Source organism: Streptomyces sp. NBC_00388 (genome assembly GCF_036061255.1).
Lineage (GTDB): Bacteria > Actinomycetota > Actinomycetes > Streptomycetales > Streptomycetaceae > Streptomyces.
Genome location: NZ_CP107948.1, coordinates 2,029,273 through 2,086,943, shown reverse-complemented (window position 1 = coordinate 2,086,943; position 57,671 = coordinate 2,029,273). Strand labels below are relative to the sequence as shown.

The window sequence follows — 57,671 nt, the reverse complement described above, 5'->3', positions numbered from 1 at the left end:
GCACGCCGCCGTCCGTCGTCGACGGCAGTGTCACGCTCGCCAGCTGCTTGCCCGCCTGGAGCGCGACCGGCGCGGTCGCGAAGATCTCCGTGCCGACCGGGTCGGTGCCGCCACCCTGGACATCGCGGTACGCGGTGTGGACCGCGACCGTGTTGCCGAACGACGGCTTGTCGGCCCCGCCGCCCAGCGTCCAGTCGCTGAAGCCGATGTCGGCCTTCTGCGTGGTGCCGTCGGTGTAGGTCAGGGTCGCCGTACCGCTGGCCGATCCCTCCGCCGCGCTGCCCAGCAGGCTGAGCTTGGTGGCGCCGTCGGCCGACGGCACATTCAGCACCTGCGGGGTGTCCCCTGCGACCTCGATGTTGTCGGGGTCCCCGGCGGCCACCTTCGGCCAGGTGAAGTCGAAGCCGCCGGACGAGACCGTGCCGCCCGGTGCCGCGCCGGCCGCGGCCAGTGCCTTGCCCGAGTAACTCCAGCCCTCACCGTCGAAGTTGGCCTGCGGGTTGTCGTCGTCGGTGGATATGGCCGTGCTGTTGCGGTTCCAGAGCATGCCGTTCTTCGCCGCGACGGTCACCGCCACCGACGTCCTCGGAAGCTCCGTGCCGCCGGACGACTTGAGCGTGACCGGGACCGTGTAGCGGCCCTCCGCGGTACCGGACGCGGCCGAGACGGAGAGCTTCGCGCTCACCGACCCGCCTGCCGGGACCGTGAAGTCGCCCTGTGCGGGCTGCACCGTGACACCGGCGGGCGGTGTCGCCGTCCAGTGCACCGAGGTCGCCTTCTTCTCCAGCGTCTGCACCTTGACCGTGGTGTCCGCGCCGCCGGTGCCGGGCTCGATCTTCAGCTGCTCGGGGGTGGCACCGGTGAAGTACTTGACGCCGCCGCCGGGGAAGGACGGCGGGGCATCGGCCGCGGCGCTGCCCCACGAGGTGTTCGCCTTCGCGCCCAGGGTGTAGTCCAGGGTGCCGCCGCGGGTGACCAGTGAGGCCGGGACCCAGGGCTTGCCGGATGTCCGGCCGTCGACCTTGAGGCCCTGGATGTAGGAGTTGGCCGCCGAGGCTGCGGGAGCGTTGACCGTGATGGTCCGCCCGTGCCCGGTGTGCACCACCGCGTGCGGGAACAGCGGCGCGGAGAGCGTCATGTCGGCACGGCTGGGGTTCTGCGGGTACATGCCGAGCGCAGAGAAGACGTACCAGGACGACATGGTCCCGGCGTCGTCGTTGCCGGGGATACCGCCCGGGGCGTCGGTCCACAGCTGGTCCATCTCCGCGCGGACCGTCTCCTGGGTCTTGTACGGGGCGCCCAGGTAGTCGTACAGGTAGGGCGTGTTGATGTCCGGCTCGTTGGTCGCGTCGTAGCGGGTGTCGTCCTTGGCCGAGAAGTCGAACTTGCCGTCCGGGGTGCGGAAGAAGGCGTCGAGCCGCTTCACCGCGGTGTCGTCGCCACCCATCGCGGAGGCGAGCCCCGCCACGTCCGAGTACACCATCCAGGTGTAGCGGGCGCTGGTCCCCTCGACGAAGCCGCTGCCGGTGCCGGGCGTGAACGTGCCCGCCCAGGTGCCGTCCGCCTTGCGGTCGCGGATGTAGCCGCCCTGCGGGGTGGCGTTGGCGTCGAAGACGTTCGTCCAGTTGCCCGAGCGGTCCAGGAACTTCTTCGCGTCGGCGCTCTTGCCGGTCTGCCGGGACAGCTCGGAGAGGCCGTAGTCGGCCGCCGCGTCCTCCAGCGTCTCGGCCGCACCGCCCCAGCAGTGGCAGTTGTCCGCCGGTACGTACCCGAGGTCCAGGTACTTGTCGAGCGCCGGGCGCTGGCCCACGCACTCCACATTGCAGCCCGAGCTGTCCGAGTCGTTCGCCGTCGGTACGGTCGCGGCCTTGACCAGCGACTTCAGTGCGCCCTTGACGTCGAAGTCATGGCCACCGAAGGCGTAGATCCCGGCGAGCGCGGCGTCGGACGGGTCGCCCGACATGACGCTCGTCTTGCCGTTCTCCAGCAGCCAGCGGTCCCACTCGCCGCCGCGCTGGCCGGCGTAGTTGTAGAGCGACTGCGCGTAGTCACTGCCCGCCCTGGGATTGAGCAGCGTCATCAGCTGCACCTGGGCGCGGTACTGGTCCCAGCCGGAGAAGGTGCCGTACTGCGCCTTCTGCCCCCTGGCCAGCTTGTGCGGCTTGCGGTCGGCGCCCAGGTAGCGGCCGTCCGTGTCGCTGGTCAGCGTGGGCTCCAGCATGGAGTGGTAGAGCGCGGTGTAGAAGGTCGAACGCTGGGCGTCGGTGCCGCCGCCCACCTCGACCGACTTCAGCACCTTGTTCCAGGCGGCGGACGCCTGCGACTTCACGGAGGCGAAGCTCTTGCGCGGGGCGTTCTCGGCGCGGAGGTTGGCCTCCGCGTTCCGCGGGCTGACGTAGGAGACGGCGACCTTGGCCTGCGCCTGGGTGGTCCCGTCGGCGAAGGTGATGTACGCGCCCGAGCCCTTGCCCTCCACGGCGTTGCCGGACGAGCTGTAGCCCGTACCTCCGGACGCCGAGGTGGAGCCGGGGCTGACCGTGCTGTCCTTCCAGGTGCCGACCTTGGCGAACGCCTTGTCGAAGTGGGCGGTGAAGTACAGCGTGTACAGGTCGTGCCGGTTGTTCGCGCTCTGCGGGCCGCAGAAGTTGCCCGCCGTGACGGAACCCGTCACGGTCCTGGCCGCCTTGTCGATCTTCACGGTGGCGTCCGCGCTGCCGCTCTCCGAGTTCGAGGTGCGGAAGAGCATGCTGGCGGGCTTGCCCGCCGGGAAGCCGAACTGCCCCGAGCCGGTCCGCGCGGTGGTGGTGAGCGCGGCGGAAGCGCCGCTGGCCAGGCCCACCTTGTAGTAGCCGGGCGAGGCGGTCTCGTCGGCGTGCGAGAAGGTGCTGGCGTACTTGGCGTCCGTGGTGTCCGCGCTGGGCGAGGAGTCGACGTCACCCGTGTACGGCATGATCGGGATGTCGCCGTTGGCCCCCGAGCAGCCCACCCCGTTGAGGTGGGTCAGGCTGAACCCGCGGATCTTCGTGGCGTCGTACTGGTAGCCGCCGGGCGCGGGTGTCGAGACCTGCTTGCCCTTGGAGTTCTGCGGGCTCCAGGCCAGCATCCCGAAGGGCTGCACCGCGCCCGGGTAGGTGTTGCCCGCGTTGGCGGAGCCGATCAGCGGGTGGACGTACGACACCGGGTCCTTGACGGTGCCGTACGGGGATGCGGCCGAGGCGGGGGCGGCGGTGGCCGCCATGCCCAGGGCGGCCATGGCGGTCACCACGACGGAGCTGAGTGCTCCGATCCCGGTGCGCGTCCGACGGTTGTGCGTGTCTGACACCCGTTCCTGCCCTTCGTGTGTGACGGACGGTCAACGTGCCCGGGAGGGAGGCGCCGTTGGCCACTCCGGGACGGCGCGCCGCCCGACAACGTTGTCAACGACGTGAGGATGCTCCTCCTGCCGATCCGGGGTGTCAAGGCTCCCCGGGCCACAGGGCCCGGGGAGGCCCGCTACAGATCCAGCACCAGCCGCCCGTCCCGCGCCCGGGACACGCAGATCAGCATCGAGTCGTCCCGCTCCGCGTCCGTCAGGAGCTCGTCCCGGTGGTCCACCTCGCCGTCGACGACGCGCTGTTGGCAGGTGCCGCAGAAACCCTGCTCGCAGGAGTACGGCACATCCGGCAGCTCCGCGCGGACGGCGGCCAGCACCGTGGACCCCGGCGCGACCCTCACCGTGCGTCCGGAGCGGCGCAGCTCGACGTCGAAGGCGGCCGTGTCCGCAGTGCCGGTCAGCGGCGCGAAACGCTCCAGATGGAGCGCCGCCCCGGCCGGGAGCGCAGCCGACACCGCTCCGAGCAGCCCTTCCGGGCCGCAGCAGTAGTACGCGGTCCCCGCGGGGTCCGCCGAGAAGTCCAGCTCGGGGAGGCCCTGTTCGTCCTGCGGGACCACCGTCACCCGGTCCGCCCCGCCGCCGAGTCCCCCGGCCTCCGCCAGGAACGGCATCGAGCTGCGCGTACGCCCGCAGTACACCAGCCGCCACCGCGCGCCCGCCGCCTCGGCCGCGCGGAGCATGGGCAGCAGCGGCGTGATCCCGATGCCGCCCGCGACGAAGACGTACGAAGCGGCCTCGACCAGGGGGAAACGGTTGCGGGGGCCGCGGATCTCGATTCCGGCGCCCTCATGGAGCTGTTCGTGGACCTCCCGGGAGCCGCCCCGGCCGTCCTCGATCAGCCGGGTGGCGACCGTGTACGCGTCCCGGTCGGCCGGGTCCCCGCAGAGTGAGTACTGGCGGACCAGCCCGGAGGGCAGCACCAGGTCCAGATGGGCGCCCGGCGTCCAGGCGGCGAGCCGCTCGCCCGACGCGCTCTCCAGCCGGAGCCGCACCACGCCGTCGGCCTCCGCGGTGCGCTCGGTGATCAGCAGCCGCCGGCTGACCGTCCGGTGACGGCCGCGCCCCGAGACCGGGACGTCGAGCGCGGGCAGCGGCCAGAGCGGCGACGCGGCGATACGGCGGCGCAGGGCACGCTTGGCCAGCAGGGCCGCACCCGCGACCAGGGCGACCGTGCGGGCGCGGGGCAGGGGCGGCGCCATCTCAGCGGCCCCCGTTCGCGGCGGGGGAGTTCGCGAGGTAGGCCACGGCCTGCGCTGTGCTGCCTTCCTGCGAGGGGTGGTAGGTGCGGCTCAGATAGCCGGGTACGGACCGGGCGATGGCCCCGGTCGTGGGAAGCAGGCCCTGCTTGCCGCGCCGGTGGTAGGCGCGCAGCGTCGCCCTGCCGTCCTCCAGCAGCGGGTCGTTCTCCATGAAGAACCTGACGCCGCGCTGCCAGAGGAAGACCAGGGCGGAGAAGGCCGTCGCCCAGGTGCGGACCCGGCGGCGGTATCCGCCGTCGATGTGCTGGAAGACCTCGAAGGCGACCGACCGGTGTTCGACCTCCTCGGCGCCGTGCCAGCGCAGCAGATCCAGCATCGTGGGGTCGGCCCCGCGCCGGTCGAGCGCCTCCGCGTTGAGCACCCAGTCCCCGAGGAAGGCCGTGTAGTGCTCGATCGCCGCGATCGTCGCGACCCGTTCCTTCAGCCACCACCGGCTCGCCCTGCCGGGCGGCAGCGTCCGGTCGCCGAGCAGCTTCTCGAAGAGCCAGTCGACCTGGGCGGTGTACGGGGCCGGGTCGAGACCCTGCGCCGCGAGATGGGGGAGCACGTCGTCGTGCGCCTGGGAGTGCATCGCCTCCTGGCCGATGAACCCGATGACGTCCTCGCGCAGCCGCTCGTCCCGGATCAGCGGCAGCACCTGCTTGTAGACGTGCACGAACCAGCGTTCGCCCGCCGGAAGCAGCAGATGCAGCACGTTGATGGTGTGCGTGGTGAACGGATCGCCGGGCACCCAGTGCAGAGGAGTCGCCTCCCAGTCGAAGGAGACCTTGCGGGCCTTGAGCGCTATGTGCTCCGAAGCCACCGGGGCGGGCTGCGTATTAGACATGGCGTCAATGTACCGACGGGTACGTCCGAGGAACAGGGCCTTGCGGCGCGCGGTTCGCCCGAGTCCGGTCCGACCCGGGGCGGAGCTCCCTGTCCGTGTCCGGTCACGGCAGCGTGCTGACCACGGTCCCGTCCGCCAGCCGTCCGGTCAGCCTGGCCTTCGCGCCCCGGCCCGCGGGTACCGCGAGGAGCCGCCCGGCGGTGCTGCCGGTCGCACCGCCCGTCGTGGCCAGCGACGCGAACTGCGAACTGCCGGCCCCCAGCACGTACCACTGCCCGCCCGGCGACTTCCACAGCACACCGGCCAGCGCCCTGGGCTGCCGCTTGCCGCACGCCGGGGTGTCCTCCGCGCGGGCCACCACCGCATCCGGGGCGGTCTCCTCGCCGCCGGGCGCCCTGAACTGCGCCAGCACCAGAGCTCCGGCGCCGCGCCACGTCTGTGCGCGGGTGCAGAGCCAGGCCGCCCGGCCGTCGGCCCCGGGCAGCTGCTGGGAGGCGAACTGCCAGGAGTTCACCGTGCGTACGCCGTGCGCGCGAGCGGCGGGGAGCAGGCATGCGGTGTGCGCCCAGTCCGCCAGGTCCGCCGGGCCCGTCGCGTCGTGCGGCGCGGCCGGCGGGCCCGCCAGCAGCCGCGCCGGGGGCAGCTCGCCCAGGTCGGTCACCAGACGTGTCCCCGCTCCGTCGCGCAGCGCGAGCGCGTTCCACGAGGCGCAGGTGCGGCCGGAACCGGCGCCGGGCACCGGGTCGGTGACCCCGTCGGCCGAGCGGGCCAGCGGCCGCACCCCCGCGGCCGGGTCGAGCAGGTCCCGCACCCCGGCATCGCGTACCCAGGGCGCGGTCAGATAGCGGACGTTGCCGTCGGTCCTGCCGACGACCAGCGCGTCCGACGCGTCCTCGCCCGCGCCGTCCACCCGGGCGAAGTCCAGCGCTGCGCCTCCGCCGCCGTCCTTGGCCTCGGCGTACCGCACCACCCGCAGACCGTCGTAGAGCAGCACGACCACGGCGTCGTCGACCCCGCCCGCGTACAGCAGCTGCGGTGCGCCCATCGGGGGGCCGGCCGGGGTGCCGGGGGTCGCCGAGACCTGCACGGAGTCGCCGGGGCGGTCCCAGGCGGCGAGCGCGCGCCGCAGCAGTACCGGGTCGCCGGTGCGGTCGCCGCGGGCCGGCCAGACGGAGAAGTCGGTACGGTCCGCCGTCCGCCAGGCGGCCGGGGCCACCCGGGACAGCTTCGCGGGATTCATGGCCTGCCCGGACACCGGCCCGGGGGCGACGGCCGGCGCCGCACCCGGCCCGCCGCGCAGCCCGCCGTCCGGCAGCGCCAGCAGCGTCCCGCACACCAGGACGGCCGCCGCCGCGGCCAGTGCCCCCCTGCAGCGCCGCCTGCGCCGCGGCAGATCGGTGGGCCTGGCCTGGAGCGAGCAGGGGTCGAAAGCGGCCGATGCCAGCAGCCCGTACTGCGCGGGCGTACCGTCCGCCCGGCCCAGCGCCGTTCTCGGGTCGGCCACCCCGGCGGCCTCCAGCACCCGCCGCACCCTCGTGTCGTCGAGTCCTTCGAGCCCGCGCAGGGCGTACGCGGCGCGCGCGGGGCCCGAGAGGGCGGAGAGCCGCTGGTCCAGGGCGAGTTCGTCGGCGCCGCCGGACCGCGGGAACAGCCGCAGTCCCCAGACCTGCGGCAGCAGCGGCGGCAGCTGGGCGCGGCGGGGCCAGGCGTTCCACCGCCGGGGCCGCGCGACTTCCAGAGCCGCCGCGACCACCCGGATCCGTACATACGCGTAGGCCGGGTCGCAGTCGTCGGCCCGGCGGGGCGGCGGCACGGGCCCGGAGCGCCGGCCCCGCGGCAGCGCACGCTGTGCCAGGGCGTGTGCCGTCAGCACCCGGCGGTTGCGGCCGAGCGAGGGCGGCAGGATCAGGTACGCCAGCCTGACCAGCCGGGGGTAGTGCTCGACGAGCGCGGCACCGGCCCGCCCCGCGTCGACATCGGGTGCGGACGCATCGGGCACGGGGCGGCGGGTCAGATCGTGTGGCGGCACGTTGAGCAGAACGAGCCAGCAGGGGGGTTGGTCACCGGAGGCCTGCGGCCCCGCCCGGGGCCGCAGGCCTCCGCCGCGCGGCTCAGCCCACCGACCACCCGCTGAACTCCACGGTCCCGCGGACACCGTTGCCGCCGTTCGTGGCGCTCATGAAGATCCCGGCGTCCTGGTTGCCCGCAGTGCCGGGCACGGTGACGGTGGCGACCGTCCGCCAGCTGCTGCCGCCGTCCACCGAGCAGGAGCCGGTGTACGCCGACCCCGCCCGGGAGAGCCGCAGTGCGACCGGTGCCTTGATCCCGGTGAGGCGCTTGTAGGTGTCGAGGGTGCCGTCGCCGTTCGTGTCGTACGAGAGCACGACGCCCTGGCCGGGTGTCACCGCGAGGTTCAGGAACCCTGCCGCGCCCGGGGCCGCCAGGGAGTTGCGCACGACGAGCCCGCACCGGGCCCAGGCCCCGGTGTCCTCCTGCGCGTCCACCTGCACGGTCACGGTCGCACCGTCCGTCATCGCCCCCGCGCGGAACGCGGTGCCGAACTGGGTGGTCCCCTTCCACAGGTCCTGTCCGCCGCCGTTGATCGCCAGCCGTCCGCCCAGCTGCCCGAACACGGCGTCGTTGCCGTTGTACGTACGCCACCCGGCGTCGAGCGGCCCTGCCACGTACACCGCGCTCCGCTCCCGCACGTCCACCTGCTTCCCGCCCTGCGGCCCGAAGCGGGTGAGGAGGGTGTAGGACATCGGGCGCAGCGGGGCGGTCAGCGGTTCGGAGGGCGCTGTGACCTGCCAGGAGACCGAACCTGCGGCGCCGGGGCCGACGCTGTCCAGGGAGGTCCCGCCCTTCGGCGCCGCGTCCAGGCCGGTCAGCGTGAAGTCGACCGGTCCGGTCGCGCGCAGTCCGTTGAGATTCCGGAACCCGGCCGTCACCGTGCCGGTGCTGCCCGGGGTGAAGGCGACGGGCTGGGCGGAGACCGTGGCGGCGCCCTGGTACGGAGCGGTGGCCAGGGTGTCGTGGACCCGCTGTGCGGTGCGGTACGCGTCGCCGGTCGCCCTGACCGGGTACGCGTCCGTCCGCCGGGTCCAGGTCTCCTCGTCCGGGTACCAGTCGAACGTCCGGGCGTCCCGGCCGTCGGCGAGCGCCGCCGCCAGCTCGTCCAGGTACGCACGCCACTGCGGGAGGTGGATGTCGGAGAGCAGCCCCTGCCAGTCGCGGTTGGCGTAGTTGCTGAGGTGGTCTGCTGCGGCGCGGTCGCCCCAGGTGGTGATGAGCGTGCGGGCCGTCCACTCCAGCTGCGCCACCTCGGCCGGATCGGTCGCGAAGCGTTTCGCCTCCTCCAGCCAGGGGCCGAGCAGGAACGCCCCGTGGCAGCCGGCCAGCGTGTCGGCGAGGCCCATCAGCTTCAGCCAGAGCGCGGACAGCGCGCGGAACGTGTCGGTGTCCTTGCCCAGGTAGGCGGCGCGCAGTTGCGGCAGCAGCATCCGTCCCCGGTCGGCGAGCGCCTGCCGTCCGAGGTCGGTGAGGTCGTAGCGGTACGCGTCCGAACCGCGCAGCGGCGCGGCGACGTTCAGCAGGGCGGCGAAAGCCCTGTCGAACCCGGCGGTGTCGAAGGCGGACTTCACCGAAGCGGTGAGGCTGGGCCTGCGGGCGAAGAGCGAGTCGACAGGGCGGCCGTCGGTGGTGGTCAGCTGGTACGCGGTGGTCGCGAGCGCGGCGAACGCCGCTTGTGCGGCGGGGTCGTCGCCCCCGTAGCGCACTCCCGCGTACCGGGCGAACCACGCGGATCTGTCGATCTTCTCGGTGCGCCAGGCCAGTTCGCTGAAGAGTTCGAAGGCGGCCGGGTCCCGCTCGGCGGCCTCCGGCATGTACGCGGTGCCCGCCAGCGCGCTGCCCGGCTTGTCGCGCCAGGCCGTGAACTTCTCCGTCCAGCGGTCGGTGTCGGCGCCGATGGTCGTACGGCCGCCGAAGTCGGGGATGGAGCCGAAGGCGTACGGGACGCCGGCCCAGTCCTTCTCGCGGTCGGTGACGGTGTCGATGTCGGAGAGCCCGTCGACGATCAGCACCCGGTCGGTGTCCACGGCCCGGAGCACGTCGGCGCGCGGGTTGGCGCCCCAGCCGAGGATGACCCAGGTGGCGCCGGGGTGGGCGGTGTGCAGGGAGGTCTCGACGGCCCGCGCGGCGTCGGCGACCGGGACGGGGCCCGCGGTGCCGCCCTCGTGCAGCAGGTCCATCTTGAAGTGCGAGGCCTCGCCGAGGAGTTCGCTCTGGTGCCGGTAGAAGGCGGCGGCCACCCGGCCGAACACCTCGGTCCTCGGGTCGAGCCAGTCGGGGCGCCGCAGGCCGTTCCAGCTGCCCTGCGGGACGACGTCGGCGCCTGGGTTGCGGCCGGGGAAACCGTCCGGGACGGTACCGAAGTAGCCGGGGAAGACGGGGTGCATTCCCAGTTCGCGCAGCCGGTCGGCGATCTGCCGGCCCAGTGCGGCGCGCCGGTCGATCAGCGCGGCGGAGAGCGGGCCGCCGTACCCGCTCATGTTCTGCAGGAGCCACCACGGCTGGTGCGAGGGTGCGGGCAGCCACGCCCGGGCCTCCGCGTCGGAGTACCCGAAGTCCTGGAGCAGCCGGTGGTAGACGGCCTCCTGGCCGGTCGTGACGAGGACCTCGTTGCAGCCGTGCAGGGCCAGGACGTCGATCGTCCGCTCCCAGTGGGCCCAGTCCGCGTACGGCGCGGTGTAGCCGTCATGGGTGTCGTTGAGTGCGAAGCGGTGCGGGACGGTGGCCGACTGCTGGACGGCAGTGCCGGGGGCGGGCAGCTGACGCCCCAGGCCGAGCTGCGAGGTGTTCCACGAGATGTGCGCCCGGCAGACGTACTTGAGATACCAGTGGACGCCCGTCAGGGCGACGGCGGGGCCGGTGGCCGCGACCTCGATCCGGCCCGCGGATCCGGTGACCCGGAAGCGTTCCGGCCCGGTGAGGCCGGTGAGCGTGAACTGGTCGGCGTGGAGCGGCAGCAGCCGCTTCAGGGCCGCGCGGGCCGGACCGGTGTCCAGTGGCTCGGGTGCGGCGGCGGAGAGACTCCGGGGGGCGGGCGGTGCGGCCCCGGCCGCCGCGGCAGGGGTCTGCGCGCCGATCACCGCGGTGGCTCCGACGGCTCCCGCGGTGCTCAGCAGCGTACGTCTGGACAGCTCGTGCATCGGCACTCCTCTGTATTGCGCGTCACTGCTGCTGACGGTCCGTCCGACGACAGTTGCATGCGTTGCGCACGGTAATGACGAGGAGGGGGCGGAGCAATGGGCCACACACGTGTGTGGGCGGAAGAGCGGTCCGGTTCCACCTTTCGGCCCGCCCGACTCCAGGATTGGCGGCGGGCGGGGCTGGGTATCGCAGCGATCTGAAATGGGCGGCTTTCGCTCCGTACGTCGTTGTTCAAGGTGCGTTCCGGATGAAACATGTAAAGTGCCCGAACGGTGGGTGATCTGCGTTACATTGACGTACCAATTCTGCTGGGTTTCACTTCTGCCGCCGGGTTCACAAATCTGGCTCGGTCAGTTCGCCGTCAATCGGAGGTGCTGTCATGAAGCTTATTCATTCACTCAAGAACAAGATCAGGCCCGAGAAGAGCCTGAAGTCGTACGCCTGGTACATCTGGTACTGATCTGCGCGTTGTTCACCCGCACCCGGTGGGGCCGTTCAGCGGTCCCGCCGGGCGCAGGCCTCTTGCTCCGGGAGATCTCCGATGAACATTTCCGGTACGGACAGGGGTGCCCGGACCACGGTCTTCACGCCGAGAATCGACGACCTTCTGCGCACGCACCGCGGTGCGGAGGCATTCCGTCTGGATCCCGGGACCGTAGGTGTCGCAGGGCCCGAACTGATCGATGAAATACTCCGCAGCAGACCTGCCAACGAATTCGAGCGGCCGACATTCAAGCCGCTCAAGGGAAGGTCCATCACAAGACCGGAATCGTCCGCGCTCATGCGGGCCATTTCTCAGGACGTCAAATCCGCGCTGAAAAAGCCGGAACGCGGAACGGTCGATCTCTCCGGAGAATGGCCGCAGGTGGGCCATGTCTATCTGCGGGATCTCGTTTTCGGCGCCGACCCCGGCCGATACCGCGTACTCGTGGACCGCAGGCTGGAATTGACGACCGCGCTGACCTGGGCCGTCATCGGAACGGGCGCCGCCCTGCCCGGCGGCCCCGGCCCCGGCGCGCCGGTCTCGCACCTCGCCGCGCTCACCGCGGAGGCAGGGACCTACGCGGGCCGGCGGCACGCCATGGGGATGTACCGGAGGGCGGCGGCGCCCGTCTGTTTCACGGTGTCCACGCTCGTCGCCAACGCGCTCTGGCTCGGATCGCCCTTCGCCGACGACGTGTCCAACCGGAACATCCTGCTGGAGACCCTCAGACTGCTGCCCCCGTCGTGGAACCTGCTGCGCGTGGCCTCACCGGAGTTCGCCGCGCTGGACGAACGGATCGGCGAGCGGGACGACGTGCTGATGCTGCCCCTGCTGACCCACCGCTCCCCGGCGATCTGGGACGACCCCGACGACTTCCGCCCGGACCGGTGGGACGGGGCCGACCCCGACGACCACCCGGGATATCTGCCCTTCGGCCACGCCAACGAGCGCTGCTGGGGACGGCACATGGTGATGCCGCTGGCCGAACGGCTGCTGGATCTGCTGCGGGCCGGTGACTTCGCGGTGGCCCCTGACCAGACATCGGCACGGGTCCCGCTCGCGGGTCTGCTGGGAGTCACCGGAGTACGGGTGACCCGTCAGCCGCGGTAGCCGTACCGGGCCCGGGGCCGGCCTCAGCCCCGGTCGAGATAGGCGAGCACCGCGAGGACCCGCCGGTTGTCGTCGTCCGACACCGGCAGGCTCAGCTTGCCGAAGATGTTCGACGTGTGCTTCGCCACCGCCCGCTCCGTGACGACGAGTTGGCCCGCGATGGCGGCATTGGACCGCCCCTGGGCCATCAGCTTCATGACGTCCAGCTCGCGCGGGGTGAGACTGCCCACCGGCTTGTCCTGGGCGCGCCGCGACAACAGCTGCTGGATCACCTGCGGGTCCATCGCGGTACCGCCCCCGGCCACCCGGCGTACCGCGTCGATGAACTGGTCGGCGTCGAACACCCGGTCCTTCAGGAGATATCCCACGCCCCCGGTGCCGTCGGCCAGCAGCTCGCGGGCGTACAGCTGCTCCACATGCTGCGACAGCACCAGGACCGGGAGCCCGGGCCTGGCCCGGCGGGCGGCGAGCGCACACTGCAGGCCCTCGTCCGTCTGTGACGGCGGCAGCCGGACATCGACCACGGCGACATCGGGCCGCAATTCCGCGAAGGCCCTGGTCAGTTCGGGCCCGGTCCCGACCGCCGCCGCGATCTCGAATCCGTACGCCTCCAGCATCCGGACCAGGCCGTCCCTCAGCAGGAAGAGGTCTTCGGCGAGGACAACACGCACGGGATCTCCATCGTCACCATGGTCGGGCCGCCCACCGGGCTGTTGACGGCCAGTACGCCGTCGAATGTACCCAGTCGGCGCTGGATTCCGCTCAGCCCCGAACCCGCCCCCGTCGAAGCGCCCCCGCGGCCGTCGTCGGTGACCGATATCCGCAGCATCCCCTCCACGTGGTACACATCGACCTGGATCCGGTCTGCCGCCGCATGCTTGACGGCGTTCGTCAGGACCTCACTGACCGCGAAGTACGCCGCCGATTCGACGGGGGCCTCCGCGCGGCCCGGCAGGTCGACCTCGACCTCGGTCGTCACGGGCAGCCGCAGCGCCAGCGCCCTGACGGCGTCACCCAGCCCCCGCTCGGCGAGCACCGGCGGATGGATGCCGCGCACCAGGTCCCGCAGTTCGCTGAGGGCCTCGGCCGACGACGCCCGGGCCATCGAGAGCACCAGCCTCGCCTGCGCCGGGTCCTTCTCGATGAGCGCCTCCACGGTGGAGAGGTTCATGCCCATCGCCACCAGCCTGGCCTGTGCGCCGTCGTGCAGATCCCGCTCGATCCGGCGCAGCTCGGCGGCCGACGAGTCCACCGCGTCGTGCCTGGTCTCGGTGAGCCGGTCGATGCGTTCGCCCAGCTCGGCCTCTCTCGTGGGGATCAGCCAGGACCTGGTGATGCCGAAGTGGACGCGGATCAGCGACGGCCCGAAACGCAGCCCGACCGCGATCCAGCCCGCTCCGACCAGGGCCGCGAGCGCCGCGGTGCCCCAGCCGTCCACCCGGACGAACTCGTACCAGTACCCGCCGCCCGCACGGACGACCGGCTTCCACAGGCCGAGCAGCAACAGCACGCCGAAGAGCCCTTCGCCGAACAGCGACGCCGGCAGCAGTGCGGTGGCCGCGCCCGCCGTCATGTCGATCAGCAGCCAGCGCAGATCGCGCCAGGTCGTGGGGGACTTCACCAGCATCCAGCAATGCCCGGCCCGGCCGGCCACGCCGGGCCGTCGCTCCGGGAGCGGCCGGTGCGCGACCGGTATGCCGGTGCCGGTCCACGTCGCCGCCAGCAGCCGGCGCCGGTCGGCGTGCGAGCGGATCAGCCCGAGCAGCGCCGGCGTGGTGAGGACACCGACACCGATGGGGATCAGACCGATCGAGACGACCGTCAGGGTGAACAGCGTGATCGAGCCGATCAGTGACATCCCGCCCAGCGCCAGCCCCCGCGCGGCCGCCACTCCGGCGTCGCGTGCCCTGGTCCCCGTCATCGGCATCCCTCTCGTTCCCGGCCGGGTGGTCGCCGGCCGTGCCCCCAGTCTGGCCGCAACGTGCCGCCCGGTCACGGGGTCCCGCACCCGGGCCCGGGGTGTACCTGGCACCACCCCCGTGCCCGGCACGCACGGGCAGCTCCGGTGCACGCGAGCAGAACGCCCTCCCCGGGCCGTGGGACAGCCGGGGAGGGCGTGGGCGGAAAGGCAGGAACCCGCTGTCGCACACCCGCGGGTGTGCGGGCGGGATCAGGGCGCGTACTTGTACCCGACGCGGCGCACCGTACGGATGGTGTGGCGGTGCTCGGCGCCCAGCTTGCGGCGCAGCCGGGCCACATGGACGTCGACCGTCCGCCCGTCGCCCACATGCCCGTACCCCCACACGGTGGTCACCAACTGGTCGCGGCTGTGCACGCGGTGAGGGTGGGCGACGAGGTGGGCGAGCAGCTCGAACTCCAGATACGTCAGATCCAGCGCCCGTCCGTCCACCGACGCGGTGCGCTGCTCACTGTCGATACGGACCGCGCCGTCGGACGCGGCCGGAGCCGCCGCCTGGGCCGGCTGGTGATCGGCGGGCACGAGCACCAGATAGCCGATCATCGGCGGCTGGCCGGGGACGGTGGGCAGGGTGTGCTGGGGCGCCGGCAGCCAGGTGGCCCCCGGCGGCAGGAAGTCAGCGACCGGGACCACCTCGTCCCGGTCGACGGATCGCAGCCGGTGCCGGGGAGAGGGAAGCGGCGCGGTGGTCGCAGCGGAGAAGGAACGGGTGTCAGCCATGAGTGGTCAGCTCTTTCGCGCGGAGAGGTCGTCGAGGGACGTACGTCGTGCGCGCCGGCCGAAGGCTTCGGAACGGAGGAGGCGTTAGAGGGCCGGCGCCTGTGTCGCACGGCAACACACTCGGTCGAAGTCGTGATGCTGACGGGACGGCCAGAACGGTTCGAGGTCGAAGCGACCGGTCGAGGTGTTCTGATGGCGGGCCATGGGTCCATTGAACCAGATGCGGGGGAGCAGCAGCAGGGCTCCCGGCAAAGGAACGCCCCAGGCGCCCCCGCGGGACACGCGGCGCCGACGGGGACCGGCCGCGATACCGGGGTTGCGGAGGCGCGCGGCGGAGCAGCGCGGAGGCCGCGCCCGCCCTTCCGGGAGGACCCGCCTGCCGTGCCCCGGCCGGGCGCGGCGGGAGCCGAGGCGAGTTCCGCGGTCCCGCGCGTCCGCCGGTGAACCACACTGGCCGGTATGACGAAGCCATCTGGATCGAGAACGCGCATCGGCCTGCTCGGCACCGGCCCCTGGGCGCAGTCCACCCACGCCCCGGCGCTCGCCGCCCACCCGGAGACCGAGTTCAGCGGGGTCTGGGGCAGGCGGCCGGCGGCGGCGGGCGCGCTCGCCGCCGAACACGGGACGACCGCGTACGACGACGTGGACGCTCTCTTCGCGGCCAGCGACGCGGTCGCGGTGGCCCTCCCGCCGGACGTCCAGGCCCCCCTCGCGGCCCGCGCGGCGGCGGCCGGGTGCCATCTGCTGCTCGACAAGCCGGTGGCCACGACGGTCGGCGGCGCACGTGAGGTCGTCGCGGCGGCGGAGCGCTCCGGCGTCGCCTCCGTGGTCTTCTGCACGCTGCGTTTCACCCCCGGGGTGGCGGAGTGGATCGCCGGACAGGCAGCGGTGGAGGGCTGGTTCACCGGCCGCGCCGAGTGGCTCGGAGCGCTCTTCTCCCCCGGAGCGGACAGCCCGTTCGCCGCGTCCCCGTGGCGCAGGGAGAAGGGCGGCCTCTGGGACGTGGGCCCGCACGCGCTCTCCGTCCTGCTGCCGGTGCTCGGGGACGCCACGCAGGTCACCGCGGCCGGCGGCGCGCAGGACACCGTCCACCTCGCGCTGCGCCACGCCTCGGGAGCTTCCAGTTCGGCGACGCTCAGCCTGAGCGCCCCGGGCCCGGCGGCGGGCGCGACCGTCGAATTCCGCGGTACGCAGGGGGTGGCGGTGCTGCCGGAAGGCCGGGGCGGCGGCGCGCAGGTGCCGTTCGCCGCGGCGGTCGACGCGCTGCTGGCTGCCGTACGCACCGGCGAACCGCATCCGTGCGACGCGCGGTTCGGGCTGCGGATGACGGAGATCCTGGCCGAGGCGGAGGGTCAGCTGTCCCGGAAGTGACCGGAGTCCGCCGGGCCGCGGCGCCGCCGGGCGGGCGCGGATCCGCAAGCGGGCGCGGAGGACCGGCGGTTCACCGCCCGATGGCGTTCCGTACCGCTTCCTCCGTGCGCGCCACCACCGCTGTGCCGTCGTCCGCCGTGATGATCGGCCGCTGGATCAGCTTCGGATGCCCGGCCAGCGCCGCGGTCCAGCGCTCCCGCGCTTCCGCGTCGCGGGGCCAGTCCTTCAGCCCGAGCGCCTTCGCCTCCGGCTCCTGGGTCCGGGTGATGTCCCACGGTTCGAGTCCCAGCCGGCCGAGCACCGCCCGGATCTCGTCCTCGTCCGGCACGTCCTCCAGATATCTGCGGACGGTGTACGAGGCACCCTCCGCGTCCAGCAGGTCCACCGCGCCGCGACACTTCGAGCAGGCGGGATTGATCCAGATCTCCATGGCCCCAAGGTACGGGAGAGACCGTCGGAACCCCCGCCGGCCAGGGGCTTCTGTCAGTGCCCGGCAGTAGAATAAGGGTAGTTCGTGAGGGGCCGCGAGGGCCCTTCACCAGCGCCTGGAGGTCGCCGATGGCCGTAGCCGCGTTCCCGATGGAGTCCCTGGTCAAGCAGCCGCTGCCCGCAGGAAAGCCACGTGACTGGTACGTCTCGCACAACCGCAGGCTGAAGGCGATGCGCCTGGCCATCGCCCTGCTCGACACCGGTGTCCACCGTCCGGAGCAGGCACCGGACGGGAAGATACGCTCCACGGCCGCTCTCGCGGGTATCCACCCGCCGTCCGACACCACCTGCCGGATGGTCCGCTTCCTGATCCACTACGGGCGCTGAGGGGCCCCGCCCCGCCGGCTGTTCCACCAGCAACCCGGCGCACGGGGAACGGGGTTCGGGTCTCGGGCCCCGGACCCCGGACCCCGTGTGCCGGGCATCAAGCGGCCGGACGTGTACCGATGACCACCGTGGCGTACCGCTCCGCGCAGTCGGCCACGCGCGCCGACAACCCGTCCCGGGTGACCGTCCGTACCGCTGTGGGCGCCTGCCGTTCGCTGGTCTCGAACAGCAGATGCCCGCCGGGCGCGAGCCAGGGGAGCGCCGCCGCGGTCACCCGGCGCAGTACGTCCAGGCCGTCCGCACCGCCGTCGAGCGCGACACGTGCCTCGTGCATCCGTGCCTCGGCGGGCAGCAGCCCGATCTCCTCCGTGGGCACGTACGGCACGTTGGCCAGCAGGATGTCGACGCGCCCGCGCAGCGACCGCGGCAGCGGAGCGTAGAGATCGCCCTCGTACACCCGGCCGCCGGCCCCGGCGACGTTCCGGCGGGCACAGCGCACCGCGGCGGGGTCGACGTCGGCGGCGTGCAGTTCCGCCCCGGGCAGCGCGGAGGCGAGCGCGGCGCCCAGGGCGCCCGATCCGCAGCAGAGATCGACCACGACGGCCGCCGGATGGGCGAGGGCGAGGGCCTGCTCGACGAGGAACTCGGTGCGCCGGCGGGGTACGAACACACCGGGGTCCACGGCGATCCGCAGGCCGCAGAACCGGGCCCAGCCCAGCACGTGTTCGAGGGGCAGGCCCTTGACGCGCAGGTCGGCCATGGCGGCCAGCTCCGCGGAGTCACGGGCGGTGGAGACCAGCAGCTCCGCCTCGTCCTCCGCGAAGACACAGCCCGCGGCCCGGAGCCGGTCGACGACAGCGGGCAGCGAAGGCGACAGGGAAGGGCGAGGGGATGAAGATGACAGGGGGACCGGCATGTGAGCCTTTCGGGATACCTGCGGGGCTCCCTCGGTCACCTGTGTCAGATGAACCGCACGGCCGTGCGGGGGAGCACCCGTCCTGCTGCAGCGGTAATGGGGCTCACCTCCTCGGTACGGTCCACGGGCGTGGGGAGGGCAACAGTACATGAGCAGGCCGCCGGCTCCCCAGCCCCTGGCTGCCCGCGGTCTACGACGTGGCGGCGGTGTCCAGGGCGAGTACGCCCTTGGCGGGGACCGTCGCGCTGACCTTGCCGTCGTCGCCGACCGTCACGGTGTTGCCCGCGCAGTCGCCCGGGGAGGCCTTGGCGACATTGCAGTACGTGCCGCCCGGCAGGGACGTGGTGAACGTCTGCTGGAGATCGCCGTCCCCGTTGTTGAGGGCGACGAAGCCCTTGGCCCCGCGTCCGAAGGCGAGCGCGCTGCCCTGTGACCACCAGTCGGTCACCGCCGCGTCGCCGACCGCGTTGTGGAACCCGACCATCCCGGTGACCTCGGGGTCCGCGTGCATGTTGGTCCACCCGTCGCTGCCGCTGGGCGGGCCCGCGTCCTTGTCGGACCACTCGTAGCCGGAGAAGACATTGGGCGAGCCGTAGGGGTGCGCCAGCATGAAGGCCTCGGCCAGCTTGTAGGTGGCACCGTCCTTGTAGCTCAGCGTCGAACCGTTGCGCTCGGTGTCCCAGTCGTCGACGAATGTGGTGGCCTGGTCACCGGCCAGCTTCCCGTCCGCGACGTTCTGCAGGCCGCCCAGGTCACCGCCCTGGAAGGCGCTCTTGAGATGGGTCCCGTAGCGGAACTCGTCGACGTCACCGAGGCCCGTGTACTCGGAGGGCTGTACCGCCTCGCCGTTGCCGTAGATGACCTCGGAGACCCAGAACCCGGGATCCGCCATCTTGTTCTTGATGCCCTGCATGTCGGCGGCGGCCATGTGCTTCGCCGCGTCGATGCGGAATCCGTCGACGCCCATCTCGCGCAGGCCGGTCAGATAGGCGGCGATGGTGGACTGTACGTAGTCGCTGCCCGTGTCGAGGTCGGCCAGACCGACCAGTTCGCAGGTCTGCACGTTCTCGCGGTTGGTGTAGTCGCTGATGTCCTGGCGGCAGCTGTGGAAGTCCGGGTCGCTGTAGGTACCCGGGTAGTTGTACTTGCTGTACTGCGTGCCGCCGGTCCCGGTGCCCGATCCGGCCGACATGTGGTTGATGACCGCGTCGGCGATCACCTTGACGCCGGCCGCGTGACACGCGCTCACCATGGACCGGAACGCGCCGGCGTCGCCGAGGCGCCCGGCGATGCGGTAGCTCACGGGCTGGTACGAGGTCCACCACTGGGGCCCGGCGATGTGCTCGGTCGCGGGGGACACCTCGACGTACCCGTATCCGGCCGGGCCGAGCGAGTCCGTGCAGATCTTGCCGACATCCGTGTACGGGCGCTCGAAGAGGGTGGCGGTGACGGTCCGGTCGCCGGGAGGCGCGGCCTGCGCCTGCCAGGGGGTGAGGGCGAGCAGACCACCGGCGGCCATGACCCCGGCCATGGACACACCGAGCAGACGGTTGCGCATCGTTGCGGCTCCTTCGTCGTACGGGCAGTGCGGTGTCCCGGGGCGGCCGGTTGCGGGCGACCGCCATGGGGGGAGACGCAGAGGAGCCTGCCGCTAAGGCATGAGCACTTCAAGTGTTTACGCAAAACTTTCCTGCAAGTTACAGAAATAACTTGCCGAACAGGCCCTCCGGGGACGGCAGTTCGGCAACCGGTCACCGGTGGTGGCCGGTGGGCGGTTGCCGGTGTCCGTGCCGGGCAGCCCTTAGGGACCGGGGCGGTCCCGGCGTGGGTGCCGCAGCACGCAGTCCCCGCAGAGGCTGCCGCCCGGGGCCCGGTAGTAGAGACAGCAGCTGTTGCGGAGAAAGGCGAAGCCGAGCCCCTCCTCGACGATGAAGTCGCCGCTGTCCGCCAGGGGTTCGCCCGCCAGCACGCCGGCTGCCAGCGCGGTGGCCCGTGTCTCGGTGCCCGGCCGCCGGCCGTTCAGCACGCGCACCGCGCCGACCAGCGCGGACGCCGCGTTCCCGCGGAGGGTGTGCGGCGAGACCCCGAACCGGGCGCGCAGGGCCGCGTGCAGCGGGTACAGGTGCGGGAGGGCCACGGACGCCCGTACGGCCGCGGCCTCGTGGCCGGGCTGCGGTTGACCCGGCGCGAGTTCCGGTACGGGCAGCCACAGTTCGAGCGGCCCGTCGCCGGTGAGACGCACCCGGGTCCGCTCCGGCGCCAGGTCCGGCAGGCAGCCGGAGAGTACGGCCGCGCCGACGGCGACCGACCAGAGGCGTGAGACGAGGGCCAGGTGAAGGGTGGAAGCGGCCACCCGGAGCTGGTCGGTGCCCATCCGCCGGGCGTACGTCCCCACATAGGCGCCGAGCAGGCCGCCCGTCCCGGCAGCGCCCGTACCGTACGCACCCACCCCGACCGGATCCGCCGCGTCCGCTCCTGTCGCGTCCGGATCCGTCCCGTACAGGTCCGACAGGGGCCTGAACCCCTCCGGGTCCGGCCTCCCGCCGTGCCGCACGGTGAAGTACGGCCCTACGGAGTCCAGTTGGGACAGGACGGCGGAGATGTCGGTCACGGGTGCACCAGAGGGTTCGACGGCTCGGGTTCGAGCGCTGCGGACCCGCCAGCCTAGAGGCGCGCCGGCCCCCTCGCCCACTGAGGCCCCCTCGCCCACCGAGGACCCCTCCGCCCGCCGGGGGCCGGTGCCGGGTCAGGACCGGGCCCGCGGGCTCCCTGCGCCCCGCCTACTTCAGCAGTCGCGACATCCGGCGGTCCGCCAGGATCTTCCCACCGGTCTGGCAGGTGGGGCAGTACTGCATCGAGGAGTCGCTGTAGGAGACCTCCCGGACGGTGTCCCCGCAGACGGGGCACGGCTCGCCCGTGCGCCCGTGCACGCGCAGCCCGCTCTTCTTCTCTGTCTTGAGGCTGCGCAGGGCCAGCCCCCGGGAGCGTTCGACCGCCTCTCCGAGCGTGGTCCCGATCGCCGTGTACAACACGGCCACCTCCTCGTCGGTGAGCTTGGCGGCCGGCCGGAACGGCGACATCCGGGCGGCGTGCAGGATCTCGTCCGAGTAGGCGTTGCCGATCCCGGCGATGACGCTCTGGTCGCGCAGGACGCCTTTGATCTGCCGCCGCTCGCCCTCCAGCATCCCCGTGAAGGCCGCCAGGGTGAACGCGCCCGCGAGGGGGTCGGGCCCCAGGCGCGCGATGCCGGGCACCTCCAGCGGATCCCGGACGACGTGGATCGCGAGCCGTTTCTGGGTCCCCGCCTCGGTGACGTCGAAACCGGCGCCCGCCGGCTCCGTCAGCCGGACCCGGAGCGAGAGTGGCCCCTTGCCGGGGCGGGGCGGCGCGTCCGGGAGGTGCTCGCTCCAGCGGACCCAGCCGGCCCTGGCGAGGTGCATGACCAGATGCACCCCGCCGATCCGGAGATCGAGGAACTTGCCGTGCCGGGTCACCCCGTCGAAGGCCTGTCCTTCGAGTGCGGTCAGGGGCGGGTCGTACGTCTTGAGCGCGTGGACGGCCACCGGGTGGACACGGTCGACGGAACGGCCGGCGATGTGCTCGTCCAGAAATTGTGCGAGGGACTCGACCTCCGGCAATTCAGGCATAACGCCATTCTGCCCCGGGTCGCGGCGACCGCACCGCCGGCCGCGCCCCGGATTCCGGGACACCGGCGCCCGGCGGCCCCCGGCGCCTCCGAAGGCAGGGGGGAGCGCGCCCCCGGCCTCCGGGCGGCCGCAGCCCGCCGCGCTTCCGCGGCGGGGACGATGGCGTCCGGGGCAGAGGCGGGCGGGGCGGCCCTACCGCCGAACGGTGTGGGCCCAGCCCCTCACAGCCACCTCTGCGCCGCCTCGACGCTGTCGCCCCCGCTGGTGTTGAACGCGATGGCGGCCTGCGGCGCGTGCTGCCGGATCAGATTGACCACCTGCTCGAACAGCGTGAGCAACGGCTCGGGCTTGCGGATCCCGCCCCCGACGACCACGACGTCCCACGCGCGGCCGGCCAGTGCCGTGACCGTCGTGGGTCCGGCGGACTCGTCGAGCGCGATCAGCGTCATGGACGCGTCGACGCCGAGTTCACCGAAGCGGGCCAGCTCGCCGTCGAGGGCGGCGCGGATGCCGTCCGCGTCGAGACCGGGGACGGCGTGCGGATCAATACCGAGAACAAGTACGGAAGACACCGGTGCAGCCTACGGCGGTGCGCCGGGGGCGGAACCCCGGGCCCCGGGCCGGCGGCGCAAAGTGTCACAGCGCCGCCAGCCAGGGGTGTCCCGGACACACCCGGGCCAGCAGGCCGGCCAGCCGGGCCCGCCCGTCGGCGGACAGCAGGGGCAGGGTCGCGGTGAAGTCCTGGTGGTCCTTGGCCCGGGTATGCGCGGCTTTGAAGAGAAGCACCAACTCCGGTGCCAGGAAGGGGATTCCGTCTCGGGTCCGGTGGATGACCGCGGTGTACGGAAGCCGGATCCCCGGATCGCGGCGGCAGATCCAGACGTCTCCCTCGTGCGGCTCGCGGAAGACATCCAGTACGTACGCCCCGGACGCCCGGTCGCGCAGCCAGGTCTGATGGGTCACAGCGAGCACCTCGGCCGGGCCCCTTCCCAGATCCGGCCCGACCCCACCGCGTCGAACGTGAACCCGGCCCCGGCGGCGGACTGTGCCCCGGGGCCACTGGTCAGGGCGGCACGGATCTCGGGGAACCGGGCCGCCGGGACCGCGATCTCGATGTCGTCGTGCTCCCGGCTCTGCTCACCCCGGAACAGATCCAGCGCCCAGCCCGCGGCGACGTACCAGGGCGCGGTGACACCGGCGAGCCGGGAGGCCAAGTCCCGGGGGTTCCAGCACTCCGCCCACCGTGCGTCGATCTCGCCGGGTGACGCCACGACACCACCGGCCGGAAGCTGTTCGGTCATGGCGCCAGCCTGTCGGCGGTGGAACCACGGGCTATCGGCGGTGGAACCGCGGCCGGGACGGCTCCTCCTGCCGTGCGGAGCCTCTCCCAGGAGCCGTATCGGCAGCTGCGGTGAATCTTTGCCCACGGAACGGCTCCGGTTCTTCACCCCGTCAGGGGAAGCTGACAAACTGACAGATCAGATGGCGCCGGAACACCGGGGGCCGTCTCCGGCACAAGGAGACCCCGGCCTCTCGGTATGCGCGAGCGGAACCCGAGCGCCACACTCCCCACCATCCCCGGTGTCCGCGAGGCGAGTCGACAGCCGTATCGCCGGCGGGACTCCGGGGCAGTTGCACGGAAGGAAACACCCTTGCACAAGCGAAAAGGGAAGCGTTGGCTGCCTGCGGCCGTCCTCGGCGGCGCTCTGGCCGCAGGATCCCTCGCTTTCCTGCCTGCCATCGCCCAGGCGGGAAACGAGGACGACGCCAAGCAGCCGACCGCACAGGCCGACTTCACCGCGGCTGCTGCGGAGTTCAAGGTTCCGGTCTCGGTCCTCCAGGGCGTGGCGCACGAGGAGTCCGGCTGGCAGCAGCACACCGGTTACAGCAGTACCGGTGGCTGGGGCCTGATGAACCTCACCGACGTGACGCGGGAGATGGTCGCGGGTGGTTCGGCGGGGGCCTCGGGCCGCTCCGACCTCACCTCGTTCACCGACCACCCCGAACTGCACACCCTGCGGGCCGCCGCGAAGCTGACCGGGGTTCCGGCCGGACAGCTCCAGCACAACCGCAGGGACAACATCCGGGGCGGGGCCGCCCTCCTCGCCTCGTACCAGAAGCAGCTCACCGGCGGCACGTCCGACGACCCGTCGCAGTGGACCGCGGCGATCGCCAAGTACAGCCGGATGGCCGACCGCAAGGCAGCCACCTCGTACGTACACGACGTGTTCGCCACCATCGAGTCGGGCGGACACGACTCCGGGGAGGCGAAGGGATCCAAGGCGGCCACGGTCGCCAAGGCGCCCACCGGGTCCGGTGCGGTCACCATGCGGGCCGTGCCGTCGGCGAAGCCGGTACCCGGCCAGCTGAGCAGGCTCAAGCTGAAGGACGCCTCCTCGCCGCAGGCCGAGTGCCCGGCTTCGATGGACTGTCGGTTCGTCGCCGCTGCCCCGTCCAACGCCCAGGTGTCCAACCGCCCTGCCAACGGCATAAAGATCACCCAGATCATCATCCACACCACGGAGGGGTCGTACGACGACGCGATCAAGACCTTCCAGACCGCGGGTGGCGCCTCGGCGCAGTACGTGATGCGTTCGTCGGACGGCGCGGTCACCCAGATGGTGGCCGACAAGGACGTCGCCTTCGGTGACGGCAACTACGACAGCAACCTCCACGCGGTCCAGATCGAGCACGAGGGATTCTCCGCGCACGGCGCCGACTGGTACACGACGGCGGCCTACGAGCAGACGGCCCAGCTCGTGCGCTACCTCGCCGCCCGGTACGACATCCCGCTGGACCGTCAGCACATCCTCGGCCACGACAACGTGCCGGGGCCTTCGGACAGCACCCTGGCGGGCATGCACTGGGACCCGGCCGACGGCTGGGACTGGACGCGCTTCATGGGGCTGCTCGGCGCCCCGTTCGACCTCGGCCCGCGCGGCGTCGGACCCGTCGGGACCGCGGTGACGATCACCCCCGGGTTCGGCGACAACCAGCAGACGTACACCATCTGCCCCGGTGACGACCCTTCGGGCGCCGTCACCGCCTGCACTCCGGTGACCTCGCCCTCGAACGCCCTGTTCGTACGCAGCGCACCGAGCGACGACGCCCCCCTCGTCCTCGACCCGGTCGTCCACCCGGACCCCGCGGCCAAGGGCGGCACCGACAGCGTCACGGACTGGAGCGACACGGTCCAGGCCGGACAGCGGTTCGTCGTGGCCGGGCAGCAGGGTGACTGGACGGCGATCTGGTACGACGGCCAGAAGGGCTGGATCCACAACCCTGACGGCAGCAACACCTCGCCCGCCCCGGACGCACGGATCGTCAGCCCGGCCGGCACGTCCGCCGCACCGGTGTACGGCACGGCCTACCCGGACGCGGCCGAGTACCCGTCCGGGCTGTCCCCGTCGAAGCAGGCCCCGCTGACGGCGGAGAACTACTCGATCCCGGACGGCCAGGCCTACGTCGCCGACCAGCCGCCGGTCCTGAGCCAGGACTTCTTCCCCACCGGGGGGCAGGTGGTCACCGGAGCCAAGCGGTACTACACCATCCAGTTCAACCACCGGTACATCCTGGTCGATTCGGCCGACGTCACAGAGACCCGGTCGGCGCGCCACTGACGGCACCGGCCACCCGGCATGGGGTACGGGCGTGGCTCCCGGGGTCCGACACCCCCGGGGGACACGCCCGTTCGGCGTCCGGTGCCGGGAAGCACCCGCCCGGCGCCGGGAACATCCGGGCGGCGAGCCTGCGCGGGACGCTGCCCCGCGCAGGCCGGATCCCCTCGCGGAGAAGGCCGGCCGGCGGCCCGCTCAGGGAATCCGGTACTCCTGCTCGGGCCGCCCGGTCGCCCCGTAGCGCAGCTTCATCCTCAGCAGGCCGCTGGTGACCAGCCCGGCGAGATAGCGCTGCGCGGTGGCGCGCGAGACGCCGATGAGGGAACCGACCTCGCCCGCCGACAGCGGGGACGCCGAACTCCGTACGGCCGAGAGCACCGCCTCGCCCGTCACCGTGCGGGCCGCGGGGCGGCGGGCAGCGCGGTTCACCGGCGGGCTCCGCAGCGCCGCGTACGCACTCTCCACCGCGCCCTGGTCGACGATCTCCGCACCGGTCAGCTGCCGGAATCGGGCATAGCCGCGCAGCTTCTCGGCCAGCAGCTCCGGCGTGAACGGCTTGACCAGATACGCCAGCGCTCCCGCCGACACCGCCCGCCGTACCATCGGCCCCTCGGCGGCAGCGCTCAGCACGAAGGCATCGCACTCAAGGCCGCGCAGCAGACCGATCCCGGAACCGTCGGGCAGATAGAGGTCGATCAGGGCCAGGTCGACGGAGGCCCCGCCGGCTGCCTGGAGCGCTGCCGCGGCGGTGTTCGCCGTGGCGACGGTCCGGAACCCGGACACCGCGTCCACCAGCGACGCGTGGATCCCCGCGACCCGGAAGTCGTCGTCGACGACCAGGACGGAAAGCGGTTCGCACGCGGTCATCGGCCCACCCCGTCCCCATGCTCGTAGATCTCTGTGTCCTCGTCCGCATCCGGGGCCGCGGGCCCGGCCGTTCCGGTCCCGCCGGCCCCCGGCCCGGTCACCGCGGACTCCATGACGCCCGGCAGCCGGGCCACGAAGACGGCGCCGCCGGAGACCCGCTCCTGCCCGGCACCCTCCTCCCCGGCACCCCGCCGCTGTCCTGGGGCCTGCGCCGGAGCCGGCACCCGTGCCGTGTCCCCGGCCGTGTCCGGCGGGCCGCCGGGCTCGGCCAGCCGGACGTCGCCGCCCCTGGCCCGCGCGATCTGCCGGGCCAGCGCAAGACCGATGCCCCGGCCGCCGACGGCCGACGCGTGGCCCTTCGTCGACATGCCCTCACGGAACACCTCGTCGGCCGGTCCCGGCGGAACGCCGTCCCCGGTGTCGGCGACGGTGATGAGGAGGGTGGCGCCCTCGGCCATCAGCTCGACCTCCACGCGGGAGGGGGTGCGGGCCCCGTGCCGGGCGGCGTCGATCGCGTTGTCGACGAGGTTGCCGAACACCGTGGTGACGTCGACCGGCGCCGTCACGGTCCCGTCGGCCCAGGTCGCCCCGCCGATCACCAGGGTCACCCCGCTCTCCCGCGCCTGGGCCGCCTTCGCGGACAGGAAGGCGCGTACGGAGGGGTCACGGACCGCGTCGATACCGGGCAGGGCCTCGCCGAGCGGTCCCGTGCCGAGCAGCGTGCCGATGTACTCCGTGGTCTCCGCGAGATGACCGGCGTGGGCCAGCGCGGAGACCACATGCAGCCGGTTGGCGAACTCATGGCGCTGGGCGCGCAGCGCCGAGCCCATCGCCTGGACCGCGTCGAGCTGCCGGGTCAGCGACTCGACGTCGGTGCGGTCCTGCACCGTCATCAGCGTGCCGAGATCCTGCCCCTCGCGTGCGACCCGCCGAGCCGAGAGCACCAGTACGCGCTCGCCGACCGCTGCCATGACCGGACTGCCGGCCGGCGTACGGATCGTCTCCAGCACACGGGGCGTCAGCCCCAGCGAGCCGACCGGCCGCCCGGCACGGGCCGGGACCGCCAGCAGCCGGCGCGCCTCGTCGTTGACCACGGTGACCGTCCCCTCGTTGTCGACGGCGATGACACCTTCGCCGATGCCGTGCAGAACGGCCTCCTGCTCCTGCACCAGTCCGGCCAGCTCCTCCGGCTCCAGGCCGAGCGTCAGCCGCTTCCAGCGACGGGCCAGCAGCGCGGAGGCGCCGATACCGAGGAGCAGCGCGACGACCAGCCACCCGAATCCGCCAAGCAGCACGCGGATCAGCTGCGCCCGTACGTCGGAAACAGCGACACCGGCGTTGGCCTCACCGACGACCCGGTCCGATCCGGGTGCGTAGACGGGGACCTTCGCGACCACCTCGTCGCCGAGATGCGCGTGGTCCCGGGCCAGCACCTCGTGCCCGGCGAGCGCGCTGCTCGGGTCGGTGCTCACCATCCGCCCCAGCTGGGACCGCTCCGGGTGTGCCAGCCTGATGCCCCGGTTGTCGGTGACCACCACGAACAGCGAACCCGTCCTGGTCCGGGCGGCCTCGGCCGCCGTCTGCACCGGCCCGGCGGCGAGCGTCGCGCGCGGCGTGTCCGCGGCCCCGCCGCCGGGCGCGGTGCCGGCCGCCGAGTACTGCGCCGCGCCGCGCCGGACAGCGGGCTGGGCGGCGACCGTACGGGCCACCGCGAGCGCCCGGAGCTGGTACTCGTGTTCGAGGCGGTGCTCGTTGGTGAAAGCGAACGCACCGAACGCGGCGGCCAGCGTCACCGCGACGACCGCGCACTGCAGCAGCAGTACCTGGGTCCGCAGGCGCAGCCGCCCCCGGAGGCGTGCGGAGGGCCGCCGGGCCGGCGGTTCGAAGAATCTCACCCCGTCGACGGTAACCGCGCGACGCCGGTGCACAGAACGCACACAACGCGCGGATCAGGGGTTACGCGGGTTGTGCGCAGAACCTGGAGAGCGGTGGCAGGTGCCGGATAGCTTCCGCCCGGGACACAACGAGCCGCACCAGGAGTTCTCTTGCTGAAGATACCCCGCCCCGGGCCACGGGCCCGTTCGCGTCGCACCCGCGGGAGCCGGCTGTGACGGGGCACACCTGGACGCTGCTGATCATCCTGGCGGCGGCCATCGCCGTGCTGATCCTCCTGATCAACTCACGGTTGCGCTTCCACCCCTTCGTGGCGCTGATGACCGTGTCGATCGGTGTCGCGCTGGCCGCGGGCCAGCCCGTCGAGAAGATCCCCGAGTCCCTGGAGTCGGGCGCCGGAGGCATCCTCGGCAACGTCGGTGTGACGCTGGCCTTCGGTGCGATGCTGGGCAGGCTGCTGTCGGGGTCGGGCGCCACGGACAGGATCGCCCGGCTGATCGTCGACCGGTCGGGGGAACGCTCCCTGCCCTGGTACATGGCGGGCGCCGCCTTCATCATCGGCATCCCGATGTTCTTCGAGATCGGGCTGATCGTGCTGCTTCCGCTGATCTTCAGCGTGGCCCGGCGCCTCCAGGACACCCACCAGGTCAAGGGTTCGCCGTACGTCTTCCTCGCCACCCCGGCGATCGCCGCGCTCTCGACCCTGCACGGCATGGTGGCACCGCATCCCGGCCCGCTGGTCGCGGTGGAGGGGCTGCACGCGAACCTGGGCATCACCATTGTGGTGGGGCTGATCTGCGCGATCCCGACGATCATCATCGCCGGACCGGTGTACGGCCGGTGGATCGCGCCGCGCCTCGACGTACACCCCGACCCCGAGCTGGTCGCGAAGTTCGCCGGGCCCGGGAGGACGGACGGTACCGGCGCCACCGGCTCCCCGGTCCCCGGCAACAAGGTCCGCACCGGATGGGCCCTGACGGCCGTGCTCGTCCCGGTGGTGCTGATGCTGCTGCGCACCCTCGCGGAGCTGGTCTGCGACGAGTCGAGCCCGGTGCGGCACGTGCTGACCTTCACCGGCGAGCCGGTGATCGCCATGCTCGCGGGCTTCGTCTTCGCACTGTTCGCACTCGGCTACCGCAGTGACATGACCCCCGACGCGATCCGGTCGTCCCTGACGGACAGCCTCAAGGCGGTGGCCGGCATCCTGCTCATCATCGCGGGCGGCGGGGCGTTCAACCAGGTGCTGGAGGACTCGGGCATCGGCAAGGCCGTCGAGTCAGCGGCGTCGGGGATGCACATGAACGTCCTGGTGCTGGGCTGGCTGCTGGCCCTGCTGCTGTCGTTCTCGACGGGCTCGGCCACCGTGGGAATCGTCGCGGCGACGGGCATCCTGGCCCCCCTGGCGGCGTCGGGCAGCAGCCTGCACACCGCGCTGCTGGTCGTCGCCATCGGAGCGGGCTCGATCGGCCTCAACTACGTGAACCACGCGGGATTCTGGCTGGTCAAGGAGTCCTTCGGGATGACACTGGGCCAGGCCACGAAGTCCCATACGGCGATCCAGACGATCGTGAGCGTCTGCGGGCTGCTGATGGCGCTGCTGATCTCGGTCGTGGCGTGAGGACGATCCCGTACATCGCGTGAACGCGCGCCGTACGGCGCAGCCGCCCGCCCCACCGCCCGCCGTACGCGGACACACCGCAACGACCGAGGGCCGCCGCCCAGAGACTGGGCGGCGGCCCTTTCGCGGTACGGACACCGGTCACCGGGGCTTACGCCCACGCCGGCCGGCCGCACACTCTAGAGGTCGAAGTACAGCTCGAACTCGTGCGGGTGCGGGCGCAGCTGGATCGGTGCGATCTCCTGCGTGCGCTTGTAGTCGACCCACGTCTCGATCAGGTCGGACGTGAAGACCCCGCCGGCCTGGAGGTACTCGTTGTCCGCCTCCAGCGCGTCGAGGACCGCCGGGAGCGAGGTCGGGACCTGGGCGACACCCGCGTGCTCCTCGGGGGCCAGCTCGTAGAGGTCCTTGTCGATCGGCTCGGCCGGCTCGATCTTGTTCTTGACGCCGTCCAGGCCGGCCATCAGCAGCGCCGAGAAGGCCAGGTACGGGTTGGACGACGGGTCGGGCGCACGGAACTCGACGCGCTTGGCCTTCGGGTTCGAGCCGGTGATCGGGATCCGCATCGCGGCCGAGCGGTTGCGCTGCGAGTAGACCAGGTTGACCGGGGCCTCGAAGCCGGGGACCAGGCGGTGGTAGGAGTTCACCGTCGGGTTGGTGAAGGCCAGCAGCGACGGGGCGTGCTTCAGGATGCCGCCGATGTAGTAGCGGGCCATGTCCGAGAGGCCCGCGTAGCCCTGCTCGTCGTAGAAGAGCGGCGATCCGCCGGTCCACAGCGACTGGTGGACGTGCATGCCCGAGCCGTTGTCGCCGAAGATCGGCTTCGGCATGAAGGTCGCGGTCTTGTTGTTGCGCCAGGCGACGTTCTTCACGATGTACTTGAAGAGCATCAGGTCGTCGGCCGCGGCGAGCAGCGTGTTGAACTTGTAGTTGATCTCGGCCTGGCCGGCGGTGCCGACCTCGTGGTGCTGGCGCTCGACCTGGAGGCCGTTCTTGTCCAGCTCCAGGGAGATCTCGGCACGCAGGTCGGCGAAGTGGTCGACCGGCGGGGCCGGGAAGTAACCGCCCTTGTAACGGACCTTGTAGCCGCGGTTGTTCTCCTCCGAACCGGTGTTCCAGGCGCCGGCCTCGGAGTCGATGTGGTAGAAGCTCTCGTTCGCCGACGTCTGGAAGCGGACGCTGTCGAAGACGTAGAACTCGGCCTCGGGGCCGAAGTACGCGGTGTCGGCGATACCGGTCGACGTGAGGTACGCCTCGGCCTTCTTCGCCACGTTCCGCGGGTCACGGCTGTACTGCTCGCCGGTGATCGGGTCGTGGATGAAGAAGTTGATGTTGACGGTCTTGTCGCGGCGGAAGGGGTCGACACGGGCGGTCGACAGGTCCGCGCGGAGCGCCATGTCGGACTCGTGGATGGCCTGGAAGCCGCGGATCGACGAGCCGTCGAACGCCAGCTCCTCGGTCGGGTCGAAGACCGCCGCCGGGATCGTGAAGTGCTGCATCACGCCGGGCAGGTCACAGAACCGGACATCGATGAACTTGACGTCTTCGTCGGCGATGAACTTCTTCACGTCGTCGGCGTTCTGGAACATCCAACTCCTCCTACTCCCGACCCGGGAGGGGCGGGGTTGTGGCTCGTTGTGGGGCCAGTGCGGTGGCACACGCTGGACCCGACCATAGGGACAGCGGATTTCTCAAGCATGACCCATTTGTTTCGCTGAAGTTAACCGGGCCGGGTGCGCGACCGGTGCGGCGACCCCCGAGCGTACGGATGAGAAGGGGGCCGCAGTACCGTGGACGGGTGGACAACAGGCAAGCAGTCGGATCGTGGCTCTCCGGGCCTGGCGAGGCCGCGAAAGAGATGGGTGCCGACTTCGGCTACCGGGGCAAGCGGCTCGGGCTGCCGGAGGAAGGGCCTGGCGCCATCGCGCCACTGGGCCGCAGGTTCGGGGCCGTTTTCATCGACTGGGCACTCTGCATGCTTATCGCATACGGGCTCATCTCGCGCGGCGGACAGCAGTCGGCGGGCAACTGGGCCCTGCTCGTGTTCTTCGTGCTGAGCCTGCTCACCGTCTCGACGGTCGGATTCACCCCGGGCAAACGCCTGCTCGGGCTGCGGGTCGTCGCCGAGGGCGGCGGGCGCCTCGGCGCCGGCCGGGTCTTCGTACGCAGTCTGCTGCTCTGCGTGGCCATCCCGGCGCTGATCTGGGACCGGGACGGCCGCGGCCTCCACGACCGGCTGGCCCGCGCCGTACAGGTACGGATCTGACGCACGGCCCCCGCCGCGGGCGCGACCGCACGCAGCGGCAGGCAGAAGCGGAGCAGACGAAAACGGACGAGCAGCGGACCGGGACGGAAGACGAAGCGGCCCGGACCTGGTGAGGTCCGGGCCGCAGGTGGCATCTGGCGTGGTTCAGCGCGTCTTTCCGCCGCGTGGGGCACGCGCGCTCTTCGGCATGGGGCCCTTCGGGAGCGGCATGTTCGACATCAGGTCGCCCATCGCGCGCAGCCGGTCGTTGGCCGCGGTCACCTGGGCGCCGGTCAGGACACGCGGCAGCTTCAGCAGGGTGGTGCGCACCTTCTTCAGCGGCACCTGGCCCTCGCCGTCGCCCACGATGATGTCGTGCACGGGCACGTCCACCACGATGCGCGCCATCTTCCTCTTCTCGGCGGCCAGCAGGGACTTCACCCGGTTCGGGTTGCCCTCGGCCACCAGGACCACGCCGGCCTTGCCGACCGCGCGGTGCACGACGTCCTGGCTGCGGTTCATCGCGATGGCCGGGGTCGTGGTCCAGCCGCGGCCCACGTTCTCCAGTACCGCCGCCGCGGCGCCGGGCTTTCCTTCCATCTGCCCGAAGGCCGCTCGCTCGGCGCGGCGTCCGAAGACGATCGCCATCGCGAGGAAGGCCAGCAGGAGACCCAGGATGCCCAGGTAGATGGGGTGACCGATCAAGAAGCCGACACCGAGGAGGACGCCGAAGACGACGATCCCCAGGCCACCGACGACAAGACCGACCTTGGGATCGGCCTTGCGGGTCATCTTGTAGGTCAGGGCGATCTGCTTGAGCCGCCCGGGATTCTCAGAGTCTGCGTTTGCCTTCCTCGCCATGGCCAGAAGTTTACGCGGACTAAGAAGTGCGGGCCGCCACGGCCTCCAGTACGTGCTCTGCGTCGACCCGGTCCTTGGCCCGGCGGCGGTCCTCCAGGACCGATGTCCAGGCATTGCGGCGGGCGGTGCGCTGGCCATTGCTCAGCAGCAGGGACTCGACCGCACGGAGTGCTCCGGTGACGGTCGGGAGGGCGGTGGCGCGTACGGAGTGGGTCGCGGCCTGCATGGTGGGGTCCCCTCGGGGCGGCAGCGGATACACGGCGGATACGACGAGCGGTACGGCGAGTGGTGCGGGCGCGTTACGCGGAGCGGTACTGACGGCGTGCGCGGACCGGCGGGCGAAACGGTTCTTCCGGGACCGCGCGCAGGACCGGGGTCCGGTCCTGCGGGGCGGTGCGTAGTTCCAGAGTCACTGATTGTTGTTACCAAGGCATGTCCGGGCGGTCAAACGCCCATGAAGGCCAGGTGCTCTCCGTGGAACGGCCGACGCGGCCCGCACACGCCCCCGACCAGCGAGGACAGTACGAGCCGCGTCTCGCGGCGACTACCGCACAGTAGTGGCTTGTGCTCAGATTCACACGGCGGCGGCGCCGCGCCGGTCCATCGCCTGGCGGAAGAGGCGGCCCGCGCGGTACGACGAGCGGACCAGCGGACCCGACATCACGCCGGAGTAGCCGATCTCCTCGGCCTCCTGCTGGAGCTCCACGAACTCGGCCGGCTTCACCCACCGCTCGACCGGGTGGTGGCGCGGGGACGGGCGCAGGTACTGCGTGATGGTGATGAGCTCGCAGCCGGCGTCGTACAGGTCCTGGAGCGCCTGGCTGATCTCCTCGCGCTCCTCGCCCATGCCCAGGATGAGGTTCGACTTGGTGACCAGACCGGCCTCGCGGGCCTTCGTGATGACTTCCAGGGAGCGCTCGTAGCGGAAGCCCGGACGGATCCGCTTGAAGATGCGCGGCACCGTCTCCACGTTGTGCGCGAGGACCTCGGGGCGGGACGAGAAGACCTCGGCCAGCTGCTCGGGGACCGCGTTGAAGTCGGGGATCAGCAGCTCGACCTTGGTGCGGCCCTCGGCCCGCTCGGCCGTCATCGCGTGGATCCGGCGGACGGTCTCGGCGTACAGCCAGGCGCCGCCGTCCTCCAGGTCGTCGCGGGCGACGCCGGTGATGGTCGCGTAGTTGAGGTCCATCGTGACGACGGACTCGCCCACCCGGCGCGGCTCGTCCAGGTCAAGCGCGGCCGGCTTGCCGGTGTCGATCTGGCAGAAGTCGCAGCGGCGCGTGCACTGGTCGCCGCCGATGAGGAAGGTGGCCTCGCGGTCCTCCCAGCATTCGTAGATGTTGGGACAGCCCGCTTCCTGGCAGACCGTGTGCAGCCCTTCGGATTTCACCAGGGCCTGCATCTTGGTGTACTCGGGGCCCATCTTCGCGCGAGTCTTGATCCACTCGGGCTTGCGCTCGATGGGGGTCTGGCTGTTCCGGACCTCCAGACGCAACATCTTGCGCCCGTCGGGTGCGACAGCTGACACGTCCGGCTCCCTACAACTTCGATTCTTCGGCGAACACCAGGGTACGCCCGTCATATGTATGGCTTGTCTTCCGGCCAACCCGCGGCCGCTGAGGCGCATTCCCCCGAACGGCCCGGATCGCTGCCGTTCCGGCCGGGGACGGACCGGCCGGAACAGCGTCACGCGGGGGCGGCCCGGCCGCCCGCCCGCGTCACGCGGAGGCACCCTCGACCGTACGCGGCGCCAGTGCCGCGTTCTCCAGGACCTCCCGCAGATGTTTCTCCACGACGGGCAGCACCTCGGCGATCGTGACCTCGCGGCCCAGTTCGTACGAGAGCGATGTCACCCCGGCGTCCCGGATTCCGCACGGCACGATGCGGTCGAACCAGGTGGTGTCCGGATTGCAGTTCAGTGCGAAGCCGTGCATGGTCACGCCCTTCGCCACCCGGATGCCCATGGCGGCGATCTTCCGGTCCTCGCGGCGCTGTCCTGCGTTGGACGGCGCGTACTCGGGCCCGTTCATCCGCGGATCGAACTCCTCGTCCTGCAGACGCGGATCCAGGTCGAGCGAGAGGCCGCCGGGCGACGGGCGCCGGTCCACCGGGTCGCCCAGCACCCAGACCCCGGCGCGGCCCTCGACCCGGCTGGTCTCGACGCCGAAATCGGCGCACACCCTGATCAGCGCCTCCTCCAGCCGGCGCAGATGCGCGATCACGTCCACCGGGCGCGGCAGCTTCTGGATCGGGTAGCCGATCAGCTGGCCGTAACCGTGCCAGGTGATCTTGCCGCCGCGGTCCACGTCCACCACCGGCGTCCCGTCGAGCGGGCGCTCACTGTCCGCCGTGCGCCGCCCCGCCGTGTAGACGGGCGGGTGCTCAAGGAGCAGCACGGTGTCCGGCGTCTCGTCGGCGAACCGGGCCGCATGCACCTCACGCTGCTTCTGCCAGGCCTCCTGGTACTCGACGGCTTCGTCGCCGAATCCCAGACGGACAAACCGCAGCTCGCTCACGGCAGCTCCTCATCGCGTACGGACAGCACGCCTCGGAGGGCGCCACCCAGCAACTGTACGACCGACTCGAACGGCACCTCTGGGCGGGCAGAAACGACACCTCCTCACACGATCGGATGAATCCGGGGCGAAGGTGGCGGAACGAGCGGTGAGGCCCGCTAAATTCGCGCCGTTCCATGAGGGCTGCTCCCGGCCCGGAAGGCAGGAGACCGCACAGCTGATGACGGAACGAACCCCGCAGCGCACGTCCAACCGCCAGCTCGCCGCGCTCATCGGAGAGGCAGGCTTCTCCAACGCGGGACTGGCCAGAAGAGTCGACCAGCTCGGCCTTGAGCACGGTCTCGACCTGCGGTACGACAAGACGTCGGTGACGCGCTGGCTGCGCGGCCAGCAGCCGCGCGGCACGACGCCCGCGCTGATCGCCGAGGTCTTCACCAGACGTCTCGGGCGCAGGCTCTCCGCTCAGGACCTGGGACTCGACGCCTGTGCGCCGGTCTACGCGGGGCTGGAATTCGCGGGTACGCCGGAGGAGGCCGTCGACATCGTCAGCGGCCTCTGGCGCAAGGACTCCGGCAGCCACGCGGAGCTGCGCAAGATCGCCTTCACCCCGGCCGGGCTCGTCGTGCCGAGCCGGGACTGGCTGATCGGCCGCCCCGACGACTGGGGCGCGCCCGGTTCGGCCGGTGGAGTGAGGCAGGGGCAGGGCGGCCGGGCCGAGCCGCCCCGCTCCGGTGTCCGGATCCCTTCGCAGCCGCGTCCGGCGGTGCCGCGCCAGCGGCAGACCGACCGGGCGACCGGGCAGCGGGTGGGCGCCGGGGACATCGCGGCGCTGCGCTCGGTGGGCGAGCTGTTCCGCACCCTCGACCACGCGTACGGCGGGGGTCACGCCCGGCAGGCCCTGGTGCGCTATCTGGAGCACGAGGCGGAGCCCATGCTCCGGGGGTCGTACGGCGAGACGACCGGCCGCCGGCTCTTCGCGGCCGCCGCGGACCTCACCAGGCTGGCGGGCTGGACCTCGTACGACATCGCCGCCCACGGCCTCGCCCAGCGCTACTTCGTCCAGGCCCTGCGGCTCTCGCAGGCCGCCGGGGACCGGGCGTACGGCTCGTACGTGCTGGTCACCATGAGCCGCCAGGCCGTCTATCTCGGCCACGGCCGGGAGGCCGTCCAGCTGGCGCGCGTGGCCCAGCAGGGCATCGGGACCTCGGCGCCGCCGGTCGTCCAGACCCTGCTGCACGCCGTCGAGGCCCGCGGGCACGCGGTGCTCGGCGAGGTGCGGGCCTGCACGGCCTCCCTCGCACGGGCCGAGCGGACCATGGAGGCGGTGCGCCCCGGCGACGAAGCACCGTACTGGGCGCGGTTCTTCGACGAGGCCCAGCTGGCGGACGAGTTCTGCCACTGCCACCGGGATCTCCAGCAGTACCGGCCCGCCGCGCAGTACGCGGAGCGCTCGCTGCAGCTGCGGGCTCCCGCCTTCGCGCGCTCCCGGCTCTTCTGCCGGGTGGTGCTCGCCACCGCGCGGCTGGGGCTCGGTGAGCTGGACCAGGCGTGCGCCCTGGGCGCCGAGGCGGCGCAGCAGGCCGGGGAGATGCGGTCGGTGCGGGCCGTCGAGTACGTGCGCGAGTTCGAGCGGCGGCTGGAGCCCTACCGGGACGCGGCCGCGGTACGGGGGTACCGGGACCGCGTCGCGGCGATGGGCTGAGACCGGGCGTCAGGCGGCGAGCGGGAATCCGTCCACCGCGATGTCCGGCTTGATGCCGAAGTCCCGCATGACCGCCTGCGCGGCGCGGCGGCCGGATACGAGTGCGCCCTGGGCCGTGCTGGTGTCGCGGTGGTCGCCGCACACGTACAGCCCGGCCAGCAGCCGTACCGGGCGGCGCACATCGTGCGGCGCCGGCATCGCCGGTACCGCGTCGGGTGAGTGGTGGACGGCGAGGAGCTCCCAGTCGTCCGTGGGCGTCCCGAGGAGGGCGGCCAGCTGCCTGCGGGCCGCACGGTCCAGCCCGGCCCCCGGGGCGCCGAGCACCGTCGATGAGACCAGCGCACGGCCGGCCGGTGCCCGTGAGGGATCGACGGCGCTCATGACCGCGGTGTGCGAGACGGGGCCCGACCGGTCGGCGTCCAGCACCAGGGCCGCCCCGGTGCGCGGAGCCACGGGGGCGGCGTGGTGAAGGACCGTCACCGGGTGGAAGTCCGGGACGCGCAGCCCGGGCAGCAGCCCGGCCGCCGAGCGGGCGTCGGTCGCGACGATGAGCGCGCGGCAGCTCAGGGTGCCCAGCTCCGCTGTGGTGACGGAGGTGATGGAGGCGGCGGTGACGGACACCCCGGTGGACACCGTGCCCGGCGGCAGGGTCGCCGCCAGCCGCTCGGGCAGTACGGATGCGCCGCCCGCCGGCACGCACAGCCGTCCGCGGGCGAACCCCCGCAGGGCGAGATCCGCGACGCGGCTCGACGTCGTCAGGCCGGGGTCGCTCAACAGCGCGGCCAGCAGGGGCCTGAGGAAGCCCGCCGCGGCGCGCGGGGACAGTCCGTACGAGCGGAGCGCGTCCCGTGCGCACTGTTCGGGGCGGGCCAGCAGCCGCTCCACCGGAGTGGCCGAGAGCCGGGCCAGCGCCGCCCCCAGCCTGGCCCGGTCGAGAGCGCCGCTCACGAACGCGCCGTTCGTCAGCCCGCTGCCCGCGGGGCCGCCGCCGGGCGCTCCACCGCCGCTTGAGGGCCCGCCGCCCGTGAGCCCTCCGACGAGGGGGGCGCGCGAGGCGCTTCGCAGGGCGCGCGCTGCACTGAGTGCGCCCCGCGTGCTCCCGCCCCGGGCGCCACCGGCCCCGCCCGTCCGGTGCAGACGGCCTCCGCTGTGCACGAGGGCGCCCGGCGAGAACAGCCTGAGGTCCGTCTCGCCGAGGCACGGGGCGCGGAGCAGTTCCGGGTACGAGGTGTTGAGCAGCCCTCCGGCGCGGTCCAGGCGGAAGCCGCCGGTGAGGTCGGTGGACATACGGCCGCCCGGCGCGGGGGCGGCCTCCAGGACGCTGACGGACACACCGGCACTGGTCAGCCGGTGAGCGGCTGACAGGCCGGCGAGTCCGGCTCCGACGATGATCACGTCGGCATGGTGTGCGGTACTGAGCACGTGCCCCTCCCCGAGGTCGGTGCGGCCGCGGTCCTTCCGTGCAGGGCTGGTTCCCCGACGGGCCGCGGAAATGCCCTGGTTCGGGTCGAGAGTAGGGAGAGGGCGGGCACGGGTCAGGCGCGCGGCGCCGGGGCACGGGGGCGCGGGGTCGCACGGGCGCCGCCCGGGACGCCGCCCGGGACGCCGCCCGGGACGCCGCCCGTCATCGCCCGGCGGACGCCGTTCTGGCGCCGACGGCTCCGGCGGGTGCGGCCCCGCGTGGGCCGGAGCCGGTCACCTGGCCGCTCCGATCGCCTCGTCGATCCCCGGGAAGGCGAAGGTGAAGCCCGATTCCAGGAGCTTCTTCGGCAGTACCCGCTGGCTCCCCAGGACATCCCCCGCGAACTCGCCCAGCGCGACCCGCAGCGCGGGCGCCGGGGCCGTGAACAGCGTCGGGCGGTGCAGGACCCGGCCCATGGCCGCCGTGACCTCGCGGTTGGTGACCGGCCCGGGGCCGGTCAGGTTCACCGGGCCGGAGAGGGAATCGGTGTCCAGGATGTGGCGCAGCGCGGCGACATGGTCGTGCAGCGCGATGAAGCTCCAGTACTGGCTGCCGTCGCCCATCCGGCCGCCGAGTCCCGCCTTGAACAGCGGGAAGAGCCTGCCCCAGGCCCCGCCCTCCTTGGCCACCACCAGCCCGGTACGGGCGAACACCGTCCGGATGCCCGCCTCTTCGGCCGCGCGGGCCGCTTCCTCCCATTCGACACAGAGCGAGGCGAGGAAGCCCTCGCCGGGAGGCGCGCTCTCGTCCACCGCACGGTCGCCCGTGTCGCCGTAGTAGCCGAGCGCGCTGCCGGCCAGGAACACGCCCGGCGGTACGTCGAGCGAGGCGACGGCCTCCGCGAGGGTGGCGGTGCCCAGCACCCGGCTGTCCCTGAGCTCCTTCTTGTACGCGTCGGTCCAGCGGTGGTCGCCGATCCCCGCCCCGGCCAGGTTGACCACCGCGTCGCAGCCGGCCAGGCCCGCGGTGTCCACGTACTCCCGGCCCGGGTCCCACTCGACCTCGTCGGCGGCCACGGCGGTACGGCGGACCAGCCGCACCACCTCGTGTCCATCGGTGCGCAGGGAGCGGCCCAGCGCCGTACCGATCAGTCCTGATGCTCCGGCAATCGCGATACGCATGGGCCCATCCTCACGCACCCCGGCGGATATGCGCAGCGTCCCCGCCCGGGGCCGTGGCAGAGTGGTCCGCATGCCCGACCCGAACATACGCAGCGCCGTACGCGACGACGGCGGGACGCTCGGCGCGCTCGACCGGGCGGCCTGGTCCACGCTGCACGAGGTGGTACCGGCGCCGGTGCCGCCGTACCGGCCGTTCTTCAACGAGAGCCACCCTCCGGACGCCTGCCTGGTCGCCGAACTGGCGGGAGCCGTCGTGGGCTACATCCGGCTGGTGCGGCCCACGCCGCTCACCAGCAACGCCCATGTCCGCCAGATCCAGGGCCTGGTCGTCGCCGCGACAGCGCGCCGCCACGGGGTGGGCCGGGCGCTGCTGGAGGCCGCGTGCGCCGAGGCCGGGCGCCAGGGCGCCACCCGTATCACCCTGCGGGTGCTCGGCCACAACGCTGCGGCCCGCGCGCTCTACACCGCCGGGGGATTCGCCGTGGAGGGCGTGCTGCCGGGCGAGTTCCGCCTGGCGGGCCGGTACGTCGACGACGTGCTGATGGGCCGCTCCCTCACCGCGTACTGACGGGACACCGCGCACTGACGGGACACCGCGTACTGACGGGACGCGAGGGCGCTCAGGACCCGAACCGCTCCCACAGCCTGGGGTAGCGCTCGGCGAGTGCCTCGTCGTCGAAGTCGACCGGCGGCCCCTCCGGCTCGGCCGCCTGCGGCGGGATATCCAGATCGGGGGCGGGCGCCCCGGTCAGCTGCTCGTACGCCTCGTCGGCCGCGTACCCCAGATCCTCCCCGTCGCCGTCGATCTCCTCGTCGAAGTCGTCGAGGAGATCGGCCAGGGCGTCCGGATCCTGCAGCGCGCCCTCGAAGATCTCCCGGCCCTGGCCGATGAGCCAGCAGCGGAAGTAGTCGAAGGAGTCGCTGTCGCTCTCGCGCAGCAGCACGACCGACGCGCCCCACAGGTCCCAGCGGTACGCGCGGTTGTAGCGGGTCTCGAAGTACCGGGCGAATTCCAGCACGGACTCCGGGTCGAGCTGGGCCAATCGCTCGGTGAGCAGATCGGCGTGGTCCTCGGGGTCGCCGTCGGCGGCCGCGCGAGTGCTGTCGATGGTCTCCCAGAACTCCGTCTCGTCCCTCACGCGTACAGCATCGTGGTTGGCGGCCCGGTGTGCACGCGGAGCGCCGATCAGCGGCCCTCTTGTTACCGGGCGATGTGACCGTCCGATCATTCACTCGTTTGACGGGTGTAGCGATTCCGATCACTCACCCCAGAGGGGCCACTCCCGTCATGCGAACGCAAGAGCAACCGGAAGGGACGCGGTCCGGCGCCGCCCGCGTGGGCGTGGAACAGGCCGAAGCCGCTCTCGTCGAGCACTACCAGAGACTCGTCCGCCTCGCCTACATCACGCTGCCGCCCTCGCTGGGACGCCATCGCCGTGTGCTCGCGGCCCACGCCGCCGTCCAGCGCGCGCTGCCCGCCTCCCGCGGCGGCGGCCCGGACGGTCCGCGCGTGCCCGTCCAGCGCGGCGCCTCGGAGGACCCCGGGTACGTCCTGGTCAGACAGCGGGTGCTGGCCACCGCCCTGGCGTACGGCGAGCGCCCGGGCTGGTGGCCCCGGCAGCTGCCCGCGCCGCGTACGCTGCGGCCCGCGCTGCCCACCGTCTTCGGACTGCGGGTCTTCCCCCGTTCCGGCGGCGCCGATGAACTGGCCCTGGAACAGGCGCTTTCGGGCACCACGGCGGCTGCCAGGGCAGCGCTCGTCCTGCACCGCGTCGAAGGCCTGGGCGAGCAGGACACCCGTACGCTGCTGACGGCGGCGGGCGCCACCGACGCCGGGTCTGCGGTGCGCACGGCGCTGCGGCTGGCCCGCATGCCCGCGGAGACGGGCACCGACGCACTGCTGCGCTCCGACGAGTTCGACCCCTGTCTGGTGCACACCCGGCCCACCGACCTGATCCGGCGCAGACAGCGGATCAGGTTCGCGCGGTGCGTGGGCGTCGCCGTGACCGTGCTGGCGGTGGTCCTGGTCGTGGTGGACAGCGGCGGGTCCGTACCGCCCGCAGCGACCGGGCCCTTCGACCCCGCCGTCAGCGCCCGCGCGGCCGACCCCGGGCAGCTGCTGCGCGCCCCCGCGGGGGCGTGGGCCGACACCTCGCGCATCGACTTCACCGTCTGGCCGGCGCGTGGCGCCCGCAAGGACGACAGCGCGCTGCTCGGCCGGGCGCTCAAGGTCTGGGCGAGCCCTGCCCGTACGGTACGGATCTCCGCCACCCACGGCACGGCGACGGTGCCGCCCGCCCAGCCGCCCCGGCTGCTCTACGCGGGCGACGTGGACGGCGCGGCCGTCGTCCTGTTCGCCGACGGGGACCGAGTCATCCGCTACGCCGAGTCCACCGACGGCAAGGGCGCGCCCGCCCTCGACTTCGCCCGCACCGACAACGCCGACATCACCACCGGTGCCGCCGTCGTCATCGGCCGCACCGACGGCAACGCCCGTTTTCTGCTGGCGCCCTGGGTCGCCGAGTCGGCCACCCGCGACCTCCTCTCCCCTGACACCCCGGCACGCCCTCTCGACGAGGGCGAGGACGGTGTGACGGCCCCGGTGTCGAGCCCTGCCGTCCCGGCGGGCGGCGCCGGATGCGGGTCCTGGCCCGCGCTCCAGCTCCGCTCCTCCAGCAAGGTCGCGGAGAAGCACGCCTTCCTCCTCACCGACCTCGGCGATCTCTCGCCCGTCCACCTCACCTACACCCCGCCGCCGGGCGGTGGCGTCCCGGCGCGGCAGCCCAGGGAGGCGACCGGCAGTCAGGCGCTGCTCAGCTGGGCGCACACCGCCTGCTCGCTGGCCGGTGTCCGCGGCGGCGGCGTGCGCGCGGTGAACAACTGGGAGTACGCCCGTCAGCAGCTCCCCGAGAAGGGCGGCCAGGCCTCCTGGTTCTGCACCAGGGCGGACACCTGGCAGGGGTCCGGCAGGGTCTCCGTGCAGCTCCAGCTCCCCGCCGGGGAGGCGTCCCGGCCGGCCGCGCTCGTGGCACAGCGGCAGAACACCGCCCTGTGCAGCCGTTTCGGCCAGAACGTCCTGGCCGGTGCGAAGTGGAAGGCCGGGTCGGGCCGGTGGTACCTGCTGGCCGCGGGCAGCAGGGAGGTCCGCGAGATCGACGTGACCGGAGGCGTACGGGCCAGGAAGGACGGTACGACGATGGCGGTGCGGGCGGGACAGGCCAGCAGGGCCGTCATGACGGCCCGGCTGGCCGACGGGGACACGCTGAAGGCGCTGGGCTGAGACACGGATCCGGTCGCCCGGGAAACCGGACAGAAGATGTCGGGTATTGATGGCACGGTACCCGTATGCATACAGAGAAGCCTTTGACGGGACGAATCGCCCTGGTCGCCGGAGCCACCCGGGGAGCCGGCCGGGCCATCGCCGTGCAACTGGGTGCGGCCGGCGCCACCGTGTACGCGACCGGGCGCACCACCCGGGAGAAGCGGAGCGAGGTGGGGCGGGCCGAGACCATCGAGGAGACAGCCGGGCTGATCGCCGCCGCGGGCGGCACCGGGACCGCCGTGCCCACCGACCACCTGGACGCCGGACAGGTCCGCGCCCTCGTCGAGCGGATCGACCGCGAGCAGGGCCGGCTGGACATCCTGGTCAACAACGTCTGGGGAGGCGACCATCTCGCCGGGATCGGCGAGGGACACAAGATGTGGGAGATGCCGCTGGCGGACGGGCTCCGCATGCTGGAGCTCGGGGTGAAGAGCCACATCGTCACCAGCAGCGTCGCGCTCCCGCTGCTGGTCCGTGACCGCGGCGGTCTGGTCGTCGAGATGACCGACGGAACGGCCGAGTTCAACCGGGACTACCGGGAGAACTTCTACTTCGGTCTGGCGAAGAACGCGCCGATCAGGATGGCCGCCGACCTCGCACACGAGCTGGAGTCCTTCGGTGGCACCGCGGTCTGTCTCACCCCCGGATTCCTGCGCTCGGAGGCGATGCTCGACCACTTCGGCGTGACGGAGCCGACCTGGCGCGACGCCATCACGAAGGAGCCGCACTTCGCCATCGCCGAATCGCCGGTCTTCGTGGGCCGTGCGGTCGCCGCGCTGGCCGCCGACGCGGACCGGGCCCGCTGGAACGGACGGTCCCTCTCCAGCGGACAACTGGCCGGGGAGTACGGCTTCACGGACACGGACGGCAGCCGCCCCGACGCCTGGCGGTACATCACGGAGGTCGCACTCGGCGGGGCCGGACGATCGGCGGACGAGTACCGGTAGCGGTTTCGCGTCCGCCCCTCCCGCATACGCCCTCGCTCGCATACGCCCTCGCTCACGCGTAAAGCCGCGCCGCCGCCGTCAGCGCCTCCGCGAAGCGCGCCCGCAGCTCCGGAGGCTCCAGGACCTCCGCCTCCGGGCCGAGGCCCAGCAGTTGCCCGTACGCCACATCGAGCGACTCGACCGGCAGCGTGAGCGTCACCCGGCCCAGCTCGTCGGGGGCGGAGGCGGCGGTCAGCGCCTCGTTGGCCGCCGCACGGTCCACCGCGTACGGGAGGGACTCGGCGCCGGAAGCGGAGACCCGGACCACGACCTCCGCCCGCAGCAGTGACCGGGCGAAGCCGGCCGCCCGGTGTTCCCAGAAGGCAGGCAGGTCGAACGCCCCGTCCCGCGCGAAACAGCCGTCCTCATGGACGGCGAGGGTGGCCAAGCGGTCGATGCGGTACACACGGACGTCCCGGAACCGGTCGCCTTCCGCACCGTCCCCGGCCGGTGCCGGTGGCGTGCCGTACCCCCGGGCCGGCGCACGGTTCACCGCGCCGCCCTCCGCTGAGCTCCCCGTGCGCTGCTCCGCACGGGCGCAGAGGTACCAGACACCGGCCTTCAGTACGAGCCCGTACGGCTCCAGGGCGCGCTCCACATCGGAGCCGTCCCGGCGGCGGTACCGCACCGATATCCGCCGGTCCGCCCAGACCGCGTGCGCCAGCGGGGGGAGCAGCTCAGGAGTGGCCGGCTCCTGGTACCAGCCGGGCGCGTCCAGGTGGAAGCGCCGGGCCGCCGACGCCGGGGCGTCGCGCAGCGAGGGCAGCAGGGCCGCCGACACCTTCAGACGGGCGGCCGACGCGGCGTCGTCGAGGCCCATCTCCCGCAGGGCGCCGGGCAGTCCGGAGAGGAACAGCGCCTCGGCCTCGGTGCGGGCAAGACCGGTCAGCCGGGTGCGGTAACCGCCGATCAGCCGGTACCCGCCGGACCTGCCCCGCTCCGCGTACACCGGGACGCCCGCCTCCGAGAGGGCGAGCGCGTCCCGGGTGACGGTCCGCTCGGACACGTCGAGCTCCTGCGCCAGCTCGGCCGCCGTCATCAGCGACCGGGACTGGAGCAGCAGCACCATCTTGATCAGGCGGGCAGCGCGCATGGATTCAGCATGCACGCCGCCACCGACAGCGGGCGCGTGACATCGGGCACTCCCGATGTCACGCGCCCGCTGTCATGCGCTCACTGCGGCCTGCCCGGTGTCACGTACGCACACCTGGCGCGCCGCGGGTCACAGGCCGTAGCGCTCGCGTGCGTCCTTGACTGCCGAGACGGGGACCTCACCGCGCTTGGCGAGCGAGGCCAGCGCCGCGACGACGACCGACTGCGCGTCGACACCGAAGTGACGGCGGGCCGCCTCGCGGGTGTCCGAGAGACCGAAGCCATCGGTGCCGAGCGAGGTCCAGTCCTGCTCGACCCACTGGCTGATCTGGTCAGGGACCTGCCGCATCCAGTCGCTCACCGCGAGCACAGGACCGGGAGCACCGGCCAGCGCCTGGCTGACGTACGGAGTGCGCTGCTCGCCGCGGAGCATCGCCGCGTCGCACTCCAGCGCGTCGCGGCGCAGCTCGCCCCACGAGGTGGCGGACCAGACGTCGGCCGTGACTCCCCAGTCGGCCGCGAGCATCTCCTGCGCCTCCAGGGCCCAGTGGATCGCCGTGCCGGAGCCGAGCAGCTGTATCCGCGGGGCGCCGGACGCCGCCGCGCCCTCCTTGAAGCGGTACAGGCCGCGGCGGATGCCCTCCTCGACACCCTCGGGCATCGCGGGCTGCCGCATCGGCTCGTTGTAGACCGTCAGGTAGTAGAAGACGTTCTCCGCGTCCGGGCCGTACATCCGGCGCAGACCGTCCTTGACGATCACCGCGATCTCGAAGGCGAACGCCGGGTCGTAGTTGAGCGACGCCGGGTTGGTGGAGGCGATCAGATGCGAGTGGCCGTCCGCGTGCTGGAGCCCCTCGCCGGTCAGCGTGGTGCGACCCGCGGTGGCGCCGACGATGAAGCCGCGGCCGAGCTGGTCGCCCAGCTGCCACATCTGGTCGGCGGTGCGCTGCCAGCCGAACATCGAGTAGAAGATGTAGAAGGGGATCATCGGCTCGCCGTGCGTCGCGTACGACGTGGCGGCGGCGATGAAGTCGGCCATGGCGCCGGCCTCGGTGATCCCCTCGTTGAGGATCTGGCCGTCGGTGGCTTCCTTGTAGTACATCAGCTGGTCACGGTCGACCGCGTCGTACGTCTGGCCCTTCGGCGAGTAGATACCGGCCGAGGGGAAGAGCGACTCCATACCGAAGGTGCGGGCCTCGTCGGGGACGATCGGCACCCAGCGCTTGCCGGTCTGCTTGTCCCGCATCAGGTCCTTCATCAGCCGGACGAAGGCCATCGTGGTGGCCATCTCCTGCTGTCCCGAACCCTTGGTGAGCGCCTTGAACGCACGCTCCTCGGGCTCCGGGAGCACGACCTGGTGCACCCGGCGGGCCGGGGCGGGGCCGCCGAGCGCGGCACGGCGCTCCTGGAGGTAGCGGACCTCGGGGGAGTCGGCGCCGGGGTGGCCGTAGGGCACCAGGCCCTCGTCCAGCTTCGCGTCCGGGATGGGGAGGTCCAGCAGGTCGCGCATGGTGCGGAACTGCTTGCCGTCCAGCTTCTTCATCTGGTGGTTGGCGTTGCGGGACTCGAAGCCCTCGCCGAGGGTGTAGCCCTTCACGGTCTGCGCGAGGATCACGGTCGGCGCGCCCTTGAACTCCAGGGCGGCCCTGTACGCCGCGTACACCTTGCGGGCCTCGTGGCCGCCGCGCGAGGAGTGGAAACACTCGGCGATCTTCGCGTCGGTGAGCAGCTTCGCCAGCTCGGTGAGCGCGGGCTCGGCGCCGAAGAAGTGCTGGCGGATGTAGGCCACGTCGCGCGTCGCGTACGTCTGGAACTGCGCGTCGGGTACCTCGCGGAGGCGCCGGATCAGCGCGCCCGTGGTGTCGAGCTGGAACAGCTCGTCCCAGGCGGAGCCCCAGAGCGTCTTGACGACGTTCCAGCCGGCGCCGCGGAACTGGGCCTCCAGCTCCTGCACGACCCGGAAGTTGGCCCGCACCGGGCCGTCGAGGCGCTGCAGGTTGCAGTTGATGACGAAGGTCAGGTTGTCAAGACCCTCACGGGCGGCCAGGGTGAGCGCGGTCGTCGACTCGGGCTCGTCCATCTCGCCGTCGCCGAGGAAGGCCCAGACGTGCGAGTTCGAGGTGTCCTTGATGCCGCGGCCGGACAGGTAGCGGTTGAACCGTGCCTGGTAGATCGAGGAGATCGGGCCCAGGCCCATCGAGACCGTGGGGAACTCCCAGAGCCAGGGCAGCCGGCGCGGGTGCGGGTAGGACGGCAGGCCGTCGCCGCCCGCCTCCTGGCGGAAGTTGTCGAGCTGCTGCTCGCTGAGGCGTCCGTCGAGGAAGGCGCGGGCGTAGATGCCGGGCGACGCGTGGCCCTGGATGTAGAGCTGGTCGCCCGAGCCGTCGCCCTCCTTGCCGCGGAAGAAGTGGTTGAAGCCGGTCTCGTACAGCCAGGCGGCCGAGGCGAAGGTGGCGATGTGGCCGCCGACGCCGAACCGGGAGCCGCGGGTGACCATCGCGGCCGCGTTCCAGCGGTTCCACGCGGTGATCCGGCTCTCCATCGCCAGGTCGCCGTCGAAGGCGGGCTCGGCGGAAGTCGGAATGGTGTTGACGTAGTCGGTCTCCAGCAGCTTGGGCAGCGCGAGACCGGCGCCGTCGGCCCGCTCCAGCGTGCGGCGCATCAGATAGGCGGCACGGTGGGGGCCTGCGGCCTTGGTGACGGCGTCCAGGGAGGCCGCCCACTCGGCGGTCTCCTCGGGGTCGCGGTCCGGGAGCTGGTCGAGCTCGCTGTGAAGCGTGCCTACGGGGTCGGTCATGGTCGCCGCCTTCCGGACAGAACAGGGGGTGAAGAAAGGCCCGGTCTGGCAGGACAGGGCGACGGGCTGGGTAAAGCCCTCCGCAGACTGTAAGTCGCTGATCGATGATCGATCAAAGGGTAGAAGGGAAAATCTTTCCGTAGCGTAAAAAGTCGGCATGCGGTGTCAGGAATCGGGGCACGCGGTGCCGCAAAAACCTCCGGAATCAGGCTCGCGGTGCACATCCGAGCACGTGGTCCTTCACCAGAGGGCCGATCTGCGGGTCCCTGCGCCGGAACGCTTCGACGAGCGCCTCGTGCTCCTCCGCGTACGACTTCTGCACGGTCCCCAGCCAGCGGATCGACAGCGTCGTGAACACCTCGATGCCCAGGGACTCCCAGGTGTGCATCAGCACGCTGTTCCCGGCGGCCCGCACCAGCTCCCTGTGGAAGGCCACGGTGTGCCTGACCTGCGCCGCGCTGTCGCCCGCCCGGTCGGCCGTGTAGAGCGCTGCGACCGAGGGCTCCAGTGCGGAGACATCGGCCGCCAGCCGGTCCACGGCCAGTTCGGCGGCGATCTGTTCCAGGCCGGCCCGGACCGGATAGCTCTCCTCCAGGTCGGCCGCGGTCAGATTCCGCACGCGTACGCCCTTGTTGGGGGCCGACTCGATGAGCCGCAGTGACTCCAGCTCGCGCAGGGCCTCCCGTACGGGCGTCTGGCTGACCTCCAGCTCGACGGCGATCCGCCGCTCGACGATCCGTTCACCGGGCTGCCAGCGCCCGCGCACGATGCCCTCCACGATGTGCTCGCGAATCTGCTCGCGCAGGGAGTGGATGACGGGGGGCGTCATTTTGAGCTCCTTCGGACCGTATTGGTCTGGGCGGGACCGGTCCCTCGGACCAGGCCCCCCATGACAATACGGCGGCGCCCCCGTCCGGAAGTGATCCGGACGGGGGCGCCGCAGGTGAGGCTGGTTACAGGCCGAGCTCGACCTCGAACTCGCCGGCCTCCAGGATCGCCTTGACCGTCGTCAGGTAACGGGCCGCGTCGGCGCCGTCCACCAGGCGGTGGTCGTAGGAGAGAGCCAGGTACGTCATGTCGCGGACGCCGATGACGGTGCCCTCGGCGGTCTCGATGACGGCCGGACGCTTGACGGTCGCGCCGATGCCCAGGATGGCTGCCTGGTTCGGCGGGACGATGACCGTGTCGAACAGCGCGCCGCGCGAACCGGTGTTGCTGATCGTGAAGGTCGCACCGGACAGCTCGTCCGGGCTGATCTTGCTGGACCGGACCTTGCCCGCCAGCTCCGCGGTCTTCTTCGAGATGCCGGCGAGGTTGAGGTCGCCCGCGTCCTTGATGACCGGGGTCATCAGACCCTTCTCGGAGTCCACCGCGATACCGATGTTCTCGGTGTCGAAGTAGGTGATCGTGCCCTCGTCGTCGTTGATCCGGGCGTTGACGACCGGGTGGGCCTTCAGCGCCTGGGCGGCGGCCTTGACGAAGAACGGCATCGGGGACAGCTTGACGCCCTCACGGGCGGCGAAGCCTTCCTTGGCCTGGTTGCGCAGCTTCATCAGCTTGGTGATGTCCACCTCGACCACGGTGGTCAGCTGGGCCTGGCTGTGCAGGGCCTTCATCATGTTGTCGCCGATGACCTTGCGCATGCGGGTCATCTTGACGGTCTGGCCGCGCAGCGGCGAGACCTCCAGCTTCGGCGCCCTGGCGGCGGCGGCCGGAGCGGCGGACGGCGCCGGGGCGGCGGCCTTGGCGGCCTCCGCGGCGGTGATGACGTCCTGCTTGCGGATGCGGCCGCCGACGCCGGTGCCCTTGACCGAGCCCAGCTCGACACCGCTCTCGGCGGCGAGCTTGCGGACCAGCGGCGTCACGTAGGCGCCGTCGTCACCGGAGGTCGCGGCCGGAGCCGGGGCCGGGGTGACGGGGGCGGGCGCGGGGGAAGCGGCGGGCGCCGGAGCCGCGGGTGCGGCCGGTGCCTGCTGGGCGGGGGCCGGGGCGGCGGGGGCCGGTGCCGGAGCAGCCGGTGCCGGAGCGGCGGGTGCCGGAGCCGCCGCCGGGGCCGGGGCGGCGGGCGCTGCGGCCGGGGCCGCGCCCTTCGCGCCGACGACGGCGAGCCTGGCGCCGACCTCGGCGGTCTCGTCCTCGGCGACCAGGATCTCCAGCAGGGTGCCCGCGACGGGCGACGGGATCTCGGTGTCGACCTTGTCCGTCGAGACCTCGAGCAGCGGCTCGTCCTCGGCGACGTCGTCGCCGACTTCCTTGAGCCAGCGGGTGACGGTGCCCTCGGTGACGCTCTCGCCGAGCGCCGGCAGGGTGACGTCGGTGCCCTCGGCCGAACCGCCGGCGGCGGGCGCCGGGGTTTCGGCGGCGGGGGCGGCCGGGGCAGGAGCCTCGGCAGCGGGCGCGGGGGCTTCGGCGGCGGGGGCGGCCGGGGCAGGAGCCTCGGCAGCGGGCGCGGGGGCTTCGGCGGCGGGCGCGGGGGCTTCGGCAGCGGGCGCCTCGGCGGCCGGTGCGGCGGCGGGAGCCGACCCGCCCGTGCCGTCGTCGATGATGGCCAGCTCGGCGCCGACCTCGACGGTCTCGTCCTCGGCGACCTTGATGGAGGCCAGAACGCCGGAGGCCGGAGCCGGAATCTCGGTGTCGACCTTGTCGGTCGAGACCTCGAGCAGCGGCTCGTCGGCCTCGACGCGCTCGCCCTCGGCCTTGAGCCAGCGGGTGACGGTGCCCTCGGTGACGCTCTCTCCGAGCGCCGGCAGGGTTACGGAAACCGACATGGTTTCAGTTGCTCCTAACGAATGGGGTTTCCCCTGCTCGCGCGCGGCGGGGAGCCTGGGGAAGTGCGGAAGTGGTCGTCGCGGCCCTGCGACCGGGTGCCCGGGAGGGGCTCCTAGTCGTGGGCGTGAAGCGGCTTGCCGGCCAGGGCCAGGTGGGCCTCGCCGAGCGCCTCGCTCTGCGTCGGGTGCGCGTGGATGAGCTGCGCGACCTCGGCCGGCAGAGCTTCCCAGTTGTAGATCAGCTGGGCTTCGCCGACCTGCTCGCCCATTCGGTCACCGACCATGTGGATACCGACGACGGCACCGTCCTTGACCTGTACGAGCTTGATCTCGCCCGTGGTCTTGAGGATCTTGCTCCGGCCGTTGCCCGCGAGGCTGTACTTGAGGGCGACGACCTTGTCCGCGCCGTACACCTCCTTGGCCTTCGCCTCGGAGAGCCCCACCGACGCGACCTCGGGGTGGCAGTACGTCACCTTCGGCACGCCGTCGTAGTCGATCGGCACGGTCTTCAGACCGGCCAGACGCTCCGCGACGAGGATGCCCTCGGCGAAGCCGACGTGCGCGAGCTGCAGGGTCGGGACGAGGTCGCCGACGGCCGAGATCGTCTCGACGTTGGTCCGCATGTACTCGTCGACCAGGACGTAGCCCCGGTCCATCGCGACGCCCTGCTCCTCGTAGCCGAGGCCCTGCGAGACCGGACCGCGGCCGATGGCCACGAGCAGCACCTCGGCCTCGAACTCCTTGCCGTCGGCCAGCGTGACCTTGACACCCTTCTCGGTGTACTCGGCCTTGTCGAAGAAGGTGCCCAGGTTGAACTTGATACCGCGCTTGCGGAACGCCCGCTCCAGGAGCTTGGAGCTGTTCTCGTCCTCGACCGGCACCAGGTGCTTCAGGCCCTCGACGACGGTCACCTCGGTGCCGAAGGACTTCCACGCCGAGGCGAACTCGACGCCGATGACGCCGCCGCCCAGGATGACCGCGGACTCCGGGACCCGGTCGAGCGTCAGGGCGTGGTCGGAGGAGATGATGCGGTTGCCGTCGATCTCCAGGCCCGGCAGCGACTTCGGTACGGAGCCGGTGGCCAGGAGGATGTGGCGGCCCTGGATGCGCTTGCCGTCCACATCGACGGAGGTGGGGGACGAGAGACGCCCCTCGCCCTCGATGTAGGTCACCTTGCGGGAGGCGACCAGTCCCTGCAGGCCCTTGTAGAGGCCCGCGATCACGTCGTCCTTGTACTTGTGGACCCCGGCGATGTCGATGCCGTCGAAGGTGGCCTTGACACCGAACTGCTCGCTCTCGCGCGCCTGGTCGGCGATCTCGCCGGCGTGCAGCAGGGCCTTGGTGGGGATGCAGCCGTTGTGCAGGCAGGTACCACCCAGCTTGTTCTTCTCGATCAGGGCGACGTCGAGACCGAGCTGCGCCCCGCGCAGCGCCGCGGCGTAACCGCCGCTACCGCCGCCGAGAATCACTAGGTCGAAAACGGTGCTGGCGTCGTTCGCCACGTCACGTCCTCCATGCATGGTGCGCCGGTGCCGGTCTTCCCTGACCGGGCGGCGGCGGGTGTACGGCCGCTTCTATTCGGCCCTGTGGTGGGGGCCCTGTCCTGCCGAAGACCCATCTTCGCACTTGTCGGCCGCAGACGGGACGCCGGGCCGCAGTGCGGTACGTCCCATCCGCCGTCCGGGCCTCTCACCCGGGCGTACGCACGTACGGATTTCGTTCAGGGCGAACACCGGCAAAGACAGGGCAAAGCCGTACGGCCCCGGGCTCGGGGGCCCGGGGCCGTACGGGAGGCGCGGTGGTGCGGATCAGCCGAGGTCACCGTCGGCGGTGCGCTCCGCGAGCCGCACCAGGGTGCGGATCGCCGAGCCGGTGCCGCCCTTGGGGGTGTACCCGAAGGGACCCGCCTCGTTGAACGCGGGACCCGCGATGTCGAGGTGGGCCCAGGTGATGCCCTCGCCGACGAACTCCTGGAGGAACAGGCCGGCGACCAGGCCGCCGCCCATCCGCTCGCCCATGTTGGCCATGTCGGCGGTGGGGGAGTCCATGCCCTTGCGGAGGTCCGCGGGGAGCGGCATGGGCCAGGACGGCTCGCCGACCTCCTCCGCGATCTCGTGCAGCGACGTACGGAAGGCGTCGTCGTTGGCCATGATGCCGAAGGTGCGGTTGCCGAGCGCCAGCACCATCGCACCGGTCAGCGTCGCCACGTCGACGATCGCGTCGGGCGTCTCCTCGGAGGCCTTCGCGATCGCGTCGGCCAGCACCAGCCGACCCTCGGCGTCGGTGTTGAGGACCTCGACGGTCTTGCCGCTGTACATCCGGAGGACGTCACCGGGGCGGGTGGCCGAGCCCGACGGCATGTTCTCGGCGAGCGCCAGCCAGCCGGTGACATTGACCTGGAGGCCGAGGCGCGCGGCGGCGACGACAGCGGCGAACACGGCGGCGGCGCCGGCCATGTCGCACTTCATCGTCTCGTTGTGGCCGGCCGGCTTGAGCGAGATGCCGCCCGAGTCGTAGGTGATGCCCTTGCCGACGAAGGCGAGCGACTTCTCCGCCTTGGAGTGCGTGTACGAGAGCTTCACCAGCCGCGGCGGGGCCTCCGAGCCGACACCGACACCGAGGATGCCGCCGAAGCCGCCCTTGGTGAGTGCCTTCTCGTCGAGCACCTGCACCTTGATGCCGTGCTCCTTGCCCGCCGCCGTGGCGACAGCGGCGAAGGACACCGGGTTCAGCTCGTTCGGCGGGGTGTTGACCAGGTCGCGGGCGCGGTTGATCTCCTCGGCCACGGTCACGGCGCGCTCGGCTGCGGCCTTGTGCGCCTTGTCGCGCGGCTTGGCACCGAGCAGGGCGGCCTCACCGAGCGGGCCCCTGGCGTCCTTGGGGACGGCCTGGAACGCGGTGAAGGCGTAGGCCCCGAGCAGCGCGCCCTCACCGATCGCCTGGACGTCCTCGGCCGTGGCGACGGGCAGGGCGAAGGCGGCCTTCTTGGCGCCGGCCAGCACCCGGGCGGCGACACCGGCGGCGCGGCGCAGCGTCTCCTCGGCGTACTCGCCGTCCGCTGCGTCCGTCTTGTCCGGTACGGCGCCGAGCCCGACGGCCAGCACCACCGGGGCCTTGAGGCCGGACGGCGCGGGGACCTTGGTCGCCTCGCCCTCGGCGCCGGTGGCACCGAGGGTCTCCAGGACGGCGGCGAGCTTCCCGCCGAACGCCTTGTCCACGGCTTCGGCGCCCGGTGCGACCACGGGCCCCTTGGCGCCCTTCGCCACGCCTACGACGACGGCGTCGGCGCGCAGCGTTGCGGCGCCGGCCGTGCTGAGAGTGAGAGCAGTCACGGTGGTGAAATCTCGCTTCCGTTGAGTTTGTCGGTGGCCGATGGATGGGGCCGCCCCGCCGCAGAGCCTACGCTCGGTGACGGAAATCGCCCACGCGGGCTGCTTGTCGGACAGAGCGGTGGGGGAGACGGGCCGGACGGCGTCGCGTGTCCCGCCGGGTCCGGGGGCCGGCTAGCCGAACGTCAGCACCACCAGGGCCGCCGTCGCCGCGGTCTCGGCCAGCGCGCCGAAGACGTCGCCTGTGACCCCGCCGAAGCGGTGCACGCAGTGCCGCAGCAGGAGTTGGGCGGCGCCGAGCGCCAGCAGGACGGCCAGTGCGTGGCGCAGCGCGCCGTACGGACCGAGGAGCGCGCCGGCGGCGGCGCAGGCCGCGGTGACGCCGGCTGCCGTGGCCAGCGCGGCCCCGGGGGGCACGGTCCCGGCCACCGCGGCGCCCAGCCCGTCCGGGCGGGCGGCGGGAACCCCCCGGCGGCAGGCGAGCGTCAGCGCCAGCCGGGCGGTCAGCGCGCAGACGACGGCGCCCGCCGTTCCGTACTCCCAGCCCTCCCCGTACAGCCGGGCCAGGGCGGCGACCTGGGCGAGCAGGACGAGGACCAGCGCCACCACGCCGAAAGGGCCGATGTCCGACTGCTTCATGACGCGCAGCGCGTCATCGGCGGGCCTGGCGCTGCCCAGCCCGTCGGCGACGTCCGCCAGCCCGTCCAGATGCAGACCACGGGTGAGGACCGCAGGTACGGCCGTGCTCACCACGGCTGCGAGCAGCGGCCCCGGCCCGAGCAGCAGCACCGGTGCGCCGAGCGCCGCGGCGCACACCCCCACGACCAGCCCGGCCAGCGGGGCGCAGAGCATGCCCGAGCGCGCCGCCGCCCGGTCCCAGCGCGTCACCCGGACCGGGAGGACCGTGAGCGTGCCGAAGGCGAAACGTATGCCGTCCATGGCGCGCAGGCTATCCGCTGCCGGGGGCGGATAAGTTGCGTATAACAGTCGGAAAGGGAAGCGGGTGGCATGGGTCACTGGTGGGTGCGGAACATCGTGGAACCCGGCAAGCTCCCGCTGACGCTGGCGCTCTTCTCCTTCGTGCTGTCCTTCGTGGTCGTGCGGTCCATCGCCCGGCTGATCCGGGCGGGCCGGGGGCCGTTCCGCAACGTGACGCCGGGCGGGATGCACATCCACCACGTCGTGCCCGGTGTCGTCCTGGCGGTCGTCGGCGGCTTCGGCGCGGTGGCCAGCGGACGGCACGGGGCGGGCGCCGCTGTCTGCGCGGTCCTCTTCGGGACCGGCGCCGGGCTGGTCCTCGACGAGTTCGCCCTGCTGCTGTACCTGGCCGACGTGTACTGGAGTGACCAGGGCCGCAAGAGCGTCGAGATCGTGGTGCTCACCGCGGCCCTGGTGGGGCTCGTGCTGGGCGGCTTCCTGCCGTTCGGCGTCAACGCGCTGTCGCCCCAGGAGATCCATGACCGGGGGGCGCTGGCGGCGAACGCCGCACTGAACTTCGCCTTCGCGCTCGTCGCCCTGAGCAAGGGCAAGCCCCGGACCGCCCTGATCGGCGCCGTCGTCCCGTTCGTCGCCCTGATCGGGGCCGTACGGCTCGCCCGGCCGGTCTCGCCGTGGGCCAGGCGGTTCTACCGCCACCGCCACCGGACGCGCGCCAGGGCGATGCGGCGCGCCTACCGTCACGACAGGCGCTGGGCGGGCCCCCGGCGCCGGCTTGAGGAGTTCATCGGCGGGGCCCCCGACCCGGACCGGACCGGGCCGGCCCGGCGGGACGGCGGCCCGCCCCGCTGACGCCGGCGGTCCCGCCAGGCCGCCAGCGCGCAGAGCGCCAGCGCCGCCAGGATCGCCGCCAGATGCTCCTTGCCCGCCAGGTTGTCCTTGACGACCAGCTCCAGGACCATCCCCACGATCACCGCGCCGGCCGTCCACCGGGCGCCCAGCCGCCAGCAGACATAGACGGCGAGACCGACCACCGCGGCGGACGGACCGGTGTCGACGATCAGCGCGTCCGACGGCTTCACACCGAGGAAGCCGTCGGGCTCCAGCGCGATCGCGGCGCGGGCGTACAGGGTCCCGGCGAGCGTGGTGACGTACGAGATGAGGAGCGTCCGCCACCAGCCGATGCAGATCTCCGCGATGCCGAACACCAGCAGGACCTGGACCAGCGCACCCCAGACCGGCAGATCGAGCGCCGGCACGAAGAGCGAGAGCGGGGTGCGCAGCAGCGCCAGCCAGAGCGGGTCCAGCGCCCGGACGAAGCCGACGGTCTGCACCGGCCGCAGCCCCCACGACTGGTTCTGCACGATCTGGAAGCACGCCGTCAGCGCGACCGCGCCGAGCGTCAGCGGGACGGCACGCCACTTCCTGGTGACGAGCGCCGTGCGTACGGCGGTGAACAGCGGACCCCACTCACGCCGGGCCGCCGCGCGCAGGGCGCGCCGGTTCACCGTCTCGTCCCGAGCGGTGTGCGGTGCAGCCACCCGGGCAGTCCCGGGGCTTCCAGGAAGCCCTCGGCGCGCGCTGACGCGACCGCGATGCGCAGCAGATCCGCGCTCTTCTCGAACAGCATGAAACGGGGCTCCCAGATCGGCCGGTACTTGGCGTTGGCTCGGTACAGCGACTCGATCTGCCACCACCGCGAGAAGAAGGTGAGGAAGGAGCGCCAGAGCCTCAGTACGGGGCCGGCCCCGAGCTTCGAGCCACGTTCGAAGACCGATCTGAACATCGCGAAGTTGAGCGAGACCTGAGTGATCCCGATCTCCTTCGCCCCTTGCAGAAGCTCAATGATCATGAACTCGATCAGGCCGTTCCCGGCCTCACGGTCACGGCGCATCAGGTCGAGCGAGAGCCCTTCGCTGCCCCAGGGCGCGAAACTCAGCAGGGCGCGCAACTCGCCCTCGCCGTCCCGGCATTCGAGCATCATGCAGCGGCCGTCCGCCGGGTCGCCGAGCCGCCCGAGCGCCATCGAGAAACCCCGCTCGGTGGCGCCGTCGCGCCAGTCGTCGGCCCGGCGCACCAAGTGCTCCATCTCGGGCCCCGGGATCTCCGCGTGGCGCCGGGCCCGGACCGTGTACCCGGCGCGCTCCACCCGCTTGCAGGCCTGGCGCACGGTCCGCATGGCCCGGCCCTCCAGGGTGAACTCCGCGGTCTCCACGATCGCTTCGTCACCGAACTCCAGCGCGTCGAGGCCGTGCCTGGCGTAGACGGTGCCGGCCTCCTCGCTCGCGCCCATCACGGCGGGCAGCCAGCCGTGCTCGCGCGCCTCGGCCAGCCACGGTTCGATCGCCCCCGGCCAGGCCTCCGGGTCCCCGATCGGGTCCCCGGACGCCAGCGAGACCCCGCCGAGCACCCGGTAGGCGACCGCGGCCTTGCCCGTGGGGGACCAGACGACGCTCTTGTCGCGGCGCAGTGCGAAGTAGCCGAGCGAGTCGCGCTCGCCGTGCCGCTCCAGGAGGGCGCGCAGCCGGTCCTCGTCGTCGGGGGTGATCGGGTCGGTGGCGCGCCGGGAGCGGAAGGCGGCGAAGAGCACCGCGAGCAGCAGCAGAGTGGAGAGCGCGTTGATGACGACGTCGACCCAGGCGGGGGTCTCGATGCCCTGGACGCGGGAGTCGTCGGGGACCAGCGAGATCAGCCGCATCACGCCGTACCGCCAGCGGTCGGGGAACGACGAACGGTACGTGTCATGGGCCGTGTTGGTGAGGGTGACCAGCAGCGAGGCCAGCAGCGAGCAGGCCAGCAGACCGCCCGCCGCCACGGCGGCGGCCAGC

General features: G+C 72.3%; 45 protein-coding genes and 1 pseudogene (2 of these 46 only partly in view). 12 read left to right on the top strand and 34 right to left on the bottom strand.

Annotated elements, in window-relative coordinates:
- The 5 genes from OG917_RS09505 to OG917_RS09485 form a co-directional block, all read right to left on the bottom strand.
- Nucleotides 1-3,253: the 5' portion of a GH92 family glycosyl hydrolase gene (locus OG917_RS09505; RefSeq protein WP_328321761.1), read on the bottom strand. Its footprint begins 29 nt before the window's first position; only the first 3,253 of its 3,282 coding nucleotides appear in the window; the start codon lies at nucleotides 3,251-3,253; the stop codon falls past the left edge of the window.
- A gap of 239 nt (nucleotides 3,254-3,492) precedes the next feature.
- Nucleotides 3,493-4,572 (bottom strand): PDR/VanB family oxidoreductase, encoded by a 1,080-nt coding sequence (locus OG917_RS09500; RefSeq protein ID WP_328317121.1) that lies wholly within the window; start codon nucleotides 4,570-4,572, stop codon nucleotides 3,493-3,495.
- A gap of 1 nt (nucleotide 4,573) precedes the next feature.
- Nucleotides 4,574-5,458: a metal-dependent hydrolase gene (locus OG917_RS09495; RefSeq protein WP_328317120.1), complete on the bottom strand. Its 885-nt coding sequence runs from the start codon at nucleotides 5,456-5,458 to the stop codon at nucleotides 4,574-4,576.
- 103 nt (nucleotides 5,459-5,561) lie between these two features.
- A complete protein-coding gene (locus tag OG917_RS09490; RefSeq protein ID WP_328317119.1) occupies nucleotides 5,562-7,487 on the bottom strand; it encodes a hypothetical protein in 1,926 nt (641 codons plus the stop codon).
- 82 nt (nucleotides 7,488-7,569) lie between these two features.
- Nucleotides 7,570-10,668, bottom strand: coding sequence for an alpha-N-acetylglucosaminidase (locus tag OG917_RS09485; protein ID WP_328317118.1), 3,099 nt, complete (start codon nucleotides 10,666-10,668; stop codon nucleotides 7,570-7,572).
- Between the two features lie 380 nt (nucleotides 10,669-11,048).
- Here OG917_RS09485 and OG917_RS30625 point away from each other — a divergent pair, with 380 nt between their 5' ends.
- Together OG917_RS30625 and OG917_RS09480 are read left to right on the top strand one after the other, a co-directional pair.
- On the top strand, nucleotides 11,049-11,129 hold the full coding sequence (locus OG917_RS30625; RefSeq protein ID WP_371540459.1) for a tryptorubin family RiPP precursor: 81 nt from the start codon (nucleotides 11,049-11,051) through the stop codon (nucleotides 11,127-11,129).
- Between the two features lie 81 nt (nucleotides 11,130-11,210).
- Complete coding sequence (locus OG917_RS09480; RefSeq protein WP_328317117.1) at nucleotides 11,211-12,263, top strand: cytochrome P450; 1,053 nt, start codon at nucleotides 11,211-11,213, stop codon at nucleotides 12,261-12,263.
- Nucleotides 12,264-12,286: 23 nt separating this feature from the next.
- Here OG917_RS09480 and OG917_RS09475 read toward each other — a convergent pair whose 3' ends face one another.
- From OG917_RS09475 to OG917_RS09465, 3 genes are all read right to left on the bottom strand, one after another.
- On the bottom strand, nucleotides 12,287-12,934 hold the full coding sequence (locus OG917_RS09475) for a response regulator transcription factor (protein WP_328317116.1): 648 nt from the start codon (nucleotides 12,932-12,934) through the stop codon (nucleotides 12,287-12,289).
- Entirely contained in the window at nucleotides 12,898-14,190 is a 1,293-nt protein-coding gene (locus OG917_RS09470) for a sensor histidine kinase (protein WP_443058931.1), read from the bottom strand. Before OG917_RS09470 ends, OG917_RS09475 begins: the two co-directional genes overlap by 37 nt.
- Before the next feature lie 243 nt (nucleotides 14,191-14,433).
- Entirely contained in the window at nucleotides 14,434-14,961 is a 528-nt protein-coding gene (locus tag OG917_RS09465) for a winged helix-turn-helix domain-containing protein (protein WP_328317114.1), read from the bottom strand.
- A 459-nt stretch (nucleotides 14,962-15,420) separates the two neighbouring features.
- Between OG917_RS09465 and OG917_RS09460 the strand changes: the two genes are divergently transcribed.
- The gene (locus tag OG917_RS09460; protein WP_328317113.1) at nucleotides 15,421-16,332 is read left to right on the top strand and encodes a Gfo/Idh/MocA family protein; all 912 of its coding nucleotides are present in this window, start codon (nucleotides 15,421-15,423) and stop codon (nucleotides 16,330-16,332) included.
- Nucleotides 16,333-16,402: 70 nt separating this feature from the next.
- On the opposite strand, the gene OG917_RS09455 is transcribed toward OG917_RS09460, so the two are convergent.
- The gene (locus OG917_RS09455) at nucleotides 16,403-16,762 is read right to left on the bottom strand and encodes an ArsC/Spx/MgsR family protein (RefSeq protein ID WP_328317112.1); all 360 of its coding nucleotides are present in this window, start codon (nucleotides 16,760-16,762) and stop codon (nucleotides 16,403-16,405) included.
- A gap of 128 nt (nucleotides 16,763-16,890) precedes the next feature.
- Between OG917_RS09455 and OG917_RS09450 the strand changes: the two genes are divergently transcribed.
- Nucleotides 16,891-17,148 (top strand): hypothetical protein, encoded by a 258-nt coding sequence (locus tag OG917_RS09450; RefSeq protein ID WP_328317111.1) that lies wholly within the window; start codon nucleotides 16,891-16,893, stop codon nucleotides 17,146-17,148.
- A 97-nt stretch (nucleotides 17,149-17,245) separates the two neighbouring features.
- Here the strand turns inward: OG917_RS09450 and OG917_RS09445 are convergent, their stop codons facing one another.
- The 6 genes and pseudogenes from OG917_RS09445 to OG917_RS09420 all read right to left on the bottom strand — a co-directional run bounded on the left by OG917_RS09445 (nucleotide 17,246) and on the right by OG917_RS09420 (nucleotide 23,012).
- Nucleotides 17,246-18,064, bottom strand: coding sequence for a putative protein N(5)-glutamine methyltransferase (locus OG917_RS09445; RefSeq protein ID WP_328317110.1), 819 nt, complete (start codon nucleotides 18,062-18,064; stop codon nucleotides 17,246-17,248).
- Between the two features lie 190 nt (nucleotides 18,065-18,254).
- Nucleotides 18,255-19,622 (bottom strand): alpha-amylase, encoded by a 1,368-nt coding sequence (locus OG917_RS09440; protein WP_328317109.1) that lies wholly within the window; start codon nucleotides 19,620-19,622, stop codon nucleotides 18,255-18,257.
- Between the two features lie 243 nt (nucleotides 19,623-19,865).
- Nucleotides 19,866-20,675, bottom strand: coding sequence for a (2Fe-2S)-binding protein (locus OG917_RS09435; protein ID WP_328317108.1), 810 nt, complete (start codon nucleotides 20,673-20,675; stop codon nucleotides 19,866-19,868).
- A gap of 169 nt (nucleotides 20,676-20,844) precedes the next feature.
- The gene (locus OG917_RS09430) at nucleotides 20,845-21,711 is read right to left on the bottom strand and encodes an Fpg/Nei family DNA glycosylase (protein ID WP_328317107.1); all 867 of its coding nucleotides are present in this window, start codon (nucleotides 21,709-21,711) and stop codon (nucleotides 20,845-20,847) included.
- Between the two features lie 221 nt (nucleotides 21,712-21,932).
- Nucleotides 21,933-22,283 carry a hypothetical protein gene (locus OG917_RS09425; protein ID WP_328317106.1) on the bottom strand — a complete coding sequence of 117 codons (351 nt, stop codon included), beginning with the start codon at nucleotides 22,281-22,283 and terminating at the stop codon, nucleotides 21,933-21,935.
- 64 nt (nucleotides 22,284-22,347) lie between these two features.
- Nucleotides 22,348-23,012: pseudogene (locus tag OG917_RS09420) on the bottom strand (nucleotidyltransferase domain-containing protein).
- A gap of 351 nt (nucleotides 23,013-23,363) precedes the next feature.
- Between OG917_RS09420 and OG917_RS09415 the strand changes: the two are divergent.
- Complete coding sequence (locus OG917_RS09415; RefSeq protein WP_328317105.1) at nucleotides 23,364-25,331, top strand: amidase; 1,968 nt, start codon at nucleotides 23,364-23,366, stop codon at nucleotides 25,329-25,331.
- Between the two features lie 192 nt (nucleotides 25,332-25,523).
- Here OG917_RS09415 and OG917_RS09410 read toward each other — a convergent pair whose 3' ends face one another.
- Both OG917_RS09410 and OG917_RS09405 read right to left on the bottom strand, forming a co-directional pair.
- On the bottom strand, nucleotides 25,524-26,195 hold the full coding sequence (locus OG917_RS09410) for a response regulator transcription factor (RefSeq protein ID WP_328317104.1): 672 nt from the start codon (nucleotides 26,193-26,195) through the stop codon (nucleotides 25,524-25,526).
- Nucleotides 26,192-28,090 carry a sensor histidine kinase gene (locus OG917_RS09405; RefSeq protein WP_328317103.1) on the bottom strand — a complete coding sequence of 633 codons (1,899 nt, stop codon included), beginning with the start codon at nucleotides 28,088-28,090 and terminating at the stop codon, nucleotides 26,192-26,194. The genes OG917_RS09410 and OG917_RS09405 overlap by 4 nt, the downstream gene beginning before the upstream one ends.
- A 212-nt stretch (nucleotides 28,091-28,302) precedes the next feature.
- Here OG917_RS09405 and OG917_RS09400 point away from each other — a divergent pair, with 212 nt between their 5' ends.
- Entirely contained in the window at nucleotides 28,303-29,706 is a 1,404-nt protein-coding gene (locus tag OG917_RS09400; RefSeq protein WP_328317102.1) for a GntP family permease, read from the top strand.
- Nucleotides 29,707-29,885: 179 nt separating this feature from the next.
- On the opposite strand, the gene glnA is transcribed toward OG917_RS09400, so the two are convergent.
- Nucleotides 29,886-31,295, bottom strand: a complete 1,410-nt coding sequence (gene glnA / locus OG917_RS09395) for a type I glutamate--ammonia ligase (protein WP_328317101.1) — start codon at nucleotides 31,293-31,295, stop codon at nucleotides 29,886-29,888.
- 209 nt (nucleotides 31,296-31,504) lie between these two features.
- On the opposite strand from glnA, the gene OG917_RS09390 reads away from it, so the two are divergent.
- Entirely contained in the window at nucleotides 31,505-31,972 is a 468-nt protein-coding gene (locus tag OG917_RS09390) for an RDD family protein (protein ID WP_328317100.1), read from the top strand.
- A gap of 144 nt (nucleotides 31,973-32,116) precedes the next feature.
- On the opposite strand, the gene OG917_RS09385 is transcribed toward OG917_RS09390, so the two are convergent.
- From OG917_RS09385 to lipB, 4 genes are all read right to left on the bottom strand, one after another.
- On the bottom strand, nucleotides 32,117-32,812 hold the full coding sequence (locus OG917_RS09385; protein WP_328317099.1) for a DUF4191 domain-containing protein: 696 nt from the start codon (nucleotides 32,810-32,812) through the stop codon (nucleotides 32,117-32,119).
- Nucleotides 32,813-32,831: 19 nt separating this feature from the next.
- Nucleotides 32,832-33,038 carry an SCO2195 family GlnR-regulated protein gene (locus OG917_RS09380; protein ID WP_328317098.1) on the bottom strand — a complete coding sequence of 69 codons (207 nt, stop codon included), beginning with the start codon at nucleotides 33,036-33,038 and terminating at the stop codon, nucleotides 32,832-32,834.
- A gap of 348 nt (nucleotides 33,039-33,386) precedes the next feature.
- Nucleotides 33,387-34,340: a lipoyl synthase gene (gene lipA, locus OG917_RS09375; protein WP_328317097.1), complete on the bottom strand. Its 954-nt coding sequence runs from the start codon at nucleotides 34,338-34,340 to the stop codon at nucleotides 33,387-33,389.
- A gap of 190 nt (nucleotides 34,341-34,530) precedes the next feature.
- Nucleotides 34,531-35,328 carry a lipoyl(octanoyl) transferase LipB gene (gene lipB / locus OG917_RS09370; RefSeq protein WP_328317096.1) on the bottom strand — a complete coding sequence of 266 codons (798 nt, stop codon included), beginning with the start codon at nucleotides 35,326-35,328 and terminating at the stop codon, nucleotides 34,531-34,533.
- Between the two features lie 220 nt (nucleotides 35,329-35,548).
- Here lipB and OG917_RS09365 point away from each other — a divergent pair, with 220 nt between their 5' ends.
- The gene (locus OG917_RS09365) at nucleotides 35,549-37,030 is read left to right on the top strand and encodes a regulator (protein ID WP_328317095.1); all 1,482 of its coding nucleotides are present in this window, start codon (nucleotides 35,549-35,551) and stop codon (nucleotides 37,028-37,030) included.
- Nucleotides 37,031-37,039: 9 nt separating this feature from the next.
- On the opposite strand, the gene OG917_RS09360 is transcribed toward OG917_RS09365, so the two are convergent.
- Both OG917_RS09360 and OG917_RS09355 read right to left on the bottom strand, forming a co-directional pair.
- Nucleotides 37,040-38,452 carry an NAD(P)/FAD-dependent oxidoreductase gene (locus tag OG917_RS09360; protein ID WP_328317094.1) on the bottom strand — a complete coding sequence of 471 codons (1,413 nt, stop codon included), beginning with the start codon at nucleotides 38,450-38,452 and terminating at the stop codon, nucleotides 37,040-37,042.
- A gap of 273 nt (nucleotides 38,453-38,725) precedes the next feature.
- Nucleotides 38,726-39,613 carry a TIGR01777 family oxidoreductase gene (locus tag OG917_RS09355; RefSeq protein ID WP_328317093.1) on the bottom strand — a complete coding sequence of 296 codons (888 nt, stop codon included), beginning with the start codon at nucleotides 39,611-39,613 and terminating at the stop codon, nucleotides 38,726-38,728.
- 70 nt (nucleotides 39,614-39,683) lie between these two features.
- Between OG917_RS09355 and OG917_RS09350 the strand changes: the two genes are divergently transcribed.
- A complete protein-coding gene (locus tag OG917_RS09350) occupies nucleotides 39,684-40,181 on the top strand; it encodes a GNAT family N-acetyltransferase (protein WP_328317092.1) in 498 nt (165 codons plus the stop codon).
- Nucleotides 40,182-40,233: 52 nt separating this feature from the next.
- Here the strand turns inward: OG917_RS09350 and OG917_RS09345 are convergent, their stop codons facing one another.
- Entirely contained in the window at nucleotides 40,234-40,752 is a 519-nt protein-coding gene (locus OG917_RS09345) for a DUF4240 domain-containing protein (protein ID WP_328317091.1), read from the bottom strand.
- 149 nt (nucleotides 40,753-40,901) lie between these two features.
- Here OG917_RS09345 and OG917_RS09340 point away from each other — a divergent pair, with 149 nt between their 5' ends.
- A complete protein-coding gene (locus tag OG917_RS09340; RefSeq protein WP_328317090.1) occupies nucleotides 40,902-42,893 on the top strand; it encodes a hypothetical protein in 1,992 nt (663 codons plus the stop codon).
- Nucleotides 42,894-42,958: 65 nt separating this feature from the next.
- On the top strand, nucleotides 42,959-43,882 hold the full coding sequence (locus OG917_RS09335; protein ID WP_328317089.1) for an SDR family oxidoreductase: 924 nt from the start codon (nucleotides 42,959-42,961) through the stop codon (nucleotides 43,880-43,882).
- A 52-nt stretch (nucleotides 43,883-43,934) separates the two neighbouring features.
- On the opposite strand, the gene OG917_RS09330 is transcribed toward OG917_RS09335, so the two are convergent.
- The 7 genes from OG917_RS09330 to OG917_RS09300 all read right to left on the bottom strand — a co-directional run bounded on the left by OG917_RS09330 (nucleotide 43,935) and on the right by OG917_RS09300 (nucleotide 54,846).
- Nucleotides 43,935-45,014: a helix-turn-helix transcriptional regulator gene (locus OG917_RS09330; RefSeq protein ID WP_328317088.1), complete on the bottom strand. Its 1,080-nt coding sequence runs from the start codon at nucleotides 45,012-45,014 to the stop codon at nucleotides 43,935-43,937.
- Between the two features lie 129 nt (nucleotides 45,015-45,143).
- Nucleotides 45,144-47,810 carry a pyruvate dehydrogenase (acetyl-transferring), homodimeric type gene (aceE, locus tag OG917_RS09325; protein WP_328317087.1) on the bottom strand — a complete coding sequence of 889 codons (2,667 nt, stop codon included), beginning with the start codon at nucleotides 47,808-47,810 and terminating at the stop codon, nucleotides 45,144-45,146.
- 205 nt (nucleotides 47,811-48,015) lie between these two features.
- Nucleotides 48,016-48,639: a GntR family transcriptional regulator gene (locus OG917_RS09320; RefSeq protein WP_328317086.1), complete on the bottom strand. Its 624-nt coding sequence runs from the start codon at nucleotides 48,637-48,639 to the stop codon at nucleotides 48,016-48,018.
- Nucleotides 48,640-48,763: 124 nt separating this feature from the next.
- The gene (gene sucB, locus OG917_RS09315) at nucleotides 48,764-50,578 is read right to left on the bottom strand and encodes a 2-oxoglutarate dehydrogenase, E2 component, dihydrolipoamide succinyltransferase (protein WP_328317085.1); all 1,815 of its coding nucleotides are present in this window, start codon (nucleotides 50,576-50,578) and stop codon (nucleotides 48,764-48,766) included.
- Between the two features lie 113 nt (nucleotides 50,579-50,691).
- Nucleotides 50,692-52,080, bottom strand: coding sequence for a dihydrolipoyl dehydrogenase (lpdA, locus tag OG917_RS09310; protein ID WP_328317084.1), 1,389 nt, complete (start codon nucleotides 52,078-52,080; stop codon nucleotides 50,692-50,694).
- 306 nt (nucleotides 52,081-52,386) lie between these two features.
- A complete protein-coding gene (locus OG917_RS09305) occupies nucleotides 52,387-53,910 on the bottom strand; it encodes a leucyl aminopeptidase (RefSeq protein WP_328317083.1) in 1,524 nt (507 codons plus the stop codon).
- A gap of 171 nt (nucleotides 53,911-54,081) precedes the next feature.
- Nucleotides 54,082-54,846: an adenosylcobinamide-GDP ribazoletransferase gene (locus OG917_RS09300; RefSeq protein WP_328317082.1), complete on the bottom strand. Its 765-nt coding sequence runs from the start codon at nucleotides 54,844-54,846 to the stop codon at nucleotides 54,082-54,084.
- Nucleotides 54,847-54,915: 69 nt separating this feature from the next.
- Between OG917_RS09300 and OG917_RS09295 the strand changes: the two genes are divergently transcribed.
- Nucleotides 54,916-55,695, top strand: a complete 780-nt coding sequence (locus OG917_RS09295) for a hypothetical protein (protein WP_328317081.1) — start codon at nucleotides 54,916-54,918, stop codon at nucleotides 55,693-55,695.
- Here OG917_RS09295 and OG917_RS09290 read toward each other — a convergent pair.
- A complete protein-coding gene (locus tag OG917_RS09290) occupies nucleotides 55,584-56,384 on the bottom strand; it encodes a hypothetical protein (RefSeq protein WP_328317080.1) in 801 nt (266 codons plus the stop codon). The genes OG917_RS09295 and OG917_RS09290 overlap by 112 nt on opposite strands.
- Nucleotides 56,348-57,671 carry the 3' portion of a phosphatidylglycerol lysyltransferase domain-containing protein gene (locus OG917_RS09285; protein ID WP_328317079.1) on the bottom strand. The gene runs 443 nt beyond the window's last position, so the window shows 1,324 of its 1,767 coding nt (coding positions 444-1,767); its start codon lies beyond the right edge, outside the window; the stop codon is at nucleotides 56,348-56,350. The genes OG917_RS09290 and OG917_RS09285 overlap by 37 nt, the downstream gene beginning before the upstream one ends.

Coding starts and splice junctions, on each gene's coding strand:
- OG917_RS09355 (WP_328317093.1), bottom strand. CDS start 39,613: ATGCGTATCGCGATTGCCGGAGCATCAGGACTGATCGGTACGGCGCTG.
- OG917_RS09320 (WP_328317086.1), bottom strand. CDS start 48,639: ATGACGCCCCCCGTCATCCACTCCCTGCGCGAGCAGATTCGCGAGCAC.
- OG917_RS09295 (WP_328317081.1), top strand. CDS start 54,916: ATGGGTCACTGGTGGGTGCGGAACATCGTGGAACCCGGCAAGCTCCCG.
- OG917_RS09365 (WP_328317095.1), top strand. CDS start 35,549: ATGACGGAACGAACCCCGCAGCGCACGTCCAACCGCCAGCTCGCCGCG.
- OG917_RS30625 (WP_371540459.1), top strand. CDS start 11,049: ATGAAGCTTATTCATTCACTCAAGAACAAGATCAGGCCCGAGAAGAGC.
- aceE (WP_328317087.1), bottom strand. CDS start 47,810: ATGACCGACCCCGTAGGCACGCTTCACAGCGAGCTCGACCAGCTCCCG.
- OG917_RS09455 (WP_328317112.1), bottom strand. CDS start 16,762: ATGGAGATCTGGATCAATCCCGCCTGCTCGAAGTGTCGCGGCGCGGTG.
- OG917_RS09465 (WP_328317114.1), bottom strand. CDS start 14,961: ATGGCTGACACCCGTTCCTTCTCCGCTGCGACCACCGCGCCGCTTCCC.
- OG917_RS09440 (WP_328317109.1), bottom strand. CDS start 19,622: ATGCGCAACCGTCTGCTCGGTGTGTCCATGGCCGGGGTCATGGCCGCC.
- sucB (WP_328317085.1), bottom strand. CDS start 50,578: ATGTCGGTTTCCGTAACCCTGCCGGCGCTCGGAGAGAGCGTCACCGAG.
- OG917_RS09410 (WP_328317104.1), bottom strand. CDS start 26,195: ATGACCGCGTGCGAACCGCTTTCCGTCCTGGTCGTCGACGACGACTTC.
- OG917_RS09495 (WP_328317120.1), bottom strand. CDS start 5,458: ATGTCTAATACGCAGCCCGCCCCGGTGGCTTCGGAGCACATAGCGCTC.
- OG917_RS09335 (WP_328317089.1), top strand. CDS start 42,959: ATGCATACAGAGAAGCCTTTGACGGGACGAATCGCCCTGGTCGCCGGA.
- OG917_RS09485 (WP_328317118.1), bottom strand. CDS start 10,668: ATGCACGAGCTGTCCAGACGTACGCTGCTGAGCACCGCGGGAGCCGTC.
- OG917_RS09445 (WP_328317110.1), bottom strand. CDS start 18,064: ATGCCGGTCCCCCTGTCATCTTCATCCCCTCGCCCTTCCCTGTCGCCT.
- OG917_RS09480 (WP_328317117.1), top strand. CDS start 11,211: ATGAACATTTCCGGTACGGACAGGGGTGCCCGGACCACGGTCTTCACG.
- OG917_RS09430 (WP_328317107.1), bottom strand. CDS start 21,711: ATGCCTGAATTGCCGGAGGTCGAGTCCCTCGCACAATTTCTGGACGAG.
- OG917_RS09500 (WP_328317121.1), bottom strand. CDS start 4,572: ATGGCGCCGCCCCTGCCCCGCGCCCGCACGGTCGCCCTGGTCGCGGGT.
- OG917_RS09470 (WP_443058931.1), bottom strand. CDS start 14,190: ATGCCGATGACGGGGACCAGGGCACGCGACGCCGGAGTGGCGGCCGCG.
- OG917_RS09300 (WP_328317082.1), bottom strand. CDS start 54,846: ATGGACGGCATACGTTTCGCCTTCGGCACGCTCACGGTCCTCCCGGTC.
- OG917_RS09340 (WP_328317090.1), top strand. CDS start 40,902: ATGCGAACGCAAGAGCAACCGGAAGGGACGCGGTCCGGCGCCGCCCGC.
- OG917_RS09385 (WP_328317099.1), bottom strand. CDS start 32,812: ATGGCGAGGAAGGCAAACGCAGACTCTGAGAATCCCGGGCGGCTCAAG.
- glnA (WP_328317101.1), bottom strand. CDS start 31,295: ATGTTCCAGAACGCCGACGACGTGAAGAAGTTCATCGCCGACGAAGAC.
- OG917_RS09350 (WP_328317092.1), top strand. CDS start 39,684: ATGCCCGACCCGAACATACGCAGCGCCGTACGCGACGACGGCGGGACG.
- OG917_RS09330 (WP_328317088.1), bottom strand. CDS start 45,014: ATGCGCGCTGCCCGCCTGATCAAGATGGTGCTGCTGCTCCAGTCCCGG.
- OG917_RS09460 (WP_328317113.1), top strand. CDS start 15,421: ATGACGAAGCCATCTGGATCGAGAACGCGCATCGGCCTGCTCGGCACC.
- OG917_RS09450 (WP_328317111.1), top strand. CDS start 16,891: ATGGCCGTAGCCGCGTTCCCGATGGAGTCCCTGGTCAAGCAGCCGCTG.
- OG917_RS09380 (WP_328317098.1), bottom strand. CDS start 33,038: ATGCAGGCCGCGACCCACTCCGTACGCGCCACCGCCCTCCCGACCGTC.